Raw genomic sequence first — 57671 nt, 5'->3', positions numbered from 1 at the left:
TACTGTGCCATATTTCTGCTCAGATTTTAATACTCCGCAATGTTCAAGAAATTCAAGATAGCGACGTACTGTTACCCTGGTAAGCTTAACTCCTTCTGCAACTTCCTCTGCGGAGAGTGGACGTTTATTCGCCTGAAGAAATTGTACTATCTGACCCAGAGTAGCTTGATGTAATCCTTTAGGTAATCCTGCATCTCCGGTATTCCCTGGGAGCTCGAAGTTAGGAGGTGGCATATAAGCGGAAGTTAGATTTAGCGTCTCAGTTGGGGTATTGCTAGAGTTAATGCTGTTTATTCGATTCATTTCCGAAGTAAGAGATTGGATCTGCTCTACCATCTGGTTAAAGGCATCTTCAAGTTCTTCAATTTCCTTCGCTCCAGACACTTTAACCTTCTCAGTAAGGTGTCCGGTTGCTACGTCCCGAGTCCCTAACATGATATTGTGCAAAGGGTAAATAATAACTTTCTGGAGAAAAAACCAGGTAACAAACGCTACCAGTAGAGTTAAGGCTAATCCTATTTCTGCCATTGTAATCAAAGACCGAGTGATTATCTCCTGTTCATAGGCATGAGATATTCCCACATAAAAAATACCAATGATGTCGCCATTTTCTGCACGTAATGGTACATAACCTGTTTGATACCACTGTCCTACTACATCGGCTTCTCCTACGTAAGTTTGACCATTTTTGAGTACCGTCTGCACAATACTTTCAGAAACCTTAGTACCAATTGCTCGTTCGTTATTTGAACCACGTATGGTTGTAGCAACCCGAGTGTCTCGAAGGAAAATGGTTACTGTATCCCCTGTCAAACTGGATAAATGATCCACCAAGTCATTGTTTAAACTAATTTTCTCCGTCCCTTTATAGAGATTTCCATCATTCTCTGACCACACCCCGGGATATGTCTTATCAATAATCTCCTCACAGGTAGCCAAATCCGCCTTTACCTTAATTATCGCTGCCGCCACTGCTCGATCCTTCATATATATTCCAAGAACTACGAGAAAACAAGCTGCCAGTAAAAAAAGCGATGACAACAACATAATAAGGATTTGATTTTTTAGCGAACGCACAAAGTTCCCTTCTTTCTGTCTTAATCAATAAGAGAATTGGTAATTAGGATTATTCGCGAACGGAATCAAAAAACCTTTAATTTTCGGATAAATTGATTGAGAAAAATGAATCTTCGATTTATATCAGGAAATTTCCATAAATTTCATGCTAATTATTTTTGTTTTTAAGCATTATCCGATTAAATTATAAGCAAACTAAGACCACAATGTTGTTTAATCAACATCTTAAAAATATAATACCTGTCTTCCTGACCAATTCTGGTCGACACAATAAATTATTGGAATTTAATTGATTCTAAATTAAGGAGGAACGACTTAATGAACTGGAAGAAACCTTTTATCGCTTCAATTATTTCTCTTACTTTTTTAACAGTACTAGCTATGGGTTGCAACAAGACCGATGAAACTCCAACACCTCAACCAACGGGACCACAGTTAACCGGAACCCCTCAAGTGTCCTATGCAGGGGATGATGCATGTAAAGCCTGCCACACAGAGACTTATGACAGTGTAATTCATACAAAACATCACGAAGCCTTTAAGCCTCTTGCAGATTTTCCTCTAGAAAAACCTTTAGGCGAAGTTACTATTTTTGATGCAGCTAACAAAGATAAACCAACCTCAACAACTCTGGATCTATCCAAGGCGAAAATATACGGAGTAATGGTCAACGATTATATAATTGCCGAAATACCAGAATCGGCTGGATTTAAAGAAAAAATTTATCGAGTTGGGGCAGTTCATAAAACAAACGACAAATGGACCGTTGAGCCCGCTAAACAAGCTGATATCGACAAAGATGGTAAAAATGACTGGACTGCCGAAAGTTTTACATGCGGAAAATGCCATGCTCCTGGAATTGAAGTTGGATCTCCCAGTTTAGGTGTATCCTGCGAGTCTTGTCATGGCCCTGGCGGAAACCATGTAAGTGCTACTGATAAGAAGGGAACAATGAGCTCTGAAGTTGCTAGAGTTTCATGCAATAGTTGTCATGAAAGCAACCCATCCAAGAATGCTGAGGGAACCTTTATTGCAAATAATCACTATGGAACACGGAATTACTTTGCTAGCAAGCATAATCAGAGTAATCAAATGAATCAGTGTCTGACTTGCCATACTCCACATAAAGCTAACGCCAGTGGCTCTACTGTTCCGACAGACAAACCTACTGACAACTGTGTCAAGTGTCATGCTGGTAAAACCTTTGATCTGGATAAACTCATGTGGAAGAACCCAACTGATGAACGTGGACACTTCACTCGAGATCATAGCTTTGGAGCTATGAAATATGAAGATCTCCAAGATGACCCAGCTACCAAACCTATTGAGATCAAAAATCCAACAATGATTGAATTGATTAAGAACCGGCTGCCGGAACTGGCCAAGTAGAGCTTCAAATTCGAAAGAATAAAGGGATAGGAATGCAATGATGCATTCCTATCCTATTTTTATGAACAACATCCATGCTTATCCTAAATTAAAGATTTCAATTTGGGATAAGCATATCATCCCCTTCGGCAGGAATATTTTATGACAATGTAGAAGGAATAATTTACATATATCATTTGCGACATTGCAGAGCTTAGGAGCATACTACATGAAACTTTTTTCCCTATCTAAACTAACACGTACATACATTTCAGCCTTGAGTTTAATAGCCCTGCTTACAATTGCTACATTCTTTTCAATGCACCAAGTTATTTCAACTCAATCTGATAGTGCGCTGCTTGTTAATATTAGCGGGAGCCAACGCTGGCTCTCCCAAAAAGCAGCACTTCTTAGTGTTCAACTAATTTACAGTTCAAATACTAGTGATCGCAAGCAGATTAGACAGCAATTGTCGGAAACAATAGCTCAACTGCAGTCAAATCACCAAACCTTAGTTGAGGGTAGTACTCATATAATTCCATCACATTGCTTATCACCTCAAATGCAAGAGATGTATTTCAGCCCACCCGTAAATATGCACTCTCGGCTTAACCGCTACTCATCTGAAGCCTTGGCCTTAGCCCAGGATCCTGAACACTTACTTACGCCTAATAACTCTCATCTAATATATTTGCTTCGAGAAAGTGGAAATATCCTGGAATCTCTGGATCAGATAGTATCTTTGCACCAGAAAGAAAGTGAAGCCAAGGTTCATCAACTTAGGTTATTAGAGATTACCAGTGGCTTAGTAATTCTTATAACCCTCGCTTTTCTTGGATTGTATATTTTCCGACCTTTAGCAAACACTCTACTTATGGAAAGATTCAAGTTAGAAAATGCCAACCAAGAACTCAGTGTTCTTTCCTCCATTGACGGATTAACAGGAATAGCTAATCGCCGTCACTTTGATCAGTTCCTTAACCAGCTATGGTTACTAGCGACACACAACAGAGAACCTATCGCACTTATATTATGTGACATCGACTTCTTTAAGGCGTATAATGATACTTACGGCCACTTGCAAGGGGATGAATGCCTTAAAGAAGTCGTAGCATCCTTAAAAGGCTCTCTTAAACGCCAAGGAGATTTTATCGCACGTTATGGGGGAGAAGAATTTGTGGTTGTTCTCCCAAACACCACTGTGGAGGGTGCCTTAACTGTCGCTGAGACCTTACGTGTTAGTGTAGAAAGCCTAGAAATACCCCATCGTCTTTCCTCTATTATACCTAAAGTAACGATTAGTTTGGGAATAGCTGTCGGACATGCTAACCTCGCTAATTCTCCCACACCCCTAATCGAAGCCGCGGACAAAGCCCTTTATCAAGCAAAACAGAACGGACGTAATTGCTTCAGATTAGCCGAGGCTTAACATTATTAAAAGATTACTGACTCGAACAAAATAAATTCAGGAGGTCATATTATGAGTTTTACAGTTAATAAAAATGTACAATGGGTGGGTAAAATTGATTGGGAATTAAAAAAGTTCCATGGTGATGAACTCTCTACACACAACGGTTCCAGCTATAATTCGTATCTAGTTCGCGACGAGAAGACGGCCTTAATTGATTGCGTATGGACGCCCTTTGCCAAAGAATTTGTCGCAAATTTAAAGAAAGAAATCGATTTAAACACAATCGACTTTATAATTGTTAACCACGGAGAACCTGATCACAGTGGGGCTCTACCTGAGCTAATGAGGGAAATCCCTAATACTCCAATTTATTGTACCGCTAATGCCATCAAATCCCTAAAAGGGCAGTATCATCAGGATTGGAACTTCGTCCCTGTTAAAACCGGAGATAAACTAAGCCTTGGTTCGAAAGAGTTCGTTTTTATTGAGGCTAGAATGCTCCATTGGCCTGATACCATGTTCACCTATTTAACCGGAGATAATATTTTGTTTAGTAATGACGGTTTCGGACAACATCTGGCCTCAGAGCACATGTTTAATGATTTAGTTGATCAAGCGGAGTTATATCGGGAAGCTCAGAAATATTTTGCGAACATTTTAACGCCATTTAGCAATTTCGTCCGCAACAAAATTACCGAGATCTTAGGCTTTAATCTGCCAGTAGATATGATTTGCCCAAGCCATGGTGTTATTTGGCGAGACAACCCAATCCAGATCGTCAATAAGTATGTAGAATGGGCTTCAGATTATCAAGAAAATCAAATAACAATTGTTTACGATACTATGTGGAACAGTACCCGGAAGATGGCAGAGAATATTGCAGCAGGCATAAAATTAAGTGACCAAGATGTTACAGTCAAATTATTTAATTGCAACTCTACCCATTCCGATAAAAATGATATTATTACAGAAATCTTTAAATCCAAGGCAATTCTAGTCGGCTCACCAACCATTAATAAGGGTATCTCATTTGCAGTTGCCGGAATCCTAGAAATGGTTAAAGGTTTAGGGTTTAAAAACAAAAGAGGAGCCGCTTTCGGCAGTTATGGTTGGAGTGGTGAAAACACAAAACTTATTTCAACTGAATTAGAACACGCTAAGTTTGAATTACTCAATGAAGGGTTACGGGTAACCTGGAATCCTGATGAAGAAGCTCTAATCAAGTGTCAAGAATTTGGTCAGAGTATCGCAGAAGCACTTAGATAAACAGACATTCTAAAGTATAAACAAATAGTAGACACCCACTTTTACTTGAAAGTGGCGTGTCTACTATTTGTTTAAATCGAAAAATTTCATTGATAGTACATAGCCTAAGCTCAACATTTCGAATGAAGTGCTACAACTGCCAATTTAGAGTCGCCCTCATTCCTCTCAGATTCCATGGATCGTTCTCTCCATTTTTTCCATAGTCTTTCCGAGGCTTCTACAGCAACAGGGTCAAATTGTATACCTTTATTTAAGACAACCTCATCCCAGCATTCTTCCCAAGACAAGGCCTTGCGATAGGGCCTTATCGAAGTTATCGCATCAACAGCATCAGCTACTCCAATTATTCTTGAACCTAGTGGGATTCTGTTTTCATATAAGCCACTAGGATAACCCTTCCCATCCCAGCGCTCATGGTGATGCAGCACAATTTCAGCAATTTGCTTAAGACCCTTTGATTTAGCCAAGATTTTGTAACCAATCTCTGGATGATTTTGTATCTGGGCCCATTCATGGGGAAGAAGTCTCCCCTTCTTATTTAGTATGTTTTCAGATATACCCATCTTGCCTATGTCATGAAGGTGTGCCGCAATATGAAGATTTTCTAATTCCTGCCCTTTTAGTCCCATAGAGCGTCCTAAATCATAGGACATATCCCCTACCCTAGAAGAATGACCGCTAGTGTACAAATCTTTTGCTTCCAGAGCAGCTGCTAGACACTCAATGATATCGTGGAAGTGTTGAGGACGAAATAGTCTTTGAATGAATTGAAACATACCTTTCCTCCACTAGAGATTATCTATAGCCGCTTATCTTAAGATTTAGTAATTATACAATGACTTTTTCTTCAAGTTCATCCAGCAGTCTGTCCAATGAAGCACCGCTGCTGCTATGGCTTCTAAACACGGGAATTTTCTTTCTCTTCGCTTCTTTTACTGCAGTATGAATCATTTTGTGAGAGACTGTTGATGTGAATAATACAATTCCATCAGGAGATCCGATTACTTTATCGAACTTGGTAGGCATCTGTGTATAGACTTTTACATTGTGCCCTCGCTTGCTGCAGATACCCATATACTCACTATGCATTCTGTCATGACCACCAACTAACACGATACTCATTGTTTCCGCCTCCTAACAAACTTTTTTCATTTGTATTATTTTAATTTTTAATTAAGATCTTAAATTTATTGGGTACAATTACACTGACTTTGAGTGCAACCGCTGCAGCAACTTTCTCCCTTCCTCATTCTGCCAATTGACCTTGCAATGATAAACCCAGTCACTCCGACGATGAAACTGCCGATAATCCAATTAATCATTTAATTCACCCATTCCTTAATTAATTAGCTGAAACCCAGCATTTTTCCAATTTGAAAGATTAAAAAGGCAACAAGCCACGCTACCCCTGTTGAGTATCCTATAGTAATCATTGTCCATTTCCAGGAATTCATCTCCCGTTTAATGGTTGCAAAAGCTGCCATGCAAGGAAGATAAAGTAACGAGAAGGCCATGAAGGCGTAGGCGGTTAATGGAGTAAATACCGTTTGCAGAGCCGTAATAAGGTCCGTTGAGCTTTCAGTAGCCTCTGCCACACCATGCAGGATACCCATTGTCGACACAACCGCTTCTTTGGCGATAAACCCAGTAAGCAGAGCAACAGCAGATTGCCAGTCTCCAAAACCTAGCGGAGCAAAAACAGGAGCAATAACACCACCTATCGAACCGAGCATACTTTCAGCTGGTTCCGAAACCGCTTGGAACGAAAAGTTAAAGTACTGTAAAAACCAGATTATTACAGCCGCCGCAAAGATTATCGTCCCAGCCTTTTTGACAAAACCTTTGCCACGATCCCACATATGGATCATTAAGCCTTTTAATGTGGGAATTCTATAGGGAGGCAACTCCATTACAAAAGGTGCTACCTCTCCTTTAAGGATAGTCTTTTTAAGCAAAATTCCTGACAAAATGGCTACAATAATACCTAAAATATAAAGGGAGAATACTACCACGGTTTGATTGCTGGCGAAGAAGGCAGCAGTATACAAAGCATAGATGGGTAGCCTAGCTCCACAGGACATAAATGGGACAAGCATGATTGTTAAGCGCCGATCCTTTTCATTTTCCAAAGTTCTTGCACTCATGACCGCCGGAACGGTGCATCCGAAACCTATCAGCATGGGAATAAACGATTTTCCACTCAAGCCCAGCTTTCTCAGGAGTCGATCCATAACAAAGGCTGCTCTTGCCATATATCCAGTGTCCTCTAGAACGGATAGAAAGAAAAATAAGATCATGATTTGCGGCACGAATACTAACATACTTCCCAAACCGCCAATAATCCCGCCTACAATGAGATCCTGCAGCCAAACTGCTGCTCCCGCTCCTTCAAGGGCGGTCAAAACAAAGCCTGCTATTGTTTCGTTCACCAACACGTCCACAATGTCAATGGTAGATGAGCCGATGGTACCAAAGGTTATAGAGAATATTCCAAACATCAGCGCTAGAAACAATGGAATCGCTAATATTCTATTGGTCACAACTTTATCAATTTTATCTGAAATGGTTAGGTGTGTGTTATCTGCTTTTTTCTTAACAACTTTGCGTGCAACCTTCGTCGTGAATTGGTATCTGCTGTCGGCAATAACTGTCTCAATATCCATATCAAAATTCTTTTCTAATCTTTCCTGATACCCTTTAAGCCTTATTAACGATGAAGCCGGAACCTTCAATGCTTCTTGAACTTTCTCGTCCCCTTCTAAAAGCTTTAAGGCCGTCCAGCGGGGATTTTGCACCTCACTCTCAAGTTCCGGTAAAATCGTGCTTTCAATTTCCTCAATACTTGCTATGATACTTTTATTATGTATCTCTTGAAGCTGGGGAGAACTATGGCCCGAAGATGCTGTTTGAGCTACACTAAGAGCTCTATCCAAAAGTTCTTTTACGCCCTTACCTTTGCTCGCAGTGATTGGCACTACTGGTAGATTCAGTGAAGATTCCAGGGTAGCCAGATCAATCTTATCCCCTTTGGCATCTACGGAATCCATCATGTTTAGAGCAACAATAACATTTACCCCTAATTCAATTAATTGGGTGGTTAGATAGAGGTTTCTTTCTATATTAGTACCATCAACGATATTAATTACAATATCTGGAGTTTGATTAACAATGTAATCTCTGGCTATGACTTCCTCCATAGAATATGGGGATAATGAATAGATCCCCGGAAGGTCAATAATCAGAACATCCTCTTTTAACCTTTTAGCTTTTCCTTCTCTTTTTTCGATAGTAACTCCAGGCCAGTTTGCAACATGCTGAGTGCTCCCAGTAATTTCATTAAATAATGTAGTTTTTCCACAGTTCGGATTCCCCACTAATGCAAACTTTAACGACACTACTCCACAACTCCTCCCAGATATCGATAACCATTCTCAATTATGCCTTAAAAAAATTACTCCTCTTTAAGCAGGAGCAATCCTTATTCTATTATAATATTTTGGGCTTCTGCCTTTCTCAGGGTTAATTCGTACCCCCGAATATTGACTTCTATTGGGTCGCCAAGCGGCGCTACTTTCCTTACTAATACTTCTGCCCCCCGGGTCACACCCATATCCATTAACCGTTTTTTTATAGGACCCTTTTCACCTAAGACTTTCACAATCAGGCCCTTCTCACCATTTTTTAACTCCTTTAGAGTTCTTTCCAAAACATTTACCTCCTCCAAAACTCACGAATGAACCATTACTTGCTGGGCAACTCCCCTATTTAAGGCCAATCTAGATCCTTTGATGGCCACAATTAGATTGCCGCTAAACTCGGAAATAACTGATATCGTAACCCCAGGAATAATCCCCAGACCTTCCAGGAACTTTTTAGTTGTTTCTTTAGCTCTACATGCTTCAACTACAGCCTCTTTACCCGGTGATAACATAGTTAAAGGCATTCTTCCAACTCCTTATTATAAAAAGGTGCTTGCAATTGATAATCAATATCACCATCGTTTGGACTTATGTTATCACTAATCTCCTTATACGTCAACGAGAATTTTCGGATAAGTCATTCGCTCTATAGCGCCACAAACAATAAGCTCTGGAAGCCAACCTCTTCCAGAGCTCATTTAACCTTACTATTTAAATGTTATTGTAATATCCACGATCTCAGGGGTATTCCCTATTCGAATCGGAGGCCCCCATGTCCCATAGCCCGATGATACTATGAGTTGAAAGTCCCCTTTGCGCAGATATCCCCAATCCTGTTCAAAAACTTTCCGTGTAATAAATTGAATAGGAAATAGTTGCCCATTGTGAGTATGTCCAGAAACCTGAAGATCTACCTTTTGTTCAACCGGTTCCTCCAAATGAGAGGGTTGATGATCCATTACAATAATTGGCAAAGAGGGATTTATCCCCTGGATCAGAGTTGCTAAGCTTTCTCGCTTCGTTCCATTAAAGCGTGATCCCGATAAATCATCTCTCCCTACAAGCGTGAAACTCCCTCCAACCTCTTCCGAACTATCCCTTAACACTTTTACTCCTGCTTCATTTAGATATTTTATTGCCTGATTGGCATTGCCGCCGATATATTCATGGTTACCTAACACAGCAAAACTCCCATAAGTTGATGAAAGCCTGCGGAAGTTATCAGCAACTTGCTGTTTATTTTTGGATTCAATATCTTCATCAAACACATCTCCCGCCATAAGAATCAAGTCGGGTTTCAAATCATTAACTTTGTCGACTAACTTGGTAAGGCGATCATTCTGAATAATTGTTCCAAGATGTATATCCGAAACCATGACAACATGAAGTTTCTTTAAAGCTCCTGCTTGCTTTGCAATTGTTAGGTCATAATGGTTAACTCGTGGATGACGGGCATTCCAGGCTCCATAGCTAATAATTCCTATTACTAATACGAAAACAGCCAGCCCCAAGACAGGGTTTAAACTCTGTTTAATTCCTAATGGTACAAGGTGGAGCCAACGGTTCAACACTCGGAGGAGATCCAGCAGCAATATTATTATTAGAAAGTAGAGTATACAGGCCATCCAATAAGCCCCTATAACAGTTAGTATTTCATGTAAGACTATTGGAAGAAATTTCTCGAATAGCCTACTGAATAAGTAAGCCGAGGAAAGCAGCAAGAAGATTGTCCAATATACCTTGGAATTAAAAACTGGAACATAGCTAAACAGAGCCTGCCATCCACGCAGACCTATGTAGTAGTTGAGCCCACCATAAACTAAAAAGACTATAGTAACAACTATCAGAAATCCAGGATTGGCCATTCAGAAAATACCCCCATACATACATTAAATCCAGGTTTTAACATAATCTACATGGATATTATACAGCTTTTCCCTTTCTAAGTCATATCCTTTTAATTATCTATTCTATTCCCTAGGTGTAGCTGTAAAGAACCCACAGAAAAAGTCTAGGCGATTATTACTCTCCTAGACTTTTTCTGAATGCAATTATATTGTTTTCACCTCATATAAATGATTTCTTCGCCCTTTGCGACGAACATTTTTTTCTGATGAAGAAGAGCAAAACTCATCAATAAATTCCTGAGGCAGTTTCTTAATCAGCAATACCGGTATTTTAGATTTATTCAGGACACTATGTGCTAAACTTCCATGCATTAAGCCCTTAAAGCTGCTTGGCCCTCTTGTACCCATGATGATCAACTCATGTCTCTGTTTGGTCGAATAATCAATGATTGCGTCTACGATATCTGGAATATTCGAATTAGCAAAGATAACTTTTTGATTAACATTCTGCCCCGCCTCAAAGAATATTTGATTAATTTTAGCTATAATCTTAGAATCCTGACTTGCTTTATTAACTTCTGGTTTCATCGGGCAGAGGTCTGACGACCAAAGCCCCATCAAATTGTATTCCTTCGGTATAGATCCCCCCTCAATACTCTCTTGTGCATGTACGATAGTTAGAGACATATGAGGTATTCTGTTTAGTAAATCTGCTGTGTAAACTGCAGCTGACAAAGAATGCGGAGTACCGTCAAAATAAAGAAGTACCTTAAAGAGATTTCCTTGATTCATCTATATCATCACCTCGATCTATGAAATTAATGAAAGCTAAACTAAGCAAGATCACGCTTAAGTTTACTCTGTACCGAACTCAGCGAGTTTACTTTTGAGGCCTGTTTGTATAGCACGATATACCTAATTATCATCAATACGCCTATAATAGCACCACCGTACAGAGTAACTGTAGCTGCCAAATCAAGAAAACCAGCCACTCCATTAGATAGGTTCATCATATGCAGGTCAGTCAGATATTTAGGAATAGCGAAGGCTCTGCTTAAAGCAGACATGCCAATGACCATAGCCATTACAAATTTAATTTGTAATTCAGTAACCATTTTAGTGGCATTGGCGCCAATGTGGAGTCCTAATAGAGATCCCAAATACAGTAGTAACACTAGCCGAATATCGACAAAACCATTCATGGCATACTGAAAGGAACCTGAGGCGCCTGAGAAAATAGCTAGGAATAATTCTGTCCCTGCAGCCACCATTGTAGGGATACCTAGCAGATATATCATGGCTGGAACTCCAATAAATCCTCCTACACCTACGGTTCCAGCTAACCATCCGGTTGCCAAACCGATAATAGCAACGAGCCATAAGGAGACACGAACATTAGCAACTTTAAAATAAATCATAGGAGGAATATTTAAGCTTGATAATTTAGCAGCCAATCCCGACGGTTCACTTGAACCCTTCTTAGAGTTTGGCTTGGAAATATCTCTTAAAATAAAAACCGAGAGACCGGATAACAGAACCACAAAAACTACACTAATATACAAGTTCGAACCTTCCTTACCCATACTGGCGAAGATTGACTCATTTAGAATAACTGCCAACCTAACTCCAAGTAAAAGAAAAGCAACCATAAACACGCCAAGCTTAACATCTACATTGCCCATCTTAGAGTGCTTCCTTGCCCCAACCATTGCCTTACCAAATTTGTGAGCAAGATTTGTACTTACTGCTGCGATACCAGGAACTCCCAAGGCCATCATGCCTGGTGTCATTACAAAGGCACCACCACTTCCTAAAAAGCCACTTAATGTCCCTCCTAGAAAACCAAGCCCTATCATAGATAGTCCTGTTTTAGGAGTAATATCTATAAACCGCATAACCTCTCCAACTAGATTAACCGCTTCTCCAGCCATAGGTGAAGCCCCCTTTCTAATGTTTGCTTTCTAAGCCTAGTATGCTTAGAGTATGAGATATCGCTGTCCCGTACAAAAAAGCGATTCCGATGACAGTGCCTAAAAGGCAAACAGCTGGAATAATTCCTTTGCTTAAATAGAAACCATTTAATTGATCAATATTAAAGAAAATCAATACATACGCACAGATCGATAATCCCAGATAGACGATAGTTTTTAAAGAGCTCGTTTTTACCGCTTCACTCATACCAATCTCTCCTTTGTTGTTTAGTGTAAAAAACCTAGACTTAAAGAGATATCCCCCCTCCTTAGTTTGTGATATAATTCTCTATATAGCAAATACTGTGCCAACGTCAATTAGCTGATATTCTGTGCTTTTATTATGACCATTAAAAAAAGAAGTGTAGCAAATGCTATACTCCCCCATTTAAATAGTAACAATAAATTCTTTGATTAACCTGATTATTTCTCCCTATTGCTTAGATTATTAGATGTTTTCTTTAAATTCCGCCTACATGTATCATTTGCTACAGTCAAATGTATTATATAATTCACTAATAGAACCCATTGGTAGTTGGAGGTGGCTTTGTTTTGGGCATCCATAAGGATTTCCTATCATCGTTCAAGAGAAAAAGCCTTACCAATCAGCTGGTTACAATTTTTGCATTCATTATGCTCATCCCTTTATTAGCCTTAATGTACGACATTTTCTTTGCTTCTCAAACTGACCAAGTAATCTTTTTTGATAAGGAACAGAGGCTTGCGGCTTTAGTAAAAAGCACTAATCAAGAACTCTCTGTAAATCTTGACTCTTTGGGGTTTGAACCTGAAGGTTTATCCCCTAACCTTCTTCACAACGAGTTCACAAAAGTTGTAGAACCTTATATTCCGTCAAATTCTGGTATTCGCTTCGGTTTATATGTTCCGCAAGCAGAAAAGATTACAGTATTGGGTTTTTTACATAATTATCGAAACCTATCCCCCGACGAAGAAACCCAGAGAGAGAAAGAAATATTCGCCAGTACCAAATCGGGCCTTGTAGCTGCAGAAATGGGTAAAGAGCCGCTCTTTCGAATCTCCGGGTCCTTTGATGATCAAGTTGTAGAATACATTTCACCCGTTGTCCTAAAAGGAAAAGTGGTTGCAGTTATGTGGGCCGGGGAACGCCTTAACCCCTTTTTTTATCAAAGCAGCTTCTATCGAAAATTACTCCGGTATTTTACATTAGGCGTATTAGCCTTAGTCATGTTTGCTACTCTAAGAACAATACGCAATATTACCACTGGAGTAGATCGCTTGAAAAGAGGGTTACACCGTATGGAATATGATATACACCACCTATTACCGGAAATGTCTGGTGAATTGGGCGAGGTGGCCCGGGCTGTCAATCGCATGGCCGAGAATTTAAGTGAAAAGGAACGTTTGGAAGATCAACTAAGGCAATCTGAACATCTTATAGCTCTAGGACAATTAGCTACAGGTGTAGCTCATGAATTACGAAATCCTATCGGCATTATTAAGACTTTAGTCGACCTTATGAAACAGGAATATTCTCAGATGAGCGGTATCGAGGAATACACCCTGGCAATTGATGAACAAGTGGACAGACAAGACTCTGTAATTCAAGAACTGTTAGACTTTGGACGTCCGACTAAGGTTTCTATTCGAGAATGTTCTATTAATGATCTAATTATGGGAGTCCTATCATTTTCAGCAGCAATGTTAAGAAAACAAAAGGTAAAAGTTCAACTTCACCTAGATCCTAAGCTCCCACAAATCTTGGCGGATACCGAAAAAATTAAACAGGTATTCGTAAATATTATCGTGAACGCTGCTGAAGCTATGCCCTCCGGTGGTAATTTAGATATTAAAACAAAACAAACGGATGATATGGTTATCGTTAGTTTGGCTGATACAGGCGAAGGGATCTCGGGAGATGATATTCATAGAATATTTGACCCCTTCTTTACTACTAAGCAAGCCGGTACCGGATTAGGCCTATCTATCTCTTATCAGAGCATTAAGCTGCATGGTGGAATGATCGAAGTGGACAGCACTCCTTACAATGGCACAACCTTTACAATTAAACTACCAGTGACACCCTAATTCTGCTTAGGAGAGTGATATTCTTGATTCCAAGAATTTTGGTAATTGATGATGAAGAGAGAATGTGTTGGGCCTTAGAGAGGGCGTTAAGTCACGAGGGATATCAAGTTGTTACTGCAACAAGGGGTTTACAAGGTATTGAATTGGCACTTGAAACCGAACCATCTACGGTTATTCTAGACTTGAAGATGCCTGATATTGATGGCCTAGAAGTTTTAAAAAGGCTCAAAGGCATAAACCCAAATATGCCGGTGATTATGATTACTGCTCACGGAACTATTGAGACCGCCATTGAAGCTATGAAAATTGGGGCTACCGATTATATAACCAAACCTTTTAAACTGGACGAATTAAAAATCCAAGTGAAACAGGCTCTGCATTTATCTAATTTGGAACTTGAAGTAAGTTACCTGCGTCAAGAGTTAGGCGAGAAATACGGGAAAATGATTGGGCAAAGTGATGCCATTAAAGGAGTTGCCCTATTAATACAGCAGGTTGCCAAAACTAATGCAACAGTTTTGATAACCGGCGAAAGCGGAACCGGTAAAGAGGTTGCAGCTGTAGAAATCCACAAAGCCAGTAACCGGGCAAATATGCCCTTTATAGCGGTGAACTGTGCCGCTCTTCCTGAACACCTGTTGGAAAGTGAACTATTTGGGCATGAAAAGGGGGCTTTTACCGGTGCGACAACTAGAAAAAAAGGCCGTTTCGAGATGGCTGATAAAGGTACAATCCTCTTAGACGAAATCGACGACATGCCGATAAGCATGCAAGTAAAATTACTCAGGGTCTTACAGGAAAGATGTTTTGAAAGAGTCGGGGGAACCGAAACAATACCAATCGATGTAAGGGTCATTGCTACCACTAACGCTGAACTTTCCACAGCCATAGCTAGTGGAACCTTAAGGGAAGATCTCTATTATCGCTTAAACGTGATGCAAATCAAAATGCCGCCTTTAAGATTGCGTAAAGACGATATCCCTCTCTTAGTTAATCATTTCTTAGGAAAATTTGATCCTTCCCATACAAAGAAGATCTCTCCTGAAGCCATGAAAATTCTGACTCGATATGATTGGCCAGGTAACATAAGAGAATTGCAAAATGCCATTGAAAGACCACTCATTGTTTGCCAAAACAATGAAATTCTGCCAATACATCTGCCCAGCGAGTTACTAGAGAACTTTGAGAAGGCCACTTCAGATCCTATCATCAATCTTCCTGAAGGAGGTTTTTCTCTAGAAGAGTTAGAGAAACGTCTAATAATTAAAGCCTTAGAGAAGAATAATTATAACCAGACCAGGACTGCAAAGTATCTGGGGATTTCTCGTCCAACTCTCCTATACCGCCTAAATAAGCATGGCTTAAACTTTAAGTAACAACTTAAGCGTTTTCAAACTTAACTCAAAGAATTACAATCGATAACTAAAGAAACTTATAAAAAGTAAAGGAGGCTTATAGGTTCATTTCATCCATCAGTTCAGAAGCATCATCCTTACTGAATAGTCACTATATCGAAAACAATAAAAGCACTACAAGAGCAAAGAAGAGTCAACATTCCTAATGGATGATGCCATAGAAGCCTATGAAACATCCAAAAATCAATTCTCAACGCTTAATGGATCTGCTTTTGAAAATTTAGTTTAACTTGTTAAATTTCATAGAAACGATGAATTATACAAAGTCTCTCTGCTAACAAAAAGGGCATCATCAAGTTAATGAATTGATGGTTGCCTTTTTGTTTTGAATTTATCAATTTATAAACTTAGGAATTTAGACTTGCTTTTTAAAGATATTGGGATACAGTATTAATAGTATTCACTTTAGGGGGGGCCGTCATGACAAGGAAAAAAAGAAGTCTGGCAGAAAATGTAGCGGATAATATCCTGGCAATGATTACTATAGATAAGAAATTCAGCTCAGGAGACAAACTCCCTAACGAAATTGAACTATCTGAAGTTCTACAAGTTAGCCGCACTACGTTACGCGAAGCTATCCGTATTTTAGTTGCACATAATGTTTTAGAGATTTATCGTGGTAAAGGCACCTTTGTTAAGAATAATCTTGATTTGAATGAAGATTTAGGCCTTAAAGAACTTTCCACACTCCAACCAGACGTAAAGGATCTCTATGAAATGCGTCTGATCTTTGAGCCTCAATCAGCCTATTATGCAGCTAAACGGGCCAACGATAGGGAACTGGAACGAATTTTATATTATGGCAGACTCGAAGAAGAATTAATTCTAAAAAAGGAAGATCGAACCGAGGCAGAGCAAGCATTTCACAAATCCATAGCTAAGGCGACCCACAATGAATTTATGAATCGGCTGATGCCTATCCTCTATCAAGCGATTGACAAGGGAGTTCTATTATCTGACACAAATGAAGAAATGATTCAAAACACTTTGAATGATCATCGTATGATTATGGAGTTTTTATCAAAAAGAGATGCTGAAGGAGCAAAAACCGCAATGAAACTCCACATAATACACGCTATGAGAGGCTTTGGAATCACTGAATAATAATGGGTTATAGTTAAACTTATAAAATATGCACATAAAGATAGTCAGAACACTGGATGTTCTGACTATCTTTATGTACGTAAGGATGCGTTTCAATGTCCTGCTCGCATTGCCAATCCGTGCGGTTTGAGCTGCGAGGTGGGCAAAAATGATTTTTTCTCATAGATCATACTCCGAATGAACAAACTAAGGTAATTTCATGTTCACATAGCTTGAATATATAAATTACAAGGGAAGGAACCACTCTATGAATATTTCTCTAGCAGATATTAAAAATGCCAAAACTACGCTCCAAGGAGTATCCTATAAAACAGCTTTAGTATTTAATCCTCGTTTAAGTAATATGAGTGGTAATCAGGTCTTCGTCAAGATGGAAAATCTACAACGCACCGGGTCTTTCAAGATTAGAGGAGCGTACAATAGAATTGCTAACTTGACTGACCAAGAAAAGGCACTGGGTGTGATCGCATCTTCAGCTGGCAACCATGCTCAAGGGGTGGCAGTAGCCGCCGCAATTTACGGAATCGAAGCAAAAATTGTCATGCCTTTGCACGCTCCCCTTTCCAAAGTAACTGCCACACGCAAGTATGGTGCAGAAGTTATTCTGCACGGCGAAGCATACGATGAGGCCTACAATGAAGCACGACGCATTCAGGCGGAAACCCAAGCAACATTTATACACCCCTTTAATGACCCACTGGTGATTGCCGGGCAAGGGACTATCGCCTTGGAAATTCTTGATGATCTGCCTGATGTCGAAGTTGTCGTCTTGCCAATTGGTGGAGGCGGATTAATATCAGGTGTTGCCCTGGCACTCAAAACTATAAATCCAGCCATCAAGATTGTCGGTGTCCAAAGTAAAAATAATCCTTCAATGCTAGAATCGATTAACAACAAGCACCTAATTACAGTTAATGGAACTCCAAGCATTGCTGATGGGATTGCTGTTAAAACACCTGGTAAACTTACCTTTGAACTTGTAAGTAAATATGTTGACGATATAGTAGCCGTCGATGAGGATGAAATTGCCAGTACAATGTTATTATTCCTAGAGAGTGCTAAAGTTGTTTCCGAAGGCGCAGGGGCCGCCTCTGCTGCGGGAATAATACATAGGTTGACACATTACAAAAATCGCAAAATCGTTGCAGTTCTAAGCGGCGGCAACGTCGATGTTAATATCCTGGCTCGCACCATTGACAAAGGACTCGTTAAAAATGGTCGGAAGTGCTTTCTTACGACTGTTATTAGTGATCGCCCCGGTGCTCTAGCCCAACTCTTACAGTTAATTGCGAGTAAGGGGGCGAATGTGCTTGCCGTTTCACATCGGCGAGAAACCTTAGATATACCCATCAGTTACGCAAAGGTAGAACTGGAGTTAGAGACCATCGACGCAGCTCAGGTCATGACCCTCAAAAAGCTCCTCGAAGAAAATTATTACCGCGTAATAATACAGTGAACCCCTTCAACTAAAGGGTACATAGAGACTTAGAGGACTCTAACTCCACCTAAGCAAAATAAAAAACACCCGCTTAAGAAACAGGTGTCTTAGATTGATTGGTTCTAACTCATAATGAAAAAATAAAGCAGTACAATAATTCCTAATATAATTCTATACCAACCGAAGGCCTTGAAGTCATTCTTCTTAATGTATCCCACTAAAAATTTGATGGATAATATTGATACTATGTAAGCAACTACCATTCCAGTTAATAAAATTACAAGTTCAGCATTAGTAAACACTAAACCAAATTTTAATATTTTAAGGAGGCTTGCCCCGAACATAATTGGAATAGCTAAGAAAAAGGTGAATTCTGCAGCAACCGTTCTGGATGTACCGATTAAGATAGCCCCCAAAATAGTTGCACCCGACCGGGATGTGCCGGGGATTAGTGCCAAAACTTGAAACACTCCAATGATCATAGCGGTTTTATAGGTGATTTGCGCTAAATTATTGATCCTTGGTCTTAATTTCGAGTTTCGATTTTCGATGACGATAAACAGTATCCCGTACAAAATTAACGTAACAGCAACGGTCTGATAGTTATAAAACTGAGCATCAATTTGATCATCAAACAACAGACCAATAATTGCCGCTGGCAGACAGGCAGTAAGAATTTTTAACCATAGTATGATTGTATCGTATTTTATAGATGCCTTCTTTGTAAAGGATACCGGAATTAGCTTTTTCCAATATAAAACGATGACCGAAATGATTGCCCCAAGTTGAATAACAACAAAGAACATCTCTTTAAAAGCTTCACTCATATTAAGCTGTATAAACTGGTCGACTAAAATCATATGCCCCGTACTACTAATAGGCAGCCACTCTGTGACTCCCTCCACGATACCCAGAATAATCGCTTTCAAAATCTCAATTAATAACATTTCTTAAATCTCCTTTTAACAATAAACATCGAGCCTCATTAGTGATCTATACCTAATAACTTCTCAGATATGATATTTCTTGTGCAGTGGATCTATTCAAGTTTTATGGACGAGACTATATCAAGTTTTGAGGATTTTAGGGCAGGAATTATTGAGGCAATAATCATTAGAATTATACCACCAAAAACGTATATTATATAGGAACTTATCGGGAAATGTATGTTCTTTGAGTTGTTTGTTCCAGCTAAAATAACAATCATTAAGGTTCCTGCTATTACGCCTAAAAGTCCTCCTATCGCACCGCCTGTGAGGGCTTCAATAAAAATCATCTTAATCGTTTGAACTTTGCTCATTCCTATTGATTTGAAAACAGCAAGAGAACGTTTACGGACAAGAAAACTTATTAGCAGATTGTTCAATACTCCAAAAACACCAATGACGATTGCTAGAATCGAAAAACCCGACATCAGTAAAGTTACTTGCTGATTGGAACTCAAATATTCTTCTTGAAGTTTGTTTTTTGTCTGTAAGTAGGGCTTTAGTCTTATAAATTCTTCCTCGATTTTTTTTAGCACATCTTCAGGATTTTTGGATGTCTTAATATAAATACTTGAATAATACTTATACTGCATGTCAGCTTTAAAAAATCTTTGAGATATCAATCCAATATTTTTACTTGTTGCAAAATCATCGAAAAATCCAATCACCTTATAACCCTTTTCGCCACTTTTTAATTTTAAGTTTACCAGATCCCCTTCTTTTAAATTCAATTTTTCTCTTAATGTATGTGTTATTAAAATATTGCGACCTTCATCAAGCCTTTCAAAGGTTCCATCAATATCTCCATTCATCTCGATATTCCAGAAATCTAAAATCTTGCTTTTATCAATCCCTTTAAGGCGAGATATCCGATCATTTCTATCTGTCAGTTCTATTCCATAAGCCTCATAATCCCCATATACTTCTTGTACACCATCAATAATAAGTAAGCGCTTCTCAATATTCCTATCTGCTTTATTCGTATACATTTCGATATCATATAAAGAATTCTTGAACTGATCTGTTATGCTTATGACATTATCATAGCTGGCTGTATTGATTAGAAGTAAGCAAGCTATGCCTATTGCCAGCATAGAAATATTATTAATAATGTTCTGATTTTCTCTCAAATTTTTAGCCGCAAGTATACCTATGTTCCCAAAGATAAAAACATACAAGATTTCAAAGATCTTTACAAAAACGGAAGTAATATAGGGTACAAGCATTACGATAGCAGTAAGAGTCATTATCATTCCTACGCTGCCAAAGATCGGTCTTAAATCCTTTGCTTCAATAAAGGAAGAAGCCAAAGCAACTACCATAAATACTAGGCCCAGTATCAGCCATAACCTTTTTCGTGTAGTATTCTTTTGCACTGAGTTCAGAACGATATCCTTGATTGGGATTTTAGATACCTTTAAGATAGGGATGATTGAGCTGACAAAACAAAGAACTACTGCCATCATAAAGGCAAGTACAAAATTCAATCCCGAAAACTGAATTGTAGTTTGAAATTCCATTCCTTCAGAACCATTAACCATTCTACTTAAGGCATAAGACATAAGATATAAGATCCCTACTCCTACTCCACATCCTAAAATGCCACCAACGATACCATAAAGAAGACTTTCTCCTAATAATAAGAAGTTTGTCATCCTTTTGGTAGCCCCAATACTTCTAAAGGTTCCTATGACTGGAAGCTTTTCTGTCGTAATCACCTTAAATGATGAGTAAATAATGAATATGCTCATAAAAAAGACAATGGATGACAACATCAAAAATACAGCAGATATCATCAAAGTTTCCTGCTTTATTTCTTCAAAAGGGAATAGTTCAAAAACCCTGTAGTCTTTATAGTCATTAGACAACAGCTGGATCATTTCTTGTTTATCTTCAGGCTTAAGCAGCTTAATATAGACTGTCCCTACCTTACCTCGTGCATTATTATAATTACTTAAGAAGTCCCTGGGTACTATTACAGGGATTGATTTTGAAGTTCCTTTAAAAAAGCCCGTCGAGGAGCCTATTCCACTGACCGTGAACTTTTGTCTAGAGGTTTGTTGTCCTTGTCCTAATTCCAGTTCCAGGCTGTCTCCTACATTCAATTGATACTTTTCTGCAGCTGATTTACCAATGAAGATCTTCCTGCCCTCAAAAGGATATAAATTATGCTGTTGCTCAATTGTAAAGGGGTTCATTGCTTGGAGATCTTCAATAGATGCTCCTGTCAAGTTAATGCTTATTTCTTCATTCCTATTGGGTTTGAAAACTGCATTTTGCTGAATCTCTCCAATAATATATTCTGTACGATCTTTGTATATCTCTGCTTTATTCATATAGAAAAACGGGGAAGAAGATTTTTCGGTGGGCGTAATTATTATATCCGCGTTACCAATTGAATCTTTAATTCCCTTGATAATCATTTCCTCTAGACTCCCTGAAATAGCTATTGAGGCAAAAAAAACTCCCGAGGATAATACAATTGATAAAACGATCAGAAAAGTCCGCAGTTTCTTTTCGCCGATACTTTTAAATATAAACTTGAGGATTATGCCCAATCTTATCACTCCTAAAGAAACTCCCCAGTCCTAAACCAAGAACCTTCGTAGCACCTTGATTATTCTTTTGCATCAACCTTTGTACTATCGAAACTTATCTTTACAACGACATTAAATTCAGGAAGCAGAAAGTCATCTGGATTTTCAATAGATATGCGAACAGGAATAGTCGTTTCATTGTTTTTCAGAACTGCTTTCTCTGCAATAAATAAAACTTTTCCGTTGTAAGTTCGTGATTTATCGGCGTCCGGGCTTATGGTAACTTCTGCGCCGATCTTTACATCCTTAATGAATTCTTCTGCCACATTTGCCTCAATCAAAACGCTGTCTTTATTGAGAATACTCAAAAGTTTTTTCTCCGGGTCAATAATTATATCTCCCTGAGTGCAGCCAAGATCAGTGACTACTCCATTGGGAACATCTGCGATAATCTCATTACCTTTTATGTAGCTTTTGTTCATCTTTTCCTGCATTGCTTCAAGTTCAAGCTCCTTAGAGGTAACTTGAAGGCTTTTCTGATCAATTGAGGTTCGAAGTTGGTCTAGCTCTTGCTGAATTTTTTTCCTAGTGTTTTCTTCCGAAAAAACTGCATCAGAAACGGCTTTTTCCTTATCATTGACCGTTTGCTGATACTCATTCAGTTCTTTAAGGGATAAAGCACCTGCAGCATACAAAGACTCTCTGGCCTTTAAGTCCTCAAGAGCTTTACTAAGTAAAACCCGGGCATGTTTGTGATCATTTATATATCTCATAATTTCTGGATCATCGCCTTTTTCTAAACTACTTCTTTTCGTCTCGTAATCCCTATTTAAACCAGCCAATTCAATTTGTAATGTTTTTATATCAAGTTCCTTGTTTCTAATTTGGGTCAGATAGTTTTGAGAGTTTAAGCTAACCAAAACATCACCCTTCGAGACTTTTTGCCCTTCTACAACGTTGATTTTGGAAACAACTGTCAGGAAATCGATAGTTATTGTTTTAACATCTGTAGACTTAACCGTGCCAAAAGCTTCGACTACCTGCTTAGTTTCAACTTTTGTCACCTTTTCTTCATTATTTTTTACGGGTTCTTTACTACACCCTGATATCGTTAAGATCAAGATGAGTCCTATCACAAATACTTTTTTCATCATTGACATACCTTCCCATCCCTTAGGTTGATGATTCGTTGACCATAATCCGCGGCTTCTCGCGAGTGAGTTACCTGGATAATAGTTCTTCCTCTTTCCCGATTAATGGTCTTCAAAAGTTCCATAACCTCTGTTCCCGTTTTAGAATCGAGATTTCCTATTGGCTCATCTGCTAAAATAATTTCAGGCTCGTTAATTAGCGCTCGGGCAATAGCTACTCTTTGCTGCTGACCTCCCGACAATTCCTTAGGAGTATGGTTTCTTCTATCTGAAAGACCTACAATTGTCAAAATCTCATTGAGCTCCTGCTTATAACCTTTTATTTTTTTACTGTCTAATAAAATTGGTAGTACAATATTTTCTTCTACAGTCAAATTGGGTATTAGGTTATAAAATTGAAAGACGAATCCTATTTCTTTTCTGCGCATGGAGCTTTCTTCTTTATCCTTCATTTTAGAAATCTCTTTGCCATTGACCCTGATGCAGCCTGAGGTTGGTTTATCCAGCCCACCTATCAAATATAAAAGGGTACTTTTCCCCGAACCCGATGGTCCCATAATTGAAACAAACTCACCTTTGTGAATAATTACATTAACATCTTTTAAAACCTCCACATCGACTGTTCCTAGTTTATACATCTTCCCTAAATCTACTGTTTCAATAGCTGATTCCATTACGCACCCCCTTAATCGAAAATTGACCATAGCAAACCGACTCTTATCTTTTTCTTTAAGTAAAATAAGAGTTAATGAGTTATATCTAATTAGACGAGAAATCTTGGCCTGATACTTCACATACTTGTAGAATAGTTATTTATTTTACATTGGTTTTGAATATTTACAAAAACTTCCTAAGATATATTCTAGGCCAAATCTATTGATTTTTTCTAAACAGTTTATTAATTAAGTATTAACGATTTAAATTGGGCTTGCTAATGAATCGTGATTTACTCTCCCGTCGAGTTGAAGAGAGGACAAATGGTGAATCGGTGCACCATTTGGTTTAACACCATGGGCACGGTTTTTGACGCCAAAGACTGTTTTTCCATGCACATTTATTAAGACACTACCCGTAAACCCTTAGGAAGTCTAGACTTTTCAATAAATATGCAAGCTCTAAATAGAGTGGTACTTAGTCGACAGTAAATTCGTTCACCTAAAGCTGAACATCGAGACTTCGGCGAGGGAAAAAGAATAACACCAGAAAAAGTCTGGTGTTATGGTGGAGGCTTTAGTTAACCATTGAGAAATATCCCCACAGCGCTTGCCTACCGCTTAAGGCTTGCCAACCAAGTAAATACTTCTTTTTCCTGCTCGATTAAGTCTTTTTCCTCTAATCCCTCTTGATCAAGCTTGGCAAAGGCTTTTACTAAAGCACTGCCGACAACAACTCCATCACAAATTTTTGCTAATGCACGGACTTGTTCGGCCTTCTGAATCCCAAAACCGACACAACGCGGAATTTGAAGGCTGTCCCTCAAGCTTTCTATAAACACGCTGACGTTGTCAGGGATTTCAACTTCTCCTCCGGTAATCCCATTACGCGATAGAACATAAGCAAATCCTTCGGTTACCTGAGAGACGGCCTCAATATCTTGCTCACGGCTGGTTTGGGCAATCATCGGGATAAAAGACAGTTTGTTGCCGACACTTTTCTCAGTTCTTGTTCTAAGCCCTTTGCCTTCCCTCCAAGGTAAATCCGGTAGGATAAATCCATCGACTCCAGCCTCAGCTGCATCTTCAACAAATCGATCCCACCCATAGTGAAGAAGTGGGTTCAGATAACTCATCAAAAGAAGGGGGGTGTTGTGAGTTTTACGAAATTCCTGTACCAGTTCTAAGGTTTTTTTCACCGTCATCTGAGCATTCAAAGCTCTTTCAGCCGCAGCTTGAATGACCACCCCATCGGCCATAGGATCACTGAAGGGAACTCCCAGTTCTAAAATATCCACTCCGTAATCAGCCAGCCCCCTTAGTCGTCGCAGACTTGCCTCTACGGAAGGATCTCCGGCCATAATATATGAAATCAGACGGGTTACCCCTGCAGGTTTAGTTTGAAAAACCGCCTTAAGTCTCTCACTCATGATCTGCTCCTCCTTCTAAATACTGAGCTAAGGTTTCTACATCTTTATCTCCTCTTCCCGAAAGATTAACTACGATCACTTGATCTTTCGAGAGTCTGGGGGCAAGTTTAGCTGCATAGGCGATGGCATGGGCACTTTCCAGGGCCGGCAGGATTCCTTCAGTCTGACAAAGTAAGGAGCAGGCATCTAACGCTTCTTGATCCGAAATGCTGACATAGTCTGCTCGCCCTGTTTCCTTCAGGTTGCTGTGCTCTGGTCCTACGCCGGGATAGTCAAGTCCGGCTGAGACAGATGTAGTTACAACAATTTGTCCATCATCATCTTGCAGCAAATAGCTATAAGCTCCATGCAAAACACCTGGTTCACCCAAACAAAGTGTCGCAGCATTTTCCCCCGTCTTATTTCCTGTTCCCCCTGCTTCGACTCCAATTAGTCTTACCTCTGGGTCTGGGATGAACGGGTGGAAGATACCAATGGCATTACTCCCTCCCCCAATACAGGCAATGATCGCGTCTGGAAGTTTTCCTAATTCCTTTAAGGCTTGCTCCCGAGTCTCATGTCCAATTACTGCCTGAAAATCTCGAACAATTGTAGGATAGGGATGGGGTCCGGCTGCCGTCCCAAAGCAATAAAACGTCTCCTCAACATTAGTCACCCAGTCCCTAAGTGCTTCATTAATAGCATCTTTTAGAGTACATGATCCATGAGTCACAGTGCGAACCTCTGCTCCCAATAACTTCATCCGCAAGACGTTTAACTTCTGTCGGCGTACATCTTCTTCTCCCATATAAACCACACAGGGAAGAGCAAATAATGCACAAGCCGTAGCAGTAGCTACCCCATGCTGCCCTGCCCCTGTCTCAGCAATCACTCTTTTCTTACCCATAGCTTTAGCGAGCAAAATCTGCCCTAAAGTGTTGTTAATTTTATGAGCACCGGTATGATTGAGATCTTCCCTTTTAAGATAAATTCGGGCACCACCCAATTGTTCCGATAAGCGCTTGGCTTCATAGAATAAAGATGGTCGTCCAACATACCTTTGTAACAGGTCTCGAAACTCTTTCTGAAAGCTCTCATCTTGGCCAGATCTCATGTAGGCCTCTTCTAATTCTCGCAAAGCAGGAACTAAGGTCTCCGGAACATAGGCACCTCCATATGGACCAAAATGCCCCTTTGTTTCGTAGCCGCCATCAGACAGTACATGTAACTTTTCCTTAACCATTTGAACTCTCCTTTCTTATTACAATAAAAAAGAGCCTTCTGTCCTAAAAGGACGGAAAGCTCCGTGGTACCACCTTAATTCGTATAAGGCAATTATTTCCCCCCAAATCCAATCGACGAACCCATTGGACTTACGCAAACAATCTACCAAATACCTTAATCTATCAGGTACGGAGAACACAATTCTCGATACCTTTGTCTCTGTAACGGGAAACCCCCGGAATCACCTACTCACTTTAACGGTTTTCGGATCACACCTCTGAGAACCATTCTGTCTAAGAGACTTGTATCAGACTCTCACCACCTCTGACTCGCTAAGACACTCTCATAAGACATACTATTTCTCATCATCAGTCATTTTATATAATATTCAAATATAATACTAGTTATTATATGCCAGGTAATTACAGCTGTCAATATAACTGGAAAGCATTATAACTTTCGAATGTTTCCCAGCAGCTGATTCAGCATGGTCTTAAGCTTTATGGCTTCCTCTACTTGAATTCCTGTATTCCAGAACATCTTTTGCGGTAGATCACTAAAGGTTTCCTGCAGCATTTTTCCTTTTTCCGTCAAATAAACCTTTACGACTCTCTCATCGTCTCTATCCCTTACTCTCTCTACCAGTTGAGATTTTTCAAGTTTTTTCAGAAGAGGGGTAAGTGTTCCTGAATCTAGCAATAGCTTATTCCCCAGCTCAGAGATATTGAGACCATCCTCCTCCCATAATACTAAGAGTGTAATATATTGAGTGTAGGTTAGTCCCTGAGAGTTCAGGTACGGTTTATACAAGGTAATAATTTCTTTGGAACATGCATAAAGAGCAAAACACAACTGATTGTCAAGTTTGAGCATTTCCTTCTCGTCCCAGTTCAATTACAAGCACTCCTCAATCGAGGATACCATGCTTTCCGGTGAGACAGTGGGCTCAAAACGGCCTGCAATTTTCCCATCTTTGCCGATGAGGAATTTTGTAAAGTTCCATTTGACAGAGTTATCGGAGAACTGCTTTCCGTATTTCTGTTTGAGCATTAGTTCAAGGGCCTTGTTTTTGAGGCCTTTACCGAATCCGTTAAAGGTTGTGTTTTCAGTAAGATACTGAAAGATTGGATCTGCATTTTCATCCCGTACATTTACCTTTTCAGTAAGCGGGAAGGTAACCCCATATCTTATCTTACAAAACTCCTGAACCTCACTATTCGTCCCCGGCTCTTGTTCAGCAAACTGGTTACAGGGGAAACCGATCACCACTAAACCTTGATCTTTATAAGTTTGATAAAGTTTCTCTAGTCCCTCATATTGGGGAGTAAAGCCGCATTTGCTGGCAGTGTTAACAATCAACATTACTTTACCTTGAAAATCAGAAAGAGAGACTGTTTTACCTTCGATGGATTGAAATGAATAATCATAAATAGACATGCTAGTCACCTTTTCCTTTTATATTTTTTACAATTTAATTGTACACAATATATATTGTAATAGCAAATAGAAGTATTTACCTATCCTGACCCTTAAACCTTTTCGATACAGATAAGTTCCGGGGGACTATTAATCTGGTTTATAAAGCAAATTTCAGCGACATTATATTCCTTCTGGTTTATTGTCGAGATGAAATTCTTTAAAGCCTCCTTTTCAAGTTTGCCATTCTCATGTCCTGAGTATACAACTATCAGTATTATTCCATTAGGTTCGAGCAACCCCATAGATTTCTGAACAGCTTCAATGGTAGTTTCTTTTTTCGTGGTAATCTCATGATTCCCTTTAGGCAGATAGCCTAAATTAAAGATCACTAATCCTACATTTTCCTTGACGTATTTATCAATATTCTGGTGCCCGTCAAGTACTATATCAGTTCTTGCTAGCAAATTGAGTTCTTGAAGCCTCTTTCTAGTAGTTATAACTGCCTCTTCTTGGATGTCGAAAGAATAAACTTTCCCCTTTTCTCCAACTAAACCACATAGAAATACCGTATCATTTCCATTCCCCATGGTACAATCAACAGCTATATCTCCTTGGGATAATTTCAATCTACAAATTTCCTTAGATATCTCAACAGCATTTTTAAAAATATTCTTCATGATCTTCGGTTTCTTCTCCTCGATCTAATTTTTCCACGGCATAAGTGTAAACTCATTTGTGAACGTAGGTAAAAAGAAAATTTGTCTGGTATGCAACGAACATTATACTTCTGTAAATACAAGGAAATTTGCTTTATCGGTTTTCTAACGGAAACCGATCTGGATGGAGTAAACTAACATCGATCTGGTCTGTACTACCCTTTAAAATCAGATCTGCTGCGATCCGCCCGATGGCTGGTGCATGCATAAAGCCATGTCCACTGAACCCGTTAGCGAAAAAAATCCCCTTTAATCCTAATGCTTCACCAACAATCGGATGAAAATCAGGGGTTAGTTCACAAAGTCCCGTATAAGTTCGCAGCCACTTTATATCAATCGTAGAAGGTATTATTTCCATGGTTGTCATAAAAAAGTCTTCTGCCACGGATTTGTCTACTGTTTCTTGCAATCCCGGCCAAGTGTACTTATCTGTTCCCCCTAATAACACTGTTTTTCCACTAGCTTCCTGATGCAGATAAAAGCCAGAGGATAAATCCATGATTGTAGGAGAAGCTTTGGGAACATCTTTAGGGTTTGTACAGACGTAAACCTGACGACGGTAAGGCTGGATTTTAAGAGTAAAGCCAGACATTTCAGCTAATTGTGCAGCATGAGGGCCAGCAGCATTCACGACGAAGGGACTTTCAAATACCCCTTGTCTGGTTTCAACACCTTTAATTGTCTCCCCATCAATGATGATTCTCCTTACTTCATGTTCAAAATATACCTCGACACCTTTACGGCGCACCGCTGAGTACAGGGCCGCCAATACAGCATAGGGGTCGGCATAGGCATCCCATGAACATAAAGCCCCTCCTAAGAACCGGTCTCTGTGCAAATATGGGAACTCCCTTTGCAATTCTTCTTGATTCATTAGGTTCATGGGGATGTTATCAGCGTCGGCTTGAATTGAGATCGATTGGAGATCCCTTAATAAACCTTCGTTATCCGCTAATAATAAATGCCCCTTCTCCCAATACCAACTCGGGGTATCAAAGACAGTATCAAAACTTCGGAAAAAATCTCTGCTGAGCAGACTCAGGCGACGCTGAAGTGGACTGCTCAATTGATAACTGATACTTCCTGTGCATTTTCCAGTGGAACCTATTCCCAATAATTTCTCTTTTTCTAAAAGAGTGATTGAAAGTTTCGGGTCAATTTCCAACAAGTTGTAAGCGATACTTAGTCCAATGATTCCAGCGCCGATAATTATTATATCCGGCTTATTATTACTCCTAATGTACATTTATCTTTCCCTCCCTTAAAGAGAAGTTTAGTACAGCAACATACCTTTTAAGATTTCAACATGTTTCCAAATACTCCTTCAAAAATTAATACTCAATCCACCTAGTGCACAATAAGAAGCACCCACTTTTAGAAATGGGTGCTTCTCATGAAATTCAAAGATTATTTAGATTCTCAAAAGATCATCTGGATCGTATGCAAATTCTTGCGGTATTTCATCTAATCGAGCAACAATGTATTCCCCAGCTTCATCACGATCAACCCGAACCACAGTTCCTACATAATGATTACTAGTCTTGACACGATCTCCTACATGAAATAGTTGTCGCTGGCGAAGAGCTACAGTAGTTTTTGGTTTGCGATTACGTAATAGCATACAAATCCCCCTCTCATACCTTTTGCAAAATCCAGCAAATTATTACACTAGATTGCATATTGATTAGCAGTTTAAATATTTTAAATATACTTACTTTCAAGTAATTCTAATATAAATATCAGAAAATAAAAAATTTATTTTTGTTAGGGGGGGCATAGATCTAAGTTATATAGAACATCAAACTATTCTCAAACCAATTCAACCACTGATCTCGCCAAAGAGGAAGTTGCTGAATTACCAGGAGTGCGAGATAATATTACCCAAGGTCTGACCCATTATCCTTGCGAAACAAATTTTATAAACCTATTTTGACGCGAAGGTATCCAAACTCACAATTTATTCATCGTTTTCCATGTATTTCTTTATAAAAATAAAAGGAGATTTAAGTATAATGTCGAATATATAACGTTGATAAAAAGTATGAAGGCTTAATCTAGTCACCTAGAACGGGGGATTTTTTTTTGGGGTGAAACGCATACCTTATGCGTAGGGCTTACACCTTATGCCCGAATCCGTCAGCTAACCTCGTAAGCCGAGAAAGGTGAAAACAACATGCATTTGCCTCCTAGTTTGAATGAGAAACGAAAGCTAATTCAACAATTTTGCGGCACTACTCTGCAAAAAGTCTCATGGAAATCTCCACGTGTTATCAGCGGTTTATCTATTGCGGTTATCCTAACCGGAGGACTTACCTATTATCTTTCAACCACAACTTCTGCAGCTGCTGTCATGGTTAACGGTGAGCAGATTGGTTTAGTAAGAAGTGTTGATAACGGTAAAGACCTTGTGGAGACCATTCTCAAACAACAGGGTGAGCCTTTCGGAGTGGTTGCTAAAACTCATGACCAAATAACCTATGAATCCCTTAGGGTAAAGCCCACGGTCTATCTGACATCTACTTTGAGCGAGGAGACGTTAGAGGATAAATTGAGTACTTATGTTGATGGGTATAAGTTAGAAGCTGATGGCTCACTGATCGCATTTTTACCCACTAAAGAGGATTCCGACAAACTCCTTAAAGAATACGAAGACTATTATGTTAAACCCAGTGAGGAGAACAAGGTTACTTCTGTTAGTTTTGCCGAGAAGGTTAGTGTAGAAGAGGCAGAAGTCTTACCGGAACAGCTAACTTCCCCTGACCAGGCTTTTAAAGTCTTGACTGATGGTAAAATATCCACTAAGGATTATACCGTCCAACCTAACGACTCTTGGTGGCTTATTGCCCGTAAAAATGATATGTTGACTGATGAAGTATTAGCAGGTAACCCGGGAGTAACCAAGGACTCCAAATTGCAGCCCGGGCAAGTTATCAAGCTTGTTTCTTCAACACCCTTTCTTACCGTCGTAAGTCAAGGAACATATTCCGGTCCGGAAACAATTCCTTATGATGTTGTCACAAAGACCGACAGTAGTTTGAGGGTCGGACAAACCAAAGTACTTGAACAGGGTAGTAATGGTTCAAAAATCGTTACATATTCTTATGTACAAAAAAACGGCATTGACGTTACCAAGCAAGTATTAGAAGAAAAAGTAACTCAAAATCCGGTTAACCGTGTTGTTGCCCAAGGCCCCAGTAATCGGCCTGTCATGGTAGCTTCTACAGTATCTCGAGGAAGTGGCGGTTCCTCGAAGGTAGTAGATCGGGCAGTCAGCTTGCAGGGTACGCCTTATGTCTTTGGCGGAACCACAACAAAAGGCTTTGACTGTTCAGGTTTTACCAAATACGTGTATGCTAGTTCCGGGATTTCTCTCCCACGAACATCTTATGCCCAATTCGCCTCAGGAACTCCGGTTAACAAGAGCAACCTCCAAGCAGGTGATTTAGTATTTTTTTCAACCTATGCTAAGGGTGCCTCACATGTTGGCATCTATATCGGGGGCGGACGTTTTGTCCATGCCAGTAATCCCAATAGCGATGTTAAAATATCAAGTCTTAGCGACAGCTTTTACTCCTCTCGTTATCTGGGTGCTAGAAGCTACGATTAAGAATGAATAATAAAAGACTAAGAGCAAGCACAAACGTTGTTGCTCTTAGTCTTTTTTTCACTTATAATCGAAACTTTGCTAAAGTCAGCTCCACTTCTTGAGCCATTTTCGAGAGCACTTGGCTAGCGGCTGCAATCTCTTCAATGGAAGCAGATTGCTCTTCAGTTGCTGCCGAAACTGTTTGAGTCTGAACTGCAATTGATTTGCTGACTTGATTAATCTCGGTAACTGCCTCTGCCACTTGATTACTTCCCTCGGCAGTATGTTCGATTTTTAAAGTAATTTCTCGAACTTGGTTTAACACCGTTGTGACCAAATCATTGATGTCCTTAAAAGCATCATCTGCAGTGTTTACAACTTTAGTTCCAATTGAGACTTCCAGAGTTCCTTTATTCATAGCAGCAACTGCCTGTTGAGTATCTTCTTGGATTTCGAGAATAAGGGCAGAGATTTGTTTTGCGGCTTCACTCGATTGCTCTGCAAGCTTACGTACTTCGTCTGCAACCACCGCAAAGCCACGCCCCTGTTCTCCCGCACGAGCAGCTTCAATTGCAGCATTAAGAGCTAAAAGATTGGTTTGTTGAGCTATTCCAGAGATCGCATCGATAATTTGACTTATCTCTTTGGATCTTTCTCCTAAGTTGTTAATGACCTGAGCAGAGGTGTTCACGGTTTTTTCAATATTACTCATTTGATCCATGGTTTTGTCAATTGCCTTCATACCATCTAACGCAGATTGTGCTGCTCTTTCTGATGTATCGGTAACTACTTTAGAACTGTCAAGAATCTGATTTATCCCAATCAGCATTTGGTTCACGATTTCAGTTGTATTGTTAACAACATTCAATTGGGTTTCAGTGCCAGAAGAGACTTCTGAAATAGCAGTGGCAATTTGATTGGAAGCTTGAGCAGACTGTTCTGCTCCAGAAGTTAGTTCCTGGGAAGTTGAAGCAACCAATCCGGAAGATTGCGAGACTTTTTCCACTAACTCACGTAGATTATTAGTCATATCGTTAAAGGCTTTTCCTAGGAGCCCTATATCGTCATCTGATGTCACACTAATCTCAGGAATATCTAAATTCCCTTCTGCTACTTGCAGGGCCGATTCTGCGATAGGTGCAATCTTCTGAGAAATCCTGCGATTGATCAGTAAGGCAAACCCAATTGAAATGGCTATAGCCCCCAGCATTCCTAATCCTGAGTAAGCAATATTTTGCCACATTTCTTCATCGGCTGTGGCTTGTCGATCGGCGATGACTTTATTAATATCGTCAATATAGTTACCCGTTCCGATAACCCATTTCCATGGTTTGAATTCTAGAGCATATCCTCGCTTGGGGTATTCTTGCTTATCGTTAGGATCAGCCTTTGGAAACCAATAATCCACATACCCTCCATTGTTCTGACCAACTTTTAAAATCTCCTGGATAAATAGGAAACCTTTAGAATCGGCTGCATTATTGCGGTCTGTGCCCGGCGCCTTAGGGTTTGTGCCATGAAAGACACATATCCCATCCGTAGTATCTCCCCAATAATATCCGGTACCATCGTCACCATATCTCATTTTAGTCATTATTTCTTTTGCTTGTTCCTTGGCCTGAATCTCTGTTAGTACGCCATGCTGTTGCAGTTGATATATGCCTTCTAAGGTGCTGATTGCTTGCTGAGTCACAAGGCGAAGGTTTTGGTCGTAATTGGCATTTAAGGTCGTTGAATACAAATCCATGTTTGTTTTGGCAGTACGAACGATATTCATGATATTAAAGGTTCCAATCCCGACTGCTACGGCAATTAAAAGAATTACTAAAGCTAAAATACTTTGATTCATCTTTTTCTTCTCTGCCATTACTCAATCATTCCTTTCACTGCTGTTATGTTTGGTTAACTTAATTATTTAGGAGACCGAAGCCACCAAAATCACAGGAGACCTACGATATAGTAGGTTAAAAGCCAATATGTAATGATTAGAAGTGATCCTATTCGTGATAATTATCACAATTATCTTAAGACTCTATCACCAATGCATTGGTGATTGGTAAGATTGGTTTCTACTAATAATTAATAGCTTTAGAGTAATATTCAAACGCTAAAATAAACAGTTATCTTTAATAGTAGCTTTCAGATCTCACAATAATATCTTACCATAATCATCATCATTCACCAAATTAAAACAATTTGTTGAGTTAATATCAAGTATATGGTATCAAGATTAAGTTATCATTAAGTAATGGTAATCATTATGTTAACTCTTCTCGAATTAATTACAAAAAACGACCAACAAGGAAGTTTGCCTTGTGGTCGTTGTATTTTTGAATTGTATCTTACTTCGAGTTTAAGTCTAAAATAATTGAGATTGTAGCTTCTCTTTATCCATGCAACAATCAAGTCGTTTGATTTCTACACCTTTGTCTAATACGACTACAGTGGGTGCTTTTTCGATTCCATATTTGCCTGCCAGGCTTTTCTTAGTTGCTAAATCAACTTTCACCAATTTATATTCGTCACCATTTTCACCGATGAGTCCTTCTAATAAGGTGCTAAATTCCAAGCTTTCATTCACTAAGGCATTAAAGAATAATAACAGTGTCTTCTTGTCACTTTGGAGAATATTAGCATTAAAATGATGCAATTCTTCGATATATCTTTCGGCTGCCACAGCAGCAGTCGCACCGTCACCAACTGCAGACGCAACTTGTCTCAGATATTTTACTCGATTGTCACCAATGGCATAGATCCCTTCTAGGTTGGTCTCCATACTCTCATTAACCGGAATATATCCTCTGTTGTCCATTTCGAGTCCGCTGTCCTTTAGAAAACGAGTTGACGGAATCATTCCAACAAAGAAAAATACCCCTTGACAGGTAAGTTCGGATGAACTGCCGGTTTTGAGATTCTTTATTTTTACCCCTTCAACATTATCTTCTCCGAGAACTTCCTCGATGGTCGAATTCCAAATGAACTCTATTTTTTCATTGTTAAATGCTCTCTCTGCACTTACTTTATTACAATCGAGGATTCCTTCATCATGTAGTACAATTACAGTCACTTTACGAGCATACTTGGTGATGAACATGCCTTCTTCAATAGCCTGGTCACCACTGCCAATAACAACAACATCCTCCCCTTCAAAAAACTCTGCGTCACAGGTTGCACAGTATGCAACTCCACTCCCTCGCAGGGATTTTTCACCAGGGATATTTAACATTCTCGGCTCACTTCCACACCCAACAATTACAGCTTTGGCTGAGAGCTCCTTACCTTTTTTGGTTTTAATGATTTTTTCTTCTCCGGAAAAATCCACGCTCGTGACTTCTTCTTTTAGGAATTCAACGTTAAAATGCTCTGCATGTTTCTTGAAATCCTTCATGAGATCCGGTCCACTGACTTGGATATATCCGGGATAATTAACTATTTCTCTAGTTGTATCTACTAAACCACCGATCGTCCCTTTATACATAACTAGAGTCTTCAGCTTAGCTCTACCACCATAAATAGCAGCAGAAAGTCCAGCGGGGCCTCCCCCTATAATGATCAAATCATAGTAATTATCCACGAATTCAACATCCCCTTATAATTTGATAACTAGGCTCCAAGAACTTCTGCGATTTTCTCTTCAATAGCTTCCTCTTCAACCTTACCTGCAAGTTTACCTTGATACTCTCCGTCATTGAAAAAGAGGACTTGAGGAACCCCTTTCAATGAAAACCGTTGAAATAAGTTTTTATCCTCTTCAACATCCACATAATAAAAGCCGAATTTTCCTTCATATTGAGGTTTCATTTCTTCCAACATTGGAGCAACTTGTTTGCATACATGACAATCTTTTCTTGAAAACATCACCAAGCAGGCCTCAGCATTGTCATAAATGATTTCTTCAAACTGACTTGAGTTTAATTGTTGCAAAGACATATTTACTACACTCCTTAAAACATCATTATAGTTTATCGTGCTAAATCATATATTGTCAGGTTCAAGCCTTTGGCTCTAATTAATTTCTATATTTAATATATCCCATTTTTCAGGGTTATCTTCATGAATGTCTACTCTAGATCTATTTAAAAGGCAGCTATCAGAAAGGCAGCTATCAGCTGCTCTCTGATAGCTGCACAGGTTCTATAGATTATTAAACTTCTTCGGAGAAGATTTGATAGATCGGTGCTCCCTCGCACTGTGCGGGGAAACGCAGACCGAGTAAAACTGAAACTGAAGGAGCCACATCAACTTGTCGGATCGTACGCTCTGTTGTAAATCCAGACTTAATACCTGAACCTGCAGCTACGAAAATTGGGGAAACTGAGGTTTCGAAATATCCTTCTGAAGTTGAGATGCTATCTCCGTGCAGCCTATTGTATCCTTCTTCAACTGAGAAGAAAATATCGCCGCATTCCGGTCCATTAGCTCCAATCAGCACAGCGTCTTTGTTTCTTAAGCAAATACCGATAACCCGTTTGCCGGTTCTTTCATCTCGGTAATTATACAGATCCGAAATAATTTGTTCTTCTAGATCATATTTATCTTTTGGATCTACAATGCCAAACTTATCACGGCCCTTAAGGTTGATATAAATATAGTTACTGCGGATTTGAACGGCTCTTGTCTTTTCCCAATCAACTTCTCTGATGGAATTGCCATTTTCGTCCTTTTTCATAACTGTATAGCCCAGGTCTTCCATGACTTTTGTATTAAGACCACCATATTCTCCGATGATCGGAGGTACGTTTTCCCCTACAATGAGACCATGGTCACTGAGAAGGAATACAGTCCAACCTTCATCTAACAAATGCATGAATTCGCCGAGATAATCATCTGTTTGAACATAGAACTTCTCAATAAACCCTTGATAGGTTTTTTCATCTGTGTGATCCCAAGGAGCTAGTGTCTTACCAAGATGCCATAACTGATGACCAGCACAGTCAATGTTGTGGAGGTGAGAGAATACTACTTCATAGCCCTTCTCTTTGATGCAGTAATTCATGCAGTCAGCTTGCCATTTATTATATTTTACCCATGAAGGTTCGAAAATTTCGCCAACCAATTCAGCGTCTTCACCACCGATTAAGCTAACAGGTGGAACTACGCCAACATTTTCAATGACTTCATTAAAGAGTGTTTTAGGATGCCATAATTGGTCATTGGCAATATCAAGTGCGTTGCTAATCCAAAGTCTAACTTTGTTACCGGCTGGATCAAGCTCTAAAATTTTCATAGAACGGCAAGCAGGCTTAGTGACTTCTTTCTTAGTAACGTCATCAATAATTCCTGTTTCCATTACATCCCGAACTAGAGTAACAATCGGCGCTTCGGCTTTCTTATTCTTGTAGATGGCAACTCGATCATATTCGCCAGCTTCATTTTTCAGAATTAAGGCAGGGCGTCTCATAACACCACCGGAGGTTAGGATTGTGAATTCTTTAGCGCCTTCCGGAGCATTCGCCCAACCTGTAGCATCTTTAAGAGGAGAGTTAACGATATCATAAGCTACCTTACTACCGATAACGACTTCTGTATCTTCATCGTCCATGACATAGGTGCGAATTTCGCCGCCTTGACGAGCTGTATCCCCCCACCAAAGTTCCATCATTTCATCGTCAACATCTGCATCTAGAGAATCTTCCAAATCGGTAATGATACAGCCGACTCCAGCTGGCTTGTCTACTCGTGGTGCATAGCGTACATCTTTAATGTCAGGTGTAGCAATGATAACCTTTTCCCAATCTAGTTGAGCAACACCCATATTTACAGAACCGGGTTGGGTTCCATCTACAACACTTAGGTTTTCACTGTGAGAGGTCGGAGGCCAAGAACTCCCGGGCCAATGCCAAACGAGGGTCTTCATCCCAGCTTCGGATGTGATATTCCAAATCTGTTCTGCGGTGCAATTGCGAGAATCCATATTGTAAACAACTGCGTCAAGACTTTCTGGTGATTGTCTCCAATAACAAGTGATGCCATGAGTTCCCGGGTAAGCGCCGGTAGCAAGGGTTGTCCAACATGGAGGAGTAATTGTCGGAATTGCTCCAAGAAGCTTTAAATCTTCTCTAGCTGATCCACGTTCAATGAATTTCTTCAAATTAGGCATTTTTCCTTCAGCCAAGAACTTCTGAGTAATTCTTGGATCCATCCCATCAACACCTAAAACCAACAATTTTGGGGTAAGTGCAGCTCTTTTCATAATACTTGTCACTCCTTATGAATTAATGCTAGGTTATTTGCAATCCTCCAACATAGTGGGGAAAATTTTGCTACATAACGATCAAAACACCCAGTTGCTAATACTTGTTACTTCATTCACTTTCAATGTGAATTATATTCAATTCGCGTTTATGTGTAAAATACCGACTAATTATGCCCCGTATAGTTAAGTTAACTAGGGCTTATTAGGATTTCTAATAGTTGATGTTTTTCGTTCAATTTAAAAGCGACGGTGACAATGATCATAGGGCATCACCCGTTTACTAATGTTCGGTCTACGAAAGATTCGAAATACCTTACTAGATTACAGGTTTATATGTTTAACGGCAAAAAGCGGCTTCTGGCTGAAGCCGCTTTTTGCTATTTTCCGGGCTAGTCTTACTGCGACAGCCCCGTTATAATTAGTCTTCTTCCGGATAATCGACAGCTTGAACTTTAGTCTCTTGGCCGAAATCCTCATTGAGCCACTTGCGTAGGGACAGCCCTAAGATAATGATAATTACTATAATGGGTACGCTGGTGGCAACAGATGAAAGCTGAACTACGGGTAATCCACCCACCATCATGATAGCTACCCCGATCACAGCAAGGAGTCCACACCAGAAAAGTCTTGTCCAACGGGGAGATTCCTGGTCATTCCTAACCTCTTTGCAAGCAATCATGGAAATAATAAAGGCATTGGAATCAATGGTCGTAGCTTGGAAAATAAGCATTACAAATAAGAAGTAGGGAATCACTATTTTGGTTAAGGGTAAGGTATGCAAGACTGCGGAAATCATTCCCGCAGGACCGGCATCCTTCATAATCTGATCAAGTGCTATTCCTTGATTAAGCTGAAGATCTACTGCATAGGTGCCGAACACTAAGAAGAACAGGGAACAGCCGATTGTCGTTATAACCATCATATTTACAACAACGTTTTTAATCGTTCTCCCCTTGGAGATCCTGGCAACAAATAACCCGAAATACATAGCCCATGCAGCCCACCAAGCCCAGTAAAACACTGTCCAGTCTTGAGGAAAACCGGATTTGGTAATCGGATCTGTATATAAACTCATCCGCAAAAAGTTAGTAGCCAAAACCCCTAGGCTGTCAACATAAAAGGATAACATGAATAAGGTTGGGCCTACAAGCATAACGAAAGCTAATAATCCCATACACAACCAACTATTTAATTCAGACAACTTTTTAATTCCGCTATTTAAACCGGCGAAAGCACTATAGGTAAATACCGCTGCAACAACCAGTGTGACCGCAATTTTTACCGTCATAGTATCCGCAATACCCAGCATATCGGCGCTGACAGCCGACATCATAGGTATAACCGTTCCTAAGGTCGTTCCTAATCCGCCTACCAGACCGATAACTACGAAGATATCGATAGCTCTGCCCAGCCATCCGTCAACCCGGTCTCCCAATATTCCCCGACAAGCATAGCTTGGGTAGAAGAAAGGCTTTTTTCGTACGTGAATCATGTAGGCAAAGGCGATAGCCCCAGGGACAAAGATAGCCCAGGCCGTAATACCCCAGTGAAATATTCCATAAGCAATAGAGAATTGCGCAGCTTGTGCTGAAAATGGCTCACCCCAGAAAGGAGGAAACTTAAGATAAAAAATAGGCTCAGCCATGGACCAATAAACTAAACCTGCTCCGACACCGCCAGTGAACATCATCGATATCCAGCTGAAGTCTGAGAATTCAGGTTTATCGTCTTTTCCGCCCAACTTTACATTGCCATATCTGCCAAAAGCTAACCAAAGTGAAAACACTACACAGCCCAAAGCAAATACTAACCATAACCAGTCCATATTATAGGTTATAGCTTTTAATACGACTGAAACATAGGGTTGCAGTTCTTTACCAAAAATAAGCATTGGGGCATATAACAGAATACATAAAATAGCACTGCCCCAGAAAACAACAGGATTAATACGAGCATATAGACTTTTAGACTTCTCTTGCGACAAGTTATTCACCCTTTCTTGTGTTTTAATCTGAGAACCGGGTTTAAGATTGAAACGATAATTACTTTAATTAGATTGTCCGAGGGTTTGGGGTCATATTACGAACCCCACTTATAAAAAATTAATAAATCGAAATAAGACCGTTAACTTTTCCCCCTTCATAAAATTTAAGTTGTAATTGTGATTTCCATCACTTATGTTGCAGATTATACGGTAAAATGTATTTCCATGTAAAATACTTAGTGATTATACCCCCTATAGTTAATATTGTGGCGAGCTATTAGGAATTTTAATAAGAGAAATACTCATAAACATAGTTTCTCCCAGTAAAAGGTTATTAATTACTCCCACTTTCTTTGTTATATTGAATCACCCATAGTATAATGATAAATAACGATAAGTTTAAACTTCATATTTTTCAAATATAGCAAATACACTATCAAGGATGGTTAGAAATATGCGCTTAGAACAATTATCCTATTTAATTGCTGTCCATGAATCTAAATCTATTTCTCTTGCTGCCGAACGTTCCCACATTTCACAACCTGCGCTTAGCTCTGCTATCAGTAAACTGGAGGACGAATTAGGTGTTGTTCTACTAAAAAGAACTAATGCAGGAGCCCAACTTACTGAAATGGGCGAACAAATTATTGTCATAGCTAAGGACGTTCTTAATAAAGTCGATGAAATCAAATCCATTGCCCATGGCGATTCAATTGAGTTACATGGTAATATTTCAATGGCTGTTGACCCAAGCATAAATATAACTGTAATGCCTGAAATATTGACAACCTTTAAACATGACCATCCTAAAGTAGATACCATCTTAAAAGTCGGAGAATCAAACAATATCCTCCGGGATGTTCAATCAGGCAAAGCTGATTTTGGGATGATCTTAAAAACCGATGCTCTTTCCAAATCAAAAGATATTAACTTCAAGGAATTGTTTTCAGATGAGTTAGTCATCATTTCCGGGAATAACTGTGAGATGACTAAGGACTCCTCGACTATGACCCTCAAGAATGCCCTCTCTTTGCCTATTCTTTTATACAACACTGAGTACATCACTGATTGCGGCGTATCGAGTGTATTGCAAAAATATGGCGATATTAATGTATCTTACAGGGTTGACAACTTAGAGATGATGGAAAAGATTCTATCTCAAGGAAAAACAATTGCCTTCGTCCCTCAGTTCATGGCTGACGAATACGTAAAATCCAGTAACATTAAAAAAATCGCCCTCAGTGATGCCCATTTAGAGGTTACAATCCTTTTGATATGGCTGAATCGCCATCATCTCTCCTTAGTCGAAAAAGAGTTTATTAAGGTCATTAAAGACGTCTGCTCCAAAAGGTATAAATAAAACTTGCGAGCCGTGGCCTTAGGCCATACCCTCTGACATTTACGCTTAGATAAAAAAATAGCACATTTAAGTCGAGATAAGTTTTCGTTATCTCGACTTTTCTATTTATTGTCATAAATGAAATAGGTTGTCATCTCCAATTGATTATAGGGGGCATATTCAGGATGTATTTTACTTATAGGCAAAACTAATCTTATAATACGATCATTCAATGATTTAATATTTAATTTTACGCCACAGTTTGTTAAATATTTCTCATAGTCGGCTACCCTTAGAAAAATAATATTTTAAGGAGTATATAAAACACTATGGATGCACAAACACAATCATTATTACTAGAAAAAGACCTTGCCTTTGCAAAAAAAGGTATTAGAAGCGGCTTATTGGCAGGCGCGTGTTGGGGTTTAAACGGTGTTTTAATGGGTATGGTACTCGCTTTAGGGCCATTCACAAACAATATGAGTATCTTTGCCGCTCCTTTAGTGGGAGCCTGTATCCACGATGGATTCGCCGCACTGTGGATATTTATTCATAATGTGATCAAGGGTAAATGGCGTGATTACGCACGAACCCTAAAAACCCGCCCAGCCAAGATGATCATGCTGGCCTCTGTCCTAGGAGGGCCCATTGGGATGTCCGGTAATTTGCTGGGGATTTACTTCGCTGGCGCTTCCTATACAGCCGCTATCACAGCTGCCTACCCAGCCATAGGCGCTATTTTAGGAGCAATTTTTCTCAAAGAAAAACTTTCACCTCGTGTTTGGGGTGGGATAACCTTAGCTATTGTTGGCTCATTCGTAGTTGGAATGGTTCCACCCGAGGGATCAAACTATCCCTACTTTTATCTGGGCATAGGACTAGCTGCGGTTGCTGCCATCGGGTGGGCAGTTGAAGGTGTTATCTCCACTTATGGAATGGATTTAGTGGATCCAGAAATAGCAATAGGTATACGGGAAGCCACATCCTTCTTTGTCTATATCTTTGCCATTCTTCCTTTGATAGGAGGAGTAACCTACCAAATTCTTTTCAATAGTTTCACGACACCGGCTGGGTGGTATATTGCTGTTATTGCTATGATTGGAGCTACCTCCTTTTTGTCCTGGTATCGGGCAATGAATATGACAGGAGTAGGGCGCGCTATGGGCCTGAACGTTACCTTTGCTTTGTGGTCAGTCTTCTTCGGATGGCTGTTAAATGATTTGCAATTAACCCCTAACCTGATTATCGGAGTCATTATAATTTGCCTTGGCACTATCCTTACCATTGGCAATCCTAAAGATCTCGTAAATCTAAGAAATCGATAAGGAGGCTTACCATGGGACAACTACCTGTGAAATTTAGAGTAGTAGATATGATCTTCCATAACGAAGGTCTCTCAAATCGAGAAATTACAAAAATGTTAAAAAAAGAGTACCCGCTTGATAGAAATGTTAATGATAAAAGTATCGACGATTATCTGCTTTCCCTAAAAGCCGTCGGCCTTATCGCCCTGACAAACGTCACCTCAGATGGCCATGGCCAGCTAAATCAATGTTATAAAATCACAGATTACGGTTCAAGCCGCATGAAATACATCAGCAAATAAACTGGTTCAGCAAAGCTTAACATCGAGACTTCGGTGACGAAAGCCTCCGGTGGATGGTTTCGCCGAGCCGCCTGTAACCCTAAAGGACTACTTTGCGGCGAAGGAGGACTCTCCTCCCACCGAAGCCACATAAGGAACACCCACTTCTAACCGACTTCTATAAGTGGGTTCTTGAAATTGATAAACGGGCTTACGAGGAAACGATTCTTATAGTACAAAAAGCGTACTATAAGGATCGTTTTTATCTATATATTTAAATCAAAGGCAACAGTATCTCAACCCGCGCTCCCCGTTCATTATTATTGGAAATAGTCACTTTTCCTCCATGTTGGTCCAGAATACGGTGTACAACAGACAACCCTAATCCCGTTCCCTTATCCTTTGTTGTAAAAAAGGGATCATAGACATAAGGCATAACCTCCTGGGTAATACCCGGTCCCCGATCACTAACGGCAAAACCTACATATCCTTCTTCCTCAACGACCTGCAAATGAATCACCCCGCCTATTCCCTGAGCTTCAATAGCATTCAGTAAGATGTTTAAAATCACTTGCTTGATCTGATCCGGATCCACCTCGACCTCCTTCTGATCCAGCTCACTACGCACTCGTTCCAACTTAATGAAGCTTTGCTGTAAAGCAGGTTGGATCAAGCATACCCCTTCCTCTAAAAGTTCCCCTAACGCAATTTTCTCTCTTACCGGTTCTTTGGGGCGGGCAAAGGACAAGAACTCGCTTAATAAGCGATTCAGTCTTTCACATTCTTCTAAAAGTATTCGACAATACTCCGAAACCACTCCATCGCCGCACTTTTCTTGGGCAAGCATTTGGATACTTACTTTCATTATCCCTAATGGATTACGAATTTCATGAGCTAAGCCGGCACTCATATGTCCCAGTGCTGTTACTCGTTCAGTCTGCCGGATCTCACCTTCTAATCGTTCACGTTCCTGCCCTTCTCGCTTTAACTTTTCCACCAATTCTTTTTGAACCATTAAGGCGAGCTGATATTTACGCTTCGCTATTCGTTCTTCTTCTGTTAGAAAGCCTGTTAACCAACCAATGACGTTAATTAAACCCACTTCTACCCATTGGGTATATTTAGCTGCCGGAGTTAGACTACTCTGCATATGAGTCATCAGAGGTATGAAAAGCAAGGTTATAATGAAGCTGGAAATAATTCCTCCAGCCGGCCCAAAGCGCATAGCCGCGTAAATAACCGGAAGATAGTAGGCAAATTGCAAGAGTATATGATAATCCACTTCATAATGATAGTTCGTATAATGAATAGTAGTTAGGATTACTATTACAAGCCCAATAATAATGAGGTCAAAGAGAGCTCGAGAACGATTATGTTCTGGAGCATCATGGTTTTGCATAGAATTCCCCCCTAAATCCCCCAATGAGGATCTATTCCGTATTTTTCTAAGCGGTATAGAAAAGCGTGCCTAGAAAGGCCTAACCGCTTGGCAGCCTGACTTTGGTTCCCCCCCGTTTGTTCCATCGCCTGCTGGAGAAAAGATTTTTCTAATTCTTCTAGCGAAACCCCCTGGGGAGGCAAAACAAAGAGATCAGGTTCCTTTACTTTCTGTGAGTTGTTAAAAATGGGCAACCCCTCATCTTCGATTACCTGTCCTTGGGAAATAATCACCATTCGTTCCACCACGTTTTCTAATTCGCGGACATTTCCCGGCCAGTCATACTTCATGAGCTGCTTAAGAGCTCCAGGGCTAAAAGCTTTTGCTTGCCCGTATGTCCTTAGTTTCTTTAAAAAGTGGTTCACTAGCAAAGGAATGTCTTCCCGACGTTCCTTTAAGGGCGGAATAAAAATCGGAAAGACACTGAGTCGATAGTAGAGGTCTTCTCGAAAACGTCCTTCTTGAGACTCTTTCAGTAAATCGCGATTCGTTGCAGCAATAATCCGCACGTCAACCTTGATTGTCTTCTCTCCACCGACTCGCTCGAAAGTACGTTCTTGCAGAACCCTTAAGAGTTTTGCTTGGACATTAAAGGACAGTTCCCCAATCTCGTCAAGAAAAAGTGTCCCTCCATCGGCTAATTCAAAACGTCCGGTCTTGCGAGTGTGGGCTCCTGTAAAAGCTCCCTTTTCATGTCCAAACAGCTCACTTTCTAGCAGAGTTTCAGTTAAAGCGGCACAGTTCACTCGGATAAAAGGTCCATTAACACGAGGACTTAAGGTATGTATAGCGTGGGCAACCAATTCCTTACCGGTTCCTGACTCCCCCTGAATAAGTACCGTAGCTGGTGTAAGGGCCACTCGCTCTACCAAGTGTTTAACCCCATTCATTGTTTCACTAATTCCCACAAGCTGCCATCCCCCGCTACTAGCTTCTTCTTTTAAATAATTTACCTGTTCACGTAAACTTTCTACTTCAAAAGCTTTCGCAACGGTTATGAGTAACTCATCAATATCAAAAGGTTTCAGCAAATAGTCATGAGCTCCGGCCTTCATAGCTCCAACCGCTGTTGCAGTACTTCCATGGGCAGTCATCATGATAATCATTAAATCTGGGTAATGCTCCTTCAAGGTCTTTAGCACGGTTAACCCATCCATTTTGGGCATCTTTAAGTCTAACAGAACTAGATTTGGCCGCTCTGCAATGGACCTATCTACAGCAAGTTGCCCGTCCTCAACAACTTCCACCTCATAGCCTTCCCTACTTAAAGCCCTTTTCAACACCCAACGCATATTCGCTTCATCATCTGCGATTAGAATCCTTCGCATTTAATTCTCCTCAATTGTGGGATTTCCAACATCACAGTGTGGGAAATGCCACAGTTTTTTTTGAATTCCCGTCTTTCACGAACAACTGGTCTTAACCCCTTAACAACGGCCATTGACAAATATATTACATATCTAATATTTGCTCAATGTCCCTTAGCTATTTATAGCCAATTATACGAGGATTTCACTGTTTGTCATTCGAGAACAAGCTTCTTAATATTACCATTTGAAATTCTAATCCAAAAATCTCAACATTGGTCTGCCAACTTGGCACACCTTTTGCATATATCCTAAATCAAATCTACTTTATAGGAGTGTGCTACATGACTAAGAACTTTAAATTCTCACTTATATTATTGACATCACAGTTGCTAAGGATGAAGAGTTCGAAGTGAGTGTACAAACTTCCCCTGAGAAACCCGCCCCGAACAAACCTGTCACTATTATGATTTCCGTAAAAAGTCAATCTACCCAAGAACCTATTCTGGATGCCTCATTGCCAAAAAGAACTATGGAACTAAGAAAGCTCTATCTGTCGCATTGCCCTATTTAGTTATCATCTTGATCTTCGGTGTGCTGAACTTTCTAACCTTCGTGGTTAGAATGGATATGAGAATGTAATGCCCGTGTACAGCGTTTAGATTGCAGACTGATATCCAAAAGCCAAGATTTTCATCTTTATAAAGTTTAAGGAGAACCTTATAATAGTTAATGCTTCTTTAACTAAATCAAAATGGTTACTCAGGTGGAGAACACTCCACCTGACAGATTCTTTTACATTCACAAAACTAAAACATACTAAGGAGGACTAGAGATGAATAACAATCTTACGGAAAAAAACCAAAAATTTATTCAGCCTCAGAAGAACAATACCTTGCTGTACACTATTGTAGGTATCTTAACTATTGTTATCATGATAGGAACCTATTTCTTTGTGGCGAACAGCAATAAACCTAATCCTTCAGTTACTGCATCTGCAGATATTGGACAAACAATAAGTTACAGCCCTAGCGAAAAACTTGAGCAGACGAAAGTAGAAAACAAAATCGAAAACGGAAAGGCCATTGTTACCACACTCAGTACAGTGAAGGAAAAGAAATTTATTTGGACAGAGTATAAAGAAGACGGAAAAAGGATTCCCTTAACAGCCTTTGTCCAACCCGACGGAAAAGTGATGGTAGCAGTCAGCTTTTGCGAACCCTGTAGAGGCGAAACATTCCACATCATAGGAAATCAAATAGTTTGCAATGTCTGTGGGACTACCTGGGATCTTCAGACACTTAAGGGGTTAAGCGGTGGTTGTCAAGACTATCCCCCTGAAGCACTAACTTACTCTTTAAATGGCGACAATATTGAAATCCCTCAAGCAGTACTCGATGCTTGGGAACCCAGGGTTTAAAAAGTCTTTCTTAACGCACTCGTTTTACGGGTGCGTTCACTCTAACCGGGGGCCATATAACTTTACATGATGCAACTTAGGAGGAAACGCTAAATGTCTTTAATTAAAGTGTGTGAGGTTAACAAATCCTATGGGGTTGGAGACAAAATCGTCGAAGCCTTAAGCAATATCAATCTGGAGATTAACCAAGGTGAATTTTTAGCATTGATGGGCCCTTCAGGTTCCGGTAAAAGTACTTTATTAAGTATTATAGGAGGGTTGACCCCCCCTACCTCCGGCACACTCCAGATCGATGATATTGATGTCTATGCCTTAGACTCGGAACGATTAGCAGATTTCCGTCATGAATACGTAGGATTTGTTTTTCAGCAATATCAATTGATTCCTTACCTGACTGCCTTAGAGAATGTAATGCTCCCCCTGGCCATAACCTCCCGCCCCGGAAAAGAACAACGTGAGATGGCCTTAACTGTTTTAGATAAAGTTGGTCTCCGCTCCAAATCCCTTCGCCTCCCCAACCAATTATCCGGCGGAGAACAAAACCGAGTGGCCATCGCTCGAGCCATTGTCAACCGTCCGGCAATTATTTTTGCCGATGAACCCACAGGAAGTTTGGACTCAAAAACAGCAAAAGAACTCTTAGAATTGTTCCAAACCCTTAACAAGGATGGTCTAACCATCATTATGGTAACCCATAATGAAGAAAACCTAGCCTGGGTCAACCGTGCTATTTATATCCGTGATGGAGTTTTGGCTCAAATCCCGTAAAGCATTATGGAGGACTTAAAATGCGTCTTACAAACATAGCGTTACAAAATATTCGCCGCCGTAAAACACGCTCAGCACTATTAATGCTAAGCGTCATTATTGGAGTGGCTTCGATAATCTTTCTCTATACAACGACCCAAGCCATGAAAGAAGATATCGCCAACAAGCTTGATCAGTTTGGTTCAAATATCCTCATTCTCCCTGAAACAGGTCAATCATTAACCTTTGGCGGCATTACTGTGGAAGCTCCCTCACAAATCAAAGAATTGGATATGTCCTACATCTCCCTTATGCAAACCATTAAAAACAAAGAAACCCTGGCAACCATTGCCCCAAAACTTTTGGTAACTACTAACCTCAAGGGTCGAGATATCTTGTTGTTAGGTGTAGATTTCCCTCAGGAATTGCGGCTGAAGAAATGGTGGCAAGTAGATGGTCTGGAGAAAAAGCAAATTCCAAACTCAGGCGAGGTATTATTAGGGAGGGATCTGGCCCTTTCTCTCGGGCTTTCCTCTAATCAAACTATAACAATTCTGGGGCAATCCTTTAAAATAGCCGGTGTTATCCAGCCCACAGGTTCTATCGAGAATGATCAAGCAGTATTTATGGATTTAGCAGTACTGCAAAAATTAGCTGACCGCCCTAATTTGATTAGTCTCATTGAAGCAGCTGCCTTATGTTATACCTGCCCTATCGAAGAGGTTACTCAACAGTTAAGTGATAAACTCCCCGGCACTAAGGTCACTGCTCTAATGTCCAGCTTAGAGTCTCGAGATGATACCTTTAAAAGGTTTAACATCTTTGCCCAGAGTGTTGCTGTGATTATCGTCCTAGCCAGCAGTTTAGTTATTACTATGACAATGAAGGCTTCTGTCGAAGAACGAACCAAAGAAATCGGCATCTTTCGGGCAATTGGCTTTAGGAGACGTCATATCATAAAAATTATCCTGACCGAGGCAGGCTCTTTGAGCTTTCTGGGCGGATTAATAGGTTATAGTCTTGGCATGAGCATGGCCGTAAATTTTGGTGCAGAGCTCATGAAATCTCAAGTCCCTATTTCCTGGCAATCAGATTTACTGCTCTATACCCTTTGTTCTTCACTGCTAATTGGTCTGCTCGCTAGCCTTTACCCCGCTTGGACCGCCGCCAAGCTTGACCCAACTGAATCATTGCGCTATCTGTAAGCGTGTAAAGGGGACGGTCCTTTTAACGTGTAAAGGGGACGGTCCTTTTAACACACTTCAGTAATATTTCTCATTCAAACTACACTCTTAATTCGATAAACTTTCAATTTCGGAGGAAACCATGACTTTAACAGATATTGCAATCCAAAATTTACGCCGTCGGAAAGGAAAAACTCTTTTCTTACTGCTTACGTTTATTTTAGTAGTGGCCATTTCTGTTACATTGAATTCACTAGCTAAGAACATGCAAGCGGATTTACAAAAAAGCCTAACTCAATATGGAGCCAACGTCGTTATAACTCCCAAGTCTGAACAATTTACCCTTAGCTACGGAGGGCTCTCAGTTCCCGGAGTTAATTACGAGGTTAAGCATTTAAGCGCCGAAGCCTTAACCCAATTAAAAAGTTATCCTGACCTAATGTTAAACAGCATTGCCCCCAAAATTATTGGCTCAGCCTCCAGCGCTGACAATCGCTATCTAATTATTGGTGTTGATTTTCCCAGTGAAGTGAAAATGAAACCCTGGTGGCATATTGAGGGCCGATTTCCCCTTGAGCAAGAGGTTCTTATCGGCTATGGTCTGGCCAAGCAAGAAAACTTAGTTATTGGAGATACTCTGGAACTCAATCGTCGGATCTATCCCATTGTGGGGATCATGCAGTCAACAGGCGGCTCAGAAGACAATGGAGTATTCACCGATTTCAGTACCGCTCGATGGATTACCGGAATCGATTCTTGGTCTATGATCGAACTCAATACTGCTCAACCGGCTAATACTGCAGCTCTCCTAAGTAAAGTTCTACCAGACGCTAAGGTTTCAGAAATCTCTCAGTTAGTCCAAGGAACCCAAGAAAATATTGATCGGTTTACAAGTTTTTCCTTGCTTAGTTCTCTCATATTAGGGCTTATCGCTATTTTGATTATATTCGTTACTACTACTGGTAATATCAACGACCGTATTACTGAAATTGGTATCTTTCGAGCTATCGGTTTTCGGCGTCAACATATCTTTGCCATTTTTATTCGTGAAATACTTTTGATAAGTCTTGCCGGAGGAATTATTGGATATCTTCTCGGAATCTTGACCTCTGCTTTGATTGCCCCCATGGTTTTACAAAAATCTATGAGTTTTGCCTTCCATCCTTTCATTGCTTTGACCGCAATCGGCGCTTCTGTCATAATAGGAATAGTTTCAATTCTTTTCCCAGCTTGGCTGGCCATTAATATAGACCCTGTAGAAGCGTTATCTTCGATTTAAAAGTTATCTTAGCGATAAATCTATCTAACCCAATTTCGCATAAAGGAGTCAGTCGATAATGAGGATTTTACTAGTTGATGATGAGAAAAAAATAACAACTGTGCTCAAAGCCTACCTCCAACAAGAAGGTTACCAAGTAAGCACTGCTATTAATGGCCTTGTCGCACTGACGATGTTTAAAGAAAACCCTTTTGACTTGCTCATTCTGGATTTAATGCTGCCCGGCATGTCCGGAACAGAAATTTGCCGGGAAATTCGAAAAATATCTTCCGTACCAATCATTATGCTCACAGCAAAAGTTGAAGAAGAAGACCGTATCCAAGGACTAAGTATGGGGGCAGATGATTATATTACGAAACCTTTTAGCCCTCGGGAAGTGGTGGCCCGTGTGCGAGCTGTATTACGCCGTTCCAGTAATGAAACCGCTCCTCTGGCCGACATAATTTCTTATGACAATGGCCTAACCATTAATAACCTACAGTATGAGGTTAGGTTGGATGATCAAGAAATCTCTTTAACTCCTACTGAATTTAAAATTCTGGGTGCCTTAGCCAAGCATCCCGGCCGGGTATTATCTCGAGGGCAGTTGGTCGAAATTGTTCAAGGGCATGACTTTGGGGGGGATGACCGGGTCATCGATGCCCATATTAAGAAAATTCGTCAAAAGATTGAAACCACTCCGAGTAACCCGCAAATAGTTCTCACAGTATATGGCATCGGCTATAAATTCAATCCGAATGCGAGGGAATAAAATGCGTACCAAATTGTTTCTTTCCACTCTCATCGTTGCGCTTATTACCTTAGCATTCAGCATTATTTCAGTAAATTATGTCTTTAAACAAGAGTTTAGCGATTACTTAACACAGTTAAATGAAGCCGCCTTAGAACAATTGCCCACTCGCCTAAGCGAACTGTATCAAGCTAAAGGCTTATGGGACTCAACGGCTCTGGCCGAATTAAGTCATTCTCTCCCGACAGGTGCCATTGTTACTCTGACTGATCCCAATGGCAAATTAATTGCTACCTTAAACAACCCCATGGAAACTATGATGCACGGCCAAAGGGGAATGGGCATGGGAATGAATATGTCCACCTCTTCCACTATGCAATGGAAAACAAAGACCCTAACAGTGTCCGGACCTTTGGGGACATTAGCAACTGCTGAGGTACGCTACCCCGCAACAGCCCAAATTCTCAATCCTCAAGATGTCCAATTCCAATCCGCAGTCTTTCGTTCATTGCTTTTCGCTGGAGGATTAGCTCTGCTCTTTGGCATTCTCCTTAGTTACTTTACAAGTCGTCAACTCGTCGCTCCCCTCAAACGATTAATTAAAGCCGCAGACCGCATTGGCCATGGTTACCTAAGTGAACGAGTTTCAGTCAGCTCCCGGGACGAGGTAGGACAACTGGCTAAAGCATTTAATTCAATGGCCGATAATTTAGATCGTCAAGAGACCCTGCGCAAGCAATTTACAGCAGATATTGCTCATGAATTGCGAACTCCCTTAACCTCAATTAAAAGTTATATCGAAGCCTTTCAAGATGGAGTCCTGCTCCCTGATCAGGAAAACTTATGTTCTATTCAGGAGGAAATTAACCGGCTTGTTGACTTGTCAAGTGATCTTAAAGATTTAAATGTTGCTGAGATAGGTGGAATACATCTCAATCTGAAATCTGTAGATCTAAATCACCTTATTCAGAAAATAATTCATGGCCTTTATCCCCTTATCCTGGAAAAGGAATTAGCTCTGAATTGGCTGCCTCCAAATGAAAGCCTAGGGATATTAGGTGATGAGCGCCTTCTTACCAGGCTCTTCTACAATATAATTCACAATGCCTACAGATATTCAGACCCGGGTGGACAAATAGACCTTACTCTTACTCAGACTTTAGACTCTGTAGAAATCAAAATAAGCAATACAGGTATGGGGATTTCGGAAGAAGATCTTCCCTTAATCTTCGAGCGCTTTTATCGCGGGGATAAATCCAGAACCCGGGAAACAGGTGGGACGGGTATCGGGCTGGCGTTGGTTCGGCAGATCACTCAACTTCATCAAGGAACGATAACCGTTCAGAGCAAACTCGGATGTTCAACGGAATTCATCATTAAACTTCCTAAAAGGCTAACAGTAGCTTAGGAATAATTCCCAGCCACTGTTATTTGACTCATTTCCTTTTCAAATTTTATTTAGCCTCTAAATCACGTTTTCTACTTTGAAACTCTTCAGAATCAATCTCCCCACGAGCATATCGTTCGCGAAGGATGTCTATCGCTGTAGGCTTCCCAATTGCAAGGTTATACCCCTGTAAGGCATTGCGACGACGAAACAGATAGATTCCTAGGATAATTATCCCAACCCAAAAGATAAAGTGCAATCCCATACCGGCCATTCCCATCATTCCATAGCCCCCGCTTCCGTAACCACCATGTCCCCAGCCACCCATCATATTACCCCAACCACCCATCATATTAATTCCTCCTTTAGACTATTTTAAAAACTAGTTTAAATATTCCCTTTGAGCATAAATACAAACATTATTTATCCTTTTTTAATGGATATGGGCTGTTTTTGTATATAGAGCTCTTGTTTCCTTTCAAGGTAATCCTCTCGTTGGATTTCCCCCCGGGCATATCTTTCATTTAAGATTTCCAGCGAAGTATTCGAACCAAATTGATGGTCAATGCAGCTTGAACCTCCGGAATTCGCTGAACTACCCCAACAATACAAGATAACTATTAAAAGAATGAAACCGATCATCATCATTTAAGTTCACCCCCTTTAATTAGTTCCTCTCCCATTCATCATCGAACCATAAGAGCCTCCCATTGCCCTTTGGCTATTCATCATGTTTCCTCCATAATTGTTCATAATCTCATTCATTCTATCTAGATTCTCCCCCATATGAGCTCTAACTGTTGGATCTGAATTCATAAGTTCTTGCATTTTCTCAATATCTCCAGTTTGCATTGCACTCTGCATGCCCTCTGAATTATGAAGATTTTGCATTTCCGGGGAATTCATCAGCGTTTGGTGTTGTTCAGATGAAAAAGTTCTCTGCATATATCCATGCATTTTTCCAAACCACGATATTTCCGATTGGTTAGCTGTTTCAGCTAAGGCCGGCAAAGTTAAGAGCCCTAAAGCTAAGGTTGTTGTTCCTAGTATTGCTGTAATTCTTGTACTGATTCTTTTCATGGAAAATTCCTCCTCAATCAATTCTGATTTGTGTTGCTCCCGTTTGTTTTGCTGTTCTTCTATGTCCTTAGTCTAACTCTCTGATACGATTTACTCATGAAAAAGTTGTGAATTTCTCATGAATAAGGGAACCCGATTAATATTTTAAAAAAAAATCCTTGGAATGCCGATTTTTTGGCCTCCAAGGATCTATTAAGTCATGCTCGATATTTGTTATATTTGACTCGTTCTGTTATGGGTTATTTATTGTGGGTTTTTACCAAAAATTTATCGACCTTTCCATTAATATTGATGCAAGTCCACTCAATTTCCTTTTCCCTAACCTTAGGAATAAGCCTAGCTGGGTAGTACCCTAATTGATAGGGGATCCGCGTTTCAAGTGCTTCGAATCGGCAGGCTTTTATACAGGCCATGCAGTCCCAGCAATCCCTTTTTGCCCGACAAAAGGCCTTCTTTTCCTCATTTAGTTCCATTAAATCCCCCGGACAGATCTCTTCACATTTTCCGCACCCTTGACATTTGTCTTGATAAACTACTGGCGGCATCTTTTCACCCTCCTATCTTAAGCTTTTAAACGATCACCCGAGATAATTTGTTCATAGGGTCGAGTAAACATTTCCACTTCTTTGGTTTCAGGATTATAACGAGAGTTTACAAAGCAATCATATTTTTGATCATTCTTTTCCGGAAAATCTGCTCGGGACTGCCAACCTGGCCATCTGGTCTCTTCACGGAACATTAGGTGGTGTACCAAAACCTGGGCTACGTCTAATCTGTCAATAACTTCATGAGCATCCATCAGCTCATGAAGATCAGAGGCAATCAGATATTTGACCTGATCCTTCAAAATCTTGAGATTGCGCAGAGCATATTCCAAACCTTCCTTATTCATTCTAAAAAACTGATGCACGCCTCCAGCATATTCATCCATCAGGCGCTGTAGTCTCTCTTCCATTTCTCGAGGCTTAACTCCATCCCCCACGGAAATATGCCGAAAACCGGGAGCAAAAATTCTCTCCTTCTCTATAAGAATTTGTTCCTCGTTCATGATCCCCTGTTCGATACCGGATACATATTCAACGGCAGCTCGGGCGGATAAGATTCCCTCAGCAGCACAGCCACCCACAAATTTGTTGGGTGTTCCACCTGCCACATCACCACAGGCATACAATCCGGGCAAAGTTGTCGCTCTTTTTACATCGACCCAGTATCCGCTGGCTGTGTGTCCACCCACAATATAGGGGTCAGACCCATAAATTTCGATGGGTTCCTTATTTAAATCTTGAGCTCGGCTGGCCAGGAATAAGACATAACTGGGACGCTCGTTTAGATAATCGTATTTCATATCATGGATTTGTTCTGGAGTCATGTGGGTGGTATCTACATAGCAGGGACCACGACCTTCGCGCCACTCATCCATCGGCAGGTTAGCCCGAATATAACGGGGAGCTGCATCCCCGCCCAGATGGGCATACCGGGTTTTCAGTATTTGCTCACCCTTGCAATTAATCATAGGGGTTTTATATCCCACTGAGATAGTATCGATAGGGCCATTAAAATCTTTAGTACGAGTGGCGCACCAGCGCATCTCAAAGGTGGTCATTTCGGCACCCTGACGAATACCAATGGCAAAACCAGTACCTACGTTAAAGGGAGCATACCAGAGCTGATGGTGACTGTCGTTGCCGTCGTTTTGATACGGCTTATACAAACCTGCCGCACCACCTGTTGCTATAATGGTTGCCTTGGCTCGTATGATATACACTTTACCGTCCCTTACCCCAAAACCAATAGCACCGATTACTTTATTGCCCTCCATTAGGTAATTGGTCGCTACCACTCTGTTAATAATTTCGCAACCCGTTTCACGGGTTTTTTCGGCTAAAATAACTTTCATCTCAGAACCACTGATCGTGATATCCCATTTACCTCTAGTCTTGTATTCATCCCCATCTGCTTCATACTTAATGGGCATACCCCACTCTTCCCATTCTTCGATGGGCTTGTTTAAAACCTCTGCCATGGAAATCGTCAAATCTTCCCGGAGCAGACCGCCCGCCTGAGAACGGCTCCAACGCACAAAATCTTCAATGGTACGGTCCTTTTTAATGTAGGTATTAATCGCATCCATACCACCAGCTAGGCAACCACTGCGATCAATGTGGGCTTTCTCCATTAAAGTAACTTGCAAATCAGGGTTGAGGCGCTTAGCCTCGATAGCAGCGAAACAACCGGCATTTCCAGCTCCGATAATCAGAATATCGGTATCAATGCGAACCTCTTCAATTCTCTCTAGGGAACTGGGCATTTTTGCTCTTGACATCATATTTTCCTCCTTTAAAAGTTATGGAGTGGGCACCCAGATAGGGTAACCAGTGAAGGCATACCAGGGCACCATGATAAAGACCATATAGAGAATTACCATTAATGTTAAGGGTGCACCAACTTTAACGAATTCACCAAAGGTAAATTCCTCAGTTCCATAGGCGATGAGACAGGCAGTTACCGATATAGGCAATACAAACGCGTAACTATCTACATTCAATACCATCATAGTAAAGGCTACCGTGTTCAGCTCAAGCATAGGAGCCATAGCTGCAACAATGGGCGCCAGCAGAGTTACAGCTGCAACATTGCTTACAATACCCAAGCGGCTGATTTGTACTACTACACAGATAAAGATGCTAACCCCAATCCAACCCCAAGCTGGTGCTAAACCAACCAAGTGAGAAGCAATCCATTTGTCTACACCTGTTTTTTCAAAAGCGGATACCAAGGACAGGGAACCGCAGAGCAACAACCAAGTACCAAAGATCGTGTTAGATTGCACCTTTTTCCAGGAAAAGTCAGTAAGCCCCGGAATGAATAGTACCATCACGGCTATCAGAGCAACCAAGGCCATTTGGTAACCGTGTATTTGTTCAGTTGCCCATAAAGAGATTGCAATTCCAAAGGTGACCAAAACAATCCACTCTGTACTAGTCATTTTACCCATGGCTTCTTTTTGACGACTGATTTCTGTGATACCCCCGGGGACTTCAATATTTTTAGTTTTCATAATCCAATTGACCCAGTAATACATGATTACCAAAATGCCAAGTAAGGGCCAATTCATCCAACCCCAGGTTCCCCAATTGATCACGTCTTTTTCCATTGCCTGATTGATAGTTTGAGCTACAATAACATTGGACATATGGCTATGCATGAGAATAGTACCGCTTGCCAATGAAGCGAAGCCGATACCCACCATCGTAAATACCTTTCTTGCTCTGGCCCCTTCGCCAGTTTTTTCAAACAAGCTGTTTAAACCTTGAATAATCGGCAGGAAGAGTGCTCCTCTGGCATTCGTGGCCGGAACCAGTACTGCAGTAACTAAATGAGCTCCAATTATACCTTTTAGAACACTCCCAACCGTAGGTTTAACCCTTGAAACTATACTGAGGGCAATCCTCTTGTCTAAGCCAGTGGTCTGCATAACAGCAGCTAAAATAAAACAACCAAGAATCAGGAACGTAACATTACTGGTAAAGCCACTAAAGGCATCTGGGAGTTTCTTAGCTGCACCAGTTAACGATAATAAGACCGGAATCATCAGTCCTGAAACTGCTAAGGGCAATCCATCACTCAACCAGATGATTGTGGCCCAGCCCATCACAGCCAAGGCTGCCCGGCCCCCTACTGTAAGACTCTCAGAAGTAGGAATGAATAGTAGAATTGCGGCAAACACTAACCAAGAAATAATAAAACCCAGTAAGGCATTCTTACTTTTGCCCGTTTTATTCGAAATCACCTTAGTACCTGAATTCTGTGTTTTGGGCTGTAAAACATGATCCGACATTGGTACCCCCCATTTCTTCATATAGTTAAATAGACAATCGCTCTTTGAACAGGTTAAGTCACCCCTCCGTCCTACTCTTTTGTATGTGAAGATT

Annotated in this window: 51 protein-coding genes, 1 riboswitch and 1 other annotated feature (1 of these 53 only partly in view); of the genes, 17 read left to right on the top strand and 34 right to left on the bottom strand. The window is 40.3% G+C overall.

The features are described 5' to 3' along the window. Positions 1-1077 carry the 5' portion of a cache domain-containing protein gene (locus DP73_RS01065; protein WP_034596802.1) on the bottom strand. 33 nt of this gene lie to the left of the window's left edge, so only the first 1077 of its 1110 coding nucleotides appear in the window; it begins with the start codon at positions 1075-1077; its stop codon lies beyond the left edge, outside the window. A gap of 318 nt (positions 1078-1395) precedes the next feature. Here DP73_RS01065 and DP73_RS01060 point away from each other — a divergent pair, with 318 nt between their 5' ends. The 3 genes from DP73_RS01060 to DP73_RS01050 all read left to right on the top strand — a co-directional run bounded on the left by DP73_RS01060 (position 1396) and on the right by DP73_RS01050 (position 5122). Beyond that, positions 1396-2466, top strand: coding sequence for a cytochrome c3 family protein (locus DP73_RS01060; RefSeq protein WP_034596801.1), 1071 nt, complete (start codon positions 1396-1398; stop codon positions 2464-2466). A 208-nt stretch (positions 2467-2674) separates the two neighbouring features. Then, a complete protein-coding gene (locus DP73_RS01055; protein ID WP_034596800.1) occupies positions 2675-3874 on the top strand; it encodes a diguanylate cyclase in 1200 nt (399 codons plus the stop codon). A gap of 51 nt (positions 3875-3925) precedes the next feature. Further along, entirely contained in the window at positions 3926-5122 is a 1197-nt protein-coding gene (locus DP73_RS01050; RefSeq protein WP_034596799.1) for an anaerobic nitric oxide reductase flavorubredoxin, read from the top strand. A 110-nt stretch (positions 5123-5232) separates the two neighbouring features. On the opposite strand, the gene DP73_RS01045 is transcribed toward DP73_RS01050, so the two are convergent. From DP73_RS01045 to DP73_RS01005, 9 genes are all read right to left on the bottom strand, one after another. After that, positions 5233-5898, bottom strand: coding sequence for an HD-GYP domain-containing protein (locus DP73_RS01045; protein WP_034596797.1), 666 nt, complete (start codon positions 5896-5898; stop codon positions 5233-5235). Between the two features lie 52 nt (positions 5899-5950). Continuing rightward, complete coding sequence (locus DP73_RS01040) at positions 5951-6244, bottom strand: DUF2325 domain-containing protein (protein WP_014901636.1); 294 nt, start codon at positions 6242-6244, stop codon at positions 5951-5953. A gap of 224 nt (positions 6245-6468) precedes the next feature. Then, complete coding sequence (gene feoB / locus DP73_RS01035; protein WP_034596795.1) at positions 6469-8517, bottom strand: ferrous iron transport protein B; 2049 nt, start codon at positions 8515-8517, stop codon at positions 6469-6471. Positions 8518-8600: 83 nt separating this feature from the next. Further along, a complete protein-coding gene (locus DP73_RS01030; protein ID WP_034596794.1) occupies positions 8601-8828 on the bottom strand; it encodes a FeoA family protein in 228 nt (75 codons plus the stop codon). A 21-nt stretch (positions 8829-8849) separates the two neighbouring features. Then, positions 8850-9065 carry a FeoA family protein gene (locus DP73_RS01025; protein ID WP_034596793.1) on the bottom strand — a complete coding sequence of 72 codons (216 nt, stop codon included), beginning with the start codon at positions 9063-9065 and terminating at the stop codon, positions 8850-8852. A gap of 183 nt (positions 9066-9248) precedes the next feature. Continuing rightward, positions 9249-10406, bottom strand: coding sequence for a metallophosphoesterase (locus tag DP73_RS01020; RefSeq protein ID WP_034596792.1), 1158 nt, complete (start codon positions 10404-10406; stop codon positions 9249-9251). Positions 10407-10592: 186 nt separating this feature from the next. Next, the gene (locus DP73_RS01015; protein ID WP_034596791.1) at positions 10593-11180 is read right to left on the bottom strand and encodes a universal stress protein; all 588 of its coding nucleotides are present in this window, start codon (positions 11178-11180) and stop codon (positions 10593-10595) included. Positions 11181-11221: 41 nt separating this feature from the next. Next, on the bottom strand, positions 11222-12319 hold the full coding sequence (locus DP73_RS01010; RefSeq protein WP_034596790.1) for a sulfite exporter TauE/SafE family protein: 1098 nt from the start codon (positions 12317-12319) through the stop codon (positions 11222-11224). 16 nt (positions 12320-12335) lie between these two features. Further along, entirely contained in the window at positions 12336-12566 is a 231-nt protein-coding gene (locus DP73_RS01005; RefSeq protein WP_034596789.1) for a hypothetical protein, read from the bottom strand. A gap of 344 nt (positions 12567-12910) precedes the next feature. Between DP73_RS01005 and DP73_RS01000 the strand changes: the two genes are divergently transcribed. The 4 genes from DP73_RS01000 (at position 12911) to ilvA (ending at position 18400) form a co-directional block, all read left to right on the top strand. Beyond that, a complete protein-coding gene (locus tag DP73_RS01000) occupies positions 12911-14425 on the top strand; it encodes an ATP-binding protein (protein WP_128751359.1) in 1515 nt (504 codons plus the stop codon). Positions 14426-14448: 23 nt separating this feature from the next. Further along, the gene (locus tag DP73_RS00995) at positions 14449-15801 is read left to right on the top strand and encodes a sigma-54 dependent transcriptional regulator (RefSeq protein ID WP_034596788.1); all 1353 of its coding nucleotides are present in this window, start codon (positions 14449-14451) and stop codon (positions 15799-15801) included. A gap of 459 nt (positions 15802-16260) precedes the next feature. Next, positions 16261-16944 (top strand): FadR/GntR family transcriptional regulator, encoded by a 684-nt coding sequence (locus tag DP73_RS00990; RefSeq protein ID WP_034596787.1) that lies wholly within the window; start codon positions 16261-16263, stop codon positions 16942-16944. Between the two features lie 247 nt (positions 16945-17191). After that, a complete protein-coding gene (gene ilvA / locus DP73_RS00985; protein WP_034596786.1) occupies positions 17192-18400 on the top strand; it encodes a threonine ammonia-lyase in 1209 nt (402 codons plus the stop codon). 104 nt (positions 18401-18504) lie between these two features. On the opposite strand, the gene DP73_RS00980 is transcribed toward ilvA, so the two are convergent. The 11 genes from DP73_RS00980 to DP73_RS00930 form a co-directional block, all read right to left on the bottom strand. After that, complete coding sequence (locus tag DP73_RS00980) at positions 18505-19329, bottom strand: undecaprenyl-diphosphate phosphatase (protein ID WP_034596785.1); 825 nt, start codon at positions 19327-19329, stop codon at positions 18505-18507. Between the two features lie 92 nt (positions 19330-19421). After that, positions 19422-21935, bottom strand: a complete 2514-nt coding sequence (locus tag DP73_RS00975; protein ID WP_242865658.1) for an ABC transporter permease — start codon at positions 21933-21935, stop codon at positions 19422-19424. Positions 21936-21985: 50 nt separating this feature from the next. Beyond that, the gene (locus DP73_RS00970; RefSeq protein ID WP_034596783.1) at positions 21986-23059 is read right to left on the bottom strand and encodes an efflux RND transporter periplasmic adaptor subunit; all 1074 of its coding nucleotides are present in this window, start codon (positions 23057-23059) and stop codon (positions 21986-21988) included. Further along, positions 23056-23730 carry an ABC transporter ATP-binding protein gene (locus DP73_RS00965; RefSeq protein WP_034596782.1) on the bottom strand — a complete coding sequence of 225 codons (675 nt, stop codon included), beginning with the start codon at positions 23728-23730 and terminating at the stop codon, positions 23056-23058. The genes DP73_RS00970 and DP73_RS00965 overlap by 4 nt, the downstream gene beginning before the upstream one ends. 593 nt (positions 23731-24323) lie before the next feature. Continuing rightward, complete coding sequence (gene trpA / locus DP73_RS00960) at positions 24324-25139, bottom strand: tryptophan synthase subunit alpha (protein ID WP_034596780.1); 816 nt, start codon at positions 25137-25139, stop codon at positions 24324-24326. Beyond that, entirely contained in the window at positions 25132-26361 is a 1230-nt protein-coding gene (trpB, locus tag DP73_RS00955) for a tryptophan synthase subunit beta (protein WP_052090323.1), read from the bottom strand. The genes trpA and trpB overlap by 8 nt, the downstream gene beginning before the upstream one ends. 44 nt (positions 26362-26405) lie before the next feature. Beyond that, positions 26406-26720: a binding site (T-box leader), on the bottom strand. Positions 26721-26792: 72 nt separating this feature from the next. Then, positions 26793-27236 carry a MarR family transcriptional regulator gene (locus DP73_RS00950; RefSeq protein WP_034596778.1) on the bottom strand — a complete coding sequence of 148 codons (444 nt, stop codon included), beginning with the start codon at positions 27234-27236 and terminating at the stop codon, positions 26793-26795. Beyond that, entirely contained in the window at positions 27237-27779 is a 543-nt protein-coding gene (locus tag DP73_RS00945) for a glutathione peroxidase (protein WP_034596776.1), read from the bottom strand. Positions 27780-27871: 92 nt separating this feature from the next. Beyond that, entirely contained in the window at positions 27872-28438 is a 567-nt protein-coding gene (locus tag DP73_RS00940) for a class I SAM-dependent methyltransferase (protein ID WP_128751358.1), read from the bottom strand. A 133-nt stretch (positions 28439-28571) separates the two neighbouring features. Then, positions 28572-29723 carry an FAD-binding oxidoreductase gene (locus tag DP73_RS00935; RefSeq protein WP_034596773.1) on the bottom strand — a complete coding sequence of 384 codons (1152 nt, stop codon included), beginning with the start codon at positions 29721-29723 and terminating at the stop codon, positions 28572-28574. Between the two features lie 165 nt (positions 29724-29888). Then, entirely contained in the window at positions 29889-30098 is a 210-nt protein-coding gene (locus DP73_RS00930) for a hypothetical protein (RefSeq protein WP_034596771.1), read from the bottom strand. A gap of 415 nt (positions 30099-30513) precedes the next feature. Next, a riboswitch (cyclic di-AMP (ydaO/yuaA leader) is annotated at positions 30514-30647 on the top strand. 3 nt (positions 30648-30650) lie between these two features. Here DP73_RS00930 and DP73_RS00925 point away from each other — a divergent pair. Continuing rightward, the gene (locus DP73_RS00925; protein WP_034596769.1) at positions 30651-32084 is read left to right on the top strand and encodes a C40 family peptidase; all 1434 of its coding nucleotides are present in this window, start codon (positions 30651-30653) and stop codon (positions 32082-32084) included. Between the two features lie 61 nt (positions 32085-32145). Here the strand turns inward: DP73_RS00925 and DP73_RS00920 are convergent, their stop codons facing one another. The 5 genes from DP73_RS00920 to DP73_RS00900 all read right to left on the bottom strand — a co-directional run bounded on the left by DP73_RS00920 (position 32146) and on the right by DP73_RS00900 (position 40243). Then, entirely contained in the window at positions 32146-33930 is a 1785-nt protein-coding gene (locus tag DP73_RS00920; protein ID WP_052090322.1) for a methyl-accepting chemotaxis protein, read from the bottom strand. A gap of 492 nt (positions 33931-34422) precedes the next feature. Continuing rightward, positions 34423-35637, bottom strand: coding sequence for a thioredoxin-disulfide reductase (gene trxB, locus DP73_RS00915; RefSeq protein WP_034596768.1), 1215 nt, complete (start codon positions 35635-35637; stop codon positions 34423-34425). A gap of 29 nt (positions 35638-35666) precedes the next feature. Beyond that, complete coding sequence (locus DP73_RS00910; RefSeq protein ID WP_282432641.1) at positions 35667-36029, bottom strand: thioredoxin family protein; 363 nt, start codon at positions 36027-36029, stop codon at positions 35667-35669. A gap of 178 nt (positions 36030-36207) precedes the next feature. Then, complete coding sequence (locus tag DP73_RS00905) at positions 36208-38256, bottom strand: alkaline phosphatase family protein (protein WP_034596763.1); 2049 nt, start codon at positions 38254-38256, stop codon at positions 36208-36210. A 421-nt stretch (positions 38257-38677) separates the two neighbouring features. Next, on the bottom strand, positions 38678-40243 hold the full coding sequence (locus DP73_RS00900) for a BCCT family transporter (protein ID WP_034596761.1): 1566 nt from the start codon (positions 40241-40243) through the stop codon (positions 38678-38680). A 454-nt stretch (positions 40244-40697) separates the two neighbouring features. Here DP73_RS00900 and DP73_RS00895 point away from each other — a divergent pair, with 454 nt between their 5' ends. The 3 genes from DP73_RS00895 to DP73_RS00885 all read left to right on the top strand — a co-directional run bounded on the left by DP73_RS00895 (position 40698) and on the right by DP73_RS00885 (position 43188). Continuing rightward, positions 40698-41603: a LysR family transcriptional regulator gene (locus DP73_RS00895; RefSeq protein ID WP_034596758.1), complete on the top strand. Its 906-nt coding sequence runs from the start codon at positions 40698-40700 to the stop codon at positions 41601-41603. A gap of 308 nt (positions 41604-41911) precedes the next feature. Then, positions 41912-42907: a DMT family transporter gene (locus tag DP73_RS00890; RefSeq protein ID WP_034596757.1), complete on the top strand. Its 996-nt coding sequence runs from the start codon at positions 41912-41914 to the stop codon at positions 42905-42907. 11 nt (positions 42908-42918) lie between these two features. Next, on the top strand, positions 42919-43188 hold the full coding sequence (locus DP73_RS00885; RefSeq protein ID WP_034596755.1) for a hypothetical protein: 270 nt from the start codon (positions 42919-42921) through the stop codon (positions 43186-43188). A gap of 253 nt (positions 43189-43441) precedes the next feature. Here the strand turns inward: DP73_RS00885 and DP73_RS00880 are convergent, their stop codons facing one another. Next, the gene (locus DP73_RS00880) at positions 43442-44566 is read right to left on the bottom strand and encodes an ATP-binding protein (RefSeq protein WP_034596753.1); all 1125 of its coding nucleotides are present in this window, start codon (positions 44564-44566) and stop codon (positions 43442-43444) included. Positions 44567-44577: 11 nt separating this feature from the next. Next, complete coding sequence (locus tag DP73_RS00875) at positions 44578-45933, bottom strand: sigma-54 dependent transcriptional regulator (protein ID WP_034596751.1); 1356 nt, start codon at positions 45931-45933, stop codon at positions 44578-44580. A gap of 814 nt (positions 45934-46747) precedes the next feature. Between DP73_RS00875 and DP73_RS00870 the strand changes: the two genes are divergently transcribed. From DP73_RS00870 to DP73_RS00845, 6 genes are all read left to right on the top strand, one after another. Further along, positions 46748-47332: a DUF2318 domain-containing protein gene (locus DP73_RS00870; protein WP_034596750.1), complete on the top strand. Its 585-nt coding sequence runs from the start codon at positions 46748-46750 to the stop codon at positions 47330-47332. Positions 47333-47425: 93 nt separating this feature from the next. Next, complete coding sequence (locus DP73_RS00865) at positions 47426-48100, top strand: ABC transporter ATP-binding protein (protein ID WP_034596748.1); 675 nt, start codon at positions 47426-47428, stop codon at positions 48098-48100. 20 nt (positions 48101-48120) lie between these two features. Continuing rightward, on the top strand, positions 48121-49284 hold the full coding sequence (locus DP73_RS00860) for an FtsX-like permease family protein (RefSeq protein WP_034596746.1): 1164 nt from the start codon (positions 48121-48123) through the stop codon (positions 49282-49284). 121 nt (positions 49285-49405) lie between these two features. Continuing rightward, on the top strand, positions 49406-50542 hold the full coding sequence (locus DP73_RS00855) for an FtsX-like permease family protein (RefSeq protein ID WP_034596744.1): 1137 nt from the start codon (positions 49406-49408) through the stop codon (positions 50540-50542). Between the two features lie 58 nt (positions 50543-50600). Further along, positions 50601-51293, top strand: a complete 693-nt coding sequence (locus DP73_RS00850; RefSeq protein ID WP_034596742.1) for a response regulator transcription factor — start codon at positions 50601-50603, stop codon at positions 51291-51293. Position 51294: 1 nt separating this feature from the next. Then, entirely contained in the window at positions 51295-52680 is a 1386-nt protein-coding gene (locus tag DP73_RS00845) for an ATP-binding protein (protein ID WP_034596740.1), read from the top strand. Between the two features lie 46 nt (positions 52681-52726). On the opposite strand, the gene DP73_RS00840 is transcribed toward DP73_RS00845, so the two are convergent. From DP73_RS00840 to DP73_RS00815, 6 genes are all read right to left on the bottom strand, one after another. Continuing rightward, complete coding sequence (locus DP73_RS00840; RefSeq protein ID WP_014901588.1) at positions 52727-53011, bottom strand: SHOCT domain-containing protein; 285 nt, start codon at positions 53009-53011, stop codon at positions 52727-52729. A 71-nt stretch (positions 53012-53082) separates the two neighbouring features. Beyond that, positions 53083-53307, bottom strand: a complete 225-nt coding sequence (locus DP73_RS00835; protein ID WP_081962894.1) for an SHOCT domain-containing protein — start codon at positions 53305-53307, stop codon at positions 53083-53085. 15 nt (positions 53308-53322) lie between these two features. Beyond that, positions 53323-53739, bottom strand: a complete 417-nt coding sequence (locus DP73_RS00830) for a hypothetical protein (protein WP_034596739.1) — start codon at positions 53737-53739, stop codon at positions 53323-53325. A gap of 239 nt (positions 53740-53978) precedes the next feature. Further along, a complete protein-coding gene (locus DP73_RS00825; protein WP_034596737.1) occupies positions 53979-54284 on the bottom strand; it encodes a ferredoxin family protein in 306 nt (101 codons plus the stop codon). Positions 54285-54301: 17 nt separating this feature from the next. After that, a complete protein-coding gene (locus DP73_RS00820; protein WP_034596735.1) occupies positions 54302-56062 on the bottom strand; it encodes an adenylyl-sulfate reductase subunit alpha in 1761 nt (586 codons plus the stop codon). 21 nt (positions 56063-56083) lie between these two features. Next, the gene (locus DP73_RS00815) at positions 56084-57577 is read right to left on the bottom strand and encodes an SLC13 family permease (RefSeq protein WP_034596734.1); all 1494 of its coding nucleotides are present in this window, start codon (positions 57575-57577) and stop codon (positions 56084-56086) included. Positions 57578-57671 lie beyond the last annotated feature (94 nt).

This window comes from Desulfosporosinus sp. HMP52, assembly GCF_000765145.1.
Classification (GTDB): Bacteria; Bacillota; Desulfitobacteriia; order Desulfitobacteriales; family Desulfitobacteriaceae; genus Desulfosporosinus.
Note: the sequence above shows the minus strand (reverse complement) of the source record. Positions and strands in the feature narration are given on the sequence as shown.

What these genes read in the sequence shown, in the direction of transcription:
- DP73_RS01005 (WP_034596789.1), bottom strand. Translation starts at nt 12,566, where the DNA reads ATGAGTGAAGCGGTAAAAACGAGCTCTTTAAAAACTATCGTCTATCTG.
- DP73_RS00830 (WP_034596739.1), bottom strand. Translation starts at nt 53,739, where the DNA reads ATGAAAAGAATCAGTACAAGAATTACAGCAATACTAGGAACAACAACC.
- DP73_RS00970 (WP_034596783.1), bottom strand. Translation starts at nt 23,059, where the DNA reads ATGATGAAAAAAGTATTTGTGATAGGACTCATCTTGATCTTAACGATA.
- DP73_RS00820 (WP_034596735.1), bottom strand. Translation starts at nt 56,062, where the DNA reads ATGTCAAGAGCAAAAATGCCCAGTTCCCTAGAGAGAATTGAAGAGGTT.
- DP73_RS00945 (WP_034596776.1), bottom strand. Translation starts at nt 27,779, where the DNA reads ATGTCTATTTATGATTATTCATTTCAATCCATCGAAGGTAAAACAGTC.
- DP73_RS01040 (WP_014901636.1), bottom strand. Translation starts at nt 6,244, where the DNA reads ATGAGTATCGTGTTAGTTGGTGGTCATGACAGAATGCATAGTGAGTAT.
- DP73_RS00860 (WP_034596746.1), top strand. Translation starts at nt 48,121, where the DNA reads ATGCGTCTTACAAACATAGCGTTACAAAATATTCGCCGCCGTAAAACA.
- DP73_RS01045 (WP_034596797.1), bottom strand. Translation starts at nt 5,898, where the DNA reads ATGTTTCAATTCATTCAAAGACTATTTCGTCCTCAACACTTCCACGAT.
- DP73_RS00825 (WP_034596737.1), bottom strand. Translation starts at nt 54,284, where the DNA reads ATGCCGCCAGTAGTTTATCAAGACAAATGTCAAGGGTGCGGAAAATGT.
- DP73_RS01025 (WP_034596793.1), bottom strand. Translation starts at nt 9,065, where the DNA reads ATGCCTTTAACTATGTTATCACCGGGTAAAGAGGCTGTAGTTGAAGCA.
- ilvA (WP_034596786.1), top strand. Translation starts at nt 17,192, where the DNA reads ATGAATATTTCTCTAGCAGATATTAAAAATGCCAAAACTACGCTCCAA.
- DP73_RS01050 (WP_034596799.1), top strand. Translation starts at nt 3,926, where the DNA reads ATGAGTTTTACAGTTAATAAAAATGTACAATGGGTGGGTAAAATTGAT.
- DP73_RS01060 (WP_034596801.1), top strand. Translation starts at nt 1,396, where the DNA reads ATGAACTGGAAGAAACCTTTTATCGCTTCAATTATTTCTCTTACTTTT.
- DP73_RS00875 (WP_034596751.1), bottom strand. Translation starts at nt 45,933, where the DNA reads ATGCGAAGGATTCTAATCGCAGATGATGAAGCGAATATGCGTTGGGTG.
- DP73_RS00920 (WP_052090322.1), bottom strand. Translation starts at nt 33,930, where the DNA reads ATGGCAGAGAAGAAAAAGATGAATCAAAGTATTTTAGCTTTAGTAATT.
- DP73_RS00815 (WP_034596734.1), bottom strand. Translation starts at nt 57,577, where the DNA reads ATGTCGGATCATGTTTTACAGCCCAAAACACAGAATTCAGGTACTAAG.
- DP73_RS00905 (WP_034596763.1), bottom strand. Translation starts at nt 38,256, where the DNA reads ATGAAAAGAGCTGCACTTACCCCAAAATTGTTGGTTTTAGGTGTTGAT.
- DP73_RS00845 (WP_034596740.1), top strand. Translation starts at nt 51,295, where the DNA reads ATGCGTACCAAATTGTTTCTTTCCACTCTCATCGTTGCGCTTATTACC.
- DP73_RS00935 (WP_034596773.1), bottom strand. Translation starts at nt 29,723, where the DNA reads ATGTACATTAGGAGTAATAATAAGCCGGATATAATAATTATCGGCGCT.
- DP73_RS00840 (WP_014901588.1), bottom strand. Translation starts at nt 53,011, where the DNA reads ATGATGGGTGGTTGGGGTAATATGATGGGTGGCTGGGGACATGGTGGT.
- DP73_RS00885 (WP_034596755.1), top strand. Translation starts at nt 42,919, where the DNA reads ATGGGACAACTACCTGTGAAATTTAGAGTAGTAGATATGATCTTCCAT.
- DP73_RS00925 (WP_034596769.1), top strand. Translation starts at nt 30,651, where the DNA reads ATGCATTTGCCTCCTAGTTTGAATGAGAAACGAAAGCTAATTCAACAA.
- DP73_RS00835 (WP_081962894.1), bottom strand. Translation starts at nt 53,307, where the DNA reads ATGATGATGATCGGTTTCATTCTTTTAATAGTTATCTTGTATTGTTGG.
- DP73_RS00965 (WP_034596782.1), bottom strand. Translation starts at nt 23,730, where the DNA reads ATGGAATCAGCTATTGAAACAGTAGATTTAGGGAAGATGTATAAACTA.
- DP73_RS00940 (WP_128751358.1), bottom strand. Translation starts at nt 28,438, where the DNA reads ATGAAGAATATTTTTAAAAATGCTGTTGAGATATCTAAGGAAATTTGT.
- DP73_RS01055 (WP_034596800.1), top strand. Translation starts at nt 2,675, where the DNA reads ATGAAACTTTTTTCCCTATCTAAACTAACACGTACATACATTTCAGCC.
- DP73_RS01010 (WP_034596790.1), bottom strand. Translation starts at nt 12,319, where the DNA reads ATGGCTGGAGAAGCGGTTAATCTAGTTGGAGAGGTTATGCGGTTTATA.
- trpB (WP_052090323.1), bottom strand. Translation starts at nt 26,361, where the DNA reads ATGGTTAAGGAAAAGTTACATGTACTGTCTGATGGCGGCTACGAAACA.
- DP73_RS01015 (WP_034596791.1), bottom strand. Translation starts at nt 11,180, where the DNA reads ATGAATCAAGGAAATCTCTTTAAGGTACTTCTTTATTTTGACGGTACT.
- DP73_RS00930 (WP_034596771.1), bottom strand. Translation starts at nt 30,098, where the DNA reads ATGCTATTACGTAATCGCAAACCAAAAACTACTGTAGCTCTTCGCCAG.
- DP73_RS00895 (WP_034596758.1), top strand. Translation starts at nt 40,698, where the DNA reads ATGCGCTTAGAACAATTATCCTATTTAATTGCTGTCCATGAATCTAAA.
- DP73_RS00990 (WP_034596787.1), top strand. Translation starts at nt 16,261, where the DNA reads ATGACAAGGAAAAAAAGAAGTCTGGCAGAAAATGTAGCGGATAATATC.
- DP73_RS01020 (WP_034596792.1), bottom strand. Translation starts at nt 10,406, where the DNA reads ATGGCCAATCCTGGATTTCTGATAGTTGTTACTATAGTCTTTTTAGTT.
- trpA (WP_034596780.1), bottom strand. Translation starts at nt 25,139, where the DNA reads ATGAGTGAGAGACTTAAGGCGGTTTTTCAAACTAAACCTGCAGGGGTA.
- DP73_RS00880 (WP_034596753.1), bottom strand. Translation starts at nt 44,566, where the DNA reads ATGCAAAACCATGATGCTCCAGAACATAATCGTTCTCGAGCTCTCTTT.
- DP73_RS00870 (WP_034596750.1), top strand. Translation starts at nt 46,748, where the DNA reads ATGAATAACAATCTTACGGAAAAAAACCAAAAATTTATTCAGCCTCAG.
- DP73_RS00980 (WP_034596785.1), bottom strand. Translation starts at nt 19,329, where the DNA reads ATGTTATTAATTGAGATTTTGAAAGCGATTATTCTGGGTATCGTGGAG.
- DP73_RS00865 (WP_034596748.1), top strand. Translation starts at nt 47,426, where the DNA reads ATGTCTTTAATTAAAGTGTGTGAGGTTAACAAATCCTATGGGGTTGGA.
- DP73_RS00890 (WP_034596757.1), top strand. Translation starts at nt 41,912, where the DNA reads ATGGATGCACAAACACAATCATTATTACTAGAAAAAGACCTTGCCTTT.
- DP73_RS00850 (WP_034596742.1), top strand. Translation starts at nt 50,601, where the DNA reads ATGAGGATTTTACTAGTTGATGATGAGAAAAAAATAACAACTGTGCTC.
- DP73_RS00855 (WP_034596744.1), top strand. Translation starts at nt 49,406, where the DNA reads ATGACTTTAACAGATATTGCAATCCAAAATTTACGCCGTCGGAAAGGA.